The following is a 57,671-nucleotide window of genomic DNA, read 5'->3' as shown; positions in this document are numbered from 1 at the left end:
CCGAGAGGCACTGTAAGGTTGGAGACAATCTGGGCCACCTACCATAATTCGTGGTTCAACCTCCGAATGATGTTTCGGAGCCAAAGAGTGTAGGGCCCATGTATAGCCAACACTTAAAATATCGCGCTCGGTACCAAAAGGGACTGTGTCACGAGTATTTTTGGCGCGCTCATAAATGAGGGATCGTATTTCACGATTAAAAGGAAGTTCGCTTTCATCGGTCGCAATAAAATATTGTTGAATTTCTGGACGTAGAAATTCTAAAAAATAGCGCACATGTCCCAAGACGGGAAAGTTACGCAGAATGGTATGCTCTTTTTGAATCAAATCGTAGATCCAAATCACAATAACGGGAATGAGAAAAGCGAAAAACCATTCGATGCTATGGAACATCGCAAAAAGGGCAAGAGTAAATAATAAGGCTACTCCAAATCCTATATACCATTGGCGTCTCATTTTTAAGTCCTTTTAATCAAGATCGATTGTCCCTATTATTAAGCTTTGTTGAAAAAATCGCAGGTCATTTCAGCGAAGGCGGTAATCCCAATTGGGCATGGTGCCTAACAGGGATGCTCACCTTTACGGGAATAATAGAAAGCTTAGTGCTTATCCTATTCTTCCACAGTATCAATCAACAAAGCCCACATGACAAGAGATGAATCATGTGGGCCATCTTTCCCGCAAACGACGTGGTAACATTTTTTGCAAATCCAGAATAAATCAATTAATCCATTTCTGGAATTCGTTCGATCATCTCTCCACCCACCATTTTATTGATTTTATTTTCAAGGGAGTTAATAAATTGAGTGACCTGATGTTGCTGGTGTGCTTGTTTGTTTTTACAGAGTATCAATTCATGACTAATATCCAGTGCCGCGAGCAATAAGGCTTGGAAATTGTCCAACTGTTTCGATTTCTTTTTATTAATCATGATTTGATGATTTAATTTTTGCACCGCAAGCAATAAATTGGGTTCTTCACCTTCCGGGCATTTAATTTCATATGTTTTATTGAGTAGTTTAACAGTACACGATTTCATCTGCGTCATAATAAGACCTTTGCAATTCCATAGAGAGCTGTTATGAATAGTAACAATTTTGCTCGCAAGCAGCAATTAGTAGGATGAACGCTTGCATTAAATCGGGTATCATGGGGTATTTTTTCTATGAATGAGTTAAATATGTCTGAAGAAAGAGAACACTTGCATTTACCTGATTATGATGAATTTTCTGCATCCATTTCTGTTTTAATGCTGCATATATCAGCCAGCTTATTGCATGGGATGATGTGTGGTTACCTGTGTGCTGGCGCTGACAGTCAAGGAGAAGCTTATTTACGTGCGTTATTAAATAATAAAAAAGATGAAGCCAGCCGTAATGCAGTTTTAGCCATGTTTGCTGTATTTTCTATAAGCCAGCAACAAATTAACAGTTTGGATTTTGAATTTCAAATGATGCTTCCTGATGAAGAGGAATCTTTATTGTTAAGGGCACAAGCTTTTAGTGAGTGGTGCGAAGGGTTTACCCAGGCACTAACTTTAGCGGGCATCGGTCTTAACCAATTGCATGAAGAAGAGGCTCAGGATGCATTTCAGCATCTTATTGAATTTGCTGAACTTGATTGTGATACCTTGGATGTTGATGAAGAAGATGAACGTGCGTTAATGGAAGTCAGTGAATATGCGCGGATGGCAGTCCTGCGTTTGCATAGTGATTTAATTATGAATGAAAGAGAACGTGGTGGCCATACTGGAATAACTCATTAAAAAGGAAGTTACAATGATTTCCCAACAAGAATACCAAATAAGAAGAAATAAATTAGCGCAACAATTGCCCGCTGACAGTATTGCCCTTATCCCGGCGGCTCACGAAGTATTACGTAACGGTGATGCGCATTATCGCTTTCGTCAGGACAGTAATTTTTATTATCTCACCGGATTTAATGAGCCTGATGCGTTACTGGTAGTTATTGCAGGAGCAAATACTCAGTGTGTGTTATTTAATCGCCCACGTAATCCGGCGGAAGAGCAATGGACGGGAAAACGTCTTGGACAAGATGGGGCGCTTTCTGAGTTGGGTATGCACGCTGCTTTTCCTATAGACCGTGTTGAGGAGGAGCTGCCTAAATTATTAAATGGTAAGTCAGCCATTTATTGCGCACTGGCTCGAAATCCAGAGATGGAAAAAACGATTATGCAGTCATTGAAAACCCTTAAAGGTCAAGTACGACGTGGGGTTAAGGTTCCAGACCAGTTGTGTGATTTGGAGCCTATATTAGGTGAAATGCGCTTATTTAAAAGCGATGCGGAGCTGGATTTAATGCGTCGAGCAGCGAGCATTTCCGTGCAAGCACATCAACACACCATGCGTCGTTGCAAGCATTTGGAGCATGAATATCAGCTTGAAGCAGAGCTTGTTTATGAATTCAGTCGTCATGGTTGCCGAAGTGTCGCTTATGATCCTATTGTGGGCAGTGGTGAAAATGCATGTATTTTGCACTATACAGAAAACAACAAACCTTTGCATCGTGGCAGCTTAGTTCTTATTGATGCAGGAGGGGAGTTTGAAAATTATGCTGCGGATATTACCCGAACCTTTCCCATCAATGGCAAATTCAGCCCCGAACAAAAAAGTATTTATGAATTGGTGCTCAAAGCCCAAAAAGCGGGGATTGCGGCGATTAAGCCCGGTCTTTTGTGGAATAGGGTACAACAAATCATGGTCCGCATTCTCACTGAGGGATTATGCGCCTTGGGTATTTTACAAGGAGATGTAGAGGAGTTGATTGCCCAAGAAGCATATAAACCGTTTTACATGCATAATTCTGGACATTGGTTGGGATTGGATGTTCATGATAGCGGTCTTTATAAAATTAATGGTGAGTGGCGCGCTTTAGAACCCGGGATGGTTTTAACGGTTGAGCCAGGTTTATACATTAGCCCAAACAGTGCGGGAGTGGATAAGCGTTGGTGGGGTATTGGTGTACGGATTGAGGATGATGTGGTAGTCACGAAAACAGGGCATGAAGTCTTAACTGCCGCATTACCTGTGGATGTAGATGAAATTGAGGCATTAATGCGTGATTAATAAAGAGATTGATATACTGATTATTGGAGGAGGCTTAACAGGTGCTACTTTAATGCTTGCTTTGCAAGGGTTAGGGTATAGTACTTTATTAGTAGAAGCTAAGCCTTTTAGTGATAAAATAACTCCTGATTTTGATGCACGCTCTCTAGCACTATCGCCCGCGAGTCGACGTATTTTAAGGATGCTTGGTGTTTGGGATCTTCTTAAAGAGCATGTAACCGCTATAGAGATGATTCATGTTTCCGATCAACATCACTTTGGAACATCACGCTTGCAAGGAGATTCGGATTCTCCTTTGGGCTATGTTGCTGAAATGCAGCACATCAATCAGGCTTTGCATCAACTGCTGCCCCATGACCAGTTGATTGCTCCAGCGAGTTTACAGGCCTTGGATTATGAAAATCATTCGGCGACCGTTCTCACTGAATCGGGTGAACTAAAAATCAAGGCAGGTCTTATTGTTGCTGCTGATGGTGCCCATTCAGAAGCGCGTCGTTTTTGTTCCTTACCCTCCAAAACTAAGCTCTATAGCCAACACGCAATTGTAGCGAACGTGGGCTTGCAAAAGCCGCATCAACATCGTGCTTACGAACGTTTTACCAGTTATGGTCCTTTGGCGCTTTTACCGATGCAAGACAATCGCATGTCTTTGGTTTGGGCTGTGCCTCCCAAGGAAGCAGAACGCTTATTGTCTTTATCTGAGGTTGATTTTTTACACGAGTTACAACGCGCATTTGGTTATCGTCTGGGCCGTTTTGCCAAAGTAGGGAAACGATTCTCCTTTCCTTTGCAACAAGTTTTAATGCCAAGCCAAACCAAATGGCCTGTAGTGTTTGTTGGTAATGCGGCACACACCTTGCACCCTGTAGCCGGACAAGGATTCAATCTTGGACTTAGAGATGTAGCGATGCTGGCACAATGCATCGCCGAGAGGGGACTCAATGCAGAAATGCTCCAGCATTATGTGCAATTAAGATCCCATGACCAAAAAGCCATTACTCATTTAACGGATGGTTTGATCCAAGTGTTTACTAGCCGTTTACCTGGATTGGGAATTGTGCGTGGGTTAGGATTGATTGCTCTGGATAATATCCCTGCCTTGAAGAATCTTTTAGCACGATATGCACGAGGATTTGGGGGGGTGATTCCTGATTTAGTCTGTGAAATTGCTTTGCCAAAGCTGCAAAAATAGTTATGAAGGAAATGAAATGAGTCTGCAATTTAATGTATTAGTCATTGGTGGTGGTATCGTGGGCTTAACTGCGGCCTTAGCTATGGCTCAACGTGGGTTCACGGTAGCAGTGATTGATGCGGGTTCATTAAAAGTCAAAAATTCACCGTCAGATACCCGAGTCTATGCGATTAATCATGCCTCACAGGCTCTCTTGCAGCAATTAAATGCCTGGCAATACCTGGAGAGCGCTCGCGTTTCTCCCTATCGTCGGATGTATGTTTGGGATGCTGAAAGTAAAGCGCATATTGATTTTGATTCACGTCAGGTGGGGGCACCAAACCTTGGGAATATTATTGAAGAGTCCGTTTTAAAACACGCTTTACTGCAGCAAGTTGCTACCCAATCTTCCATTCATTTATTTCCTGAGTGCCGCGTGGAAGAGGTTTTTTGCGAAGAAACTGGAGTTCGAATTTGCAGCAAGCAGCAGACTTGGGAAGGGCAATTGTTAATGGTGGCCGATGGGGCCCACTCTCCAGTCCGTCACCAACTCAAGGTGCCCTTAAACAGCTGGTCGTATGATCAACACGCACTGGTTGCAACGGTGTCCGTAGAGCAAGCGCATCAGCACACTGCCTATCAAGTGTTTCGCGCGGATGGTCCTTTGGCATTTTTACCCCTAGCGGATGCACATCAATGCTCCATCGTGTGGTCTACCAAACCCGCGCATGCTAAACAATTAATGAATCTGTCAGAACCGGAGTTTAATGCCTCCTTAACTGAAGCTTTTGCGAGAAAGCTGGGGCAGGTCGAAGTCATCAGCACACGTCATCAATTTCCTTTACAAATGAGACATGTCAAACACTATGTGGGAAATCGCTGGTTACTTCTGGGGGATGCAGCCCATACAATCCATCCTTTGGCCGGATTAGGTTTAAATTTAGGATTGGCTGATGTACATTCCTGGATCGATTGCTTGAATGCTGCTCATGGTGCCCTGGTGTCTAAAAAGGCATTAGGCGCTTATCAACGCGAGCGTAAAAATGCTGTATGGCAAACGATTTTGTTAATGGAAGGCTTTAAGCGCTTATTCAGTAATTCTTTTATGCCCCTGGTTACTCTGCGTGGCCTGGGTTTAAATGTATGCAATGGATTGTCCCCAATAAAACGGTTATTTATCCAACATGCGCAGGGCACTCACCAATAAAATTCCCAAACATGCGATTAACGTACATTGACCTGCATAGAGACGTGTCCGCAAAAAACAGGGTCTTAGGCCATGTCTTTTGCTTACACATGCATCCATCACGTCAATCAGAATCGCACTGATTGAGCTTAGCTAACAATAAAGAATAATTACTCATCCAGAAAATAGCTGGACAGGTTATTTTTTTTCACTAAAATTCGTCGCAAATCAAATGACCTAGAATCAATATGCCAAAAAATATTAAATTTTTGAACAAAGGCGTTCAGCTGCAAGCCCAAGAAGAAATGTTAGCAGAACAATTGTTATTTTTTCCTGAGAGTGCAGAGTCTCAATCAAGACTGGGTAATTACGTCAAAGATAAATGCGACCAACCCGACTTTAATTATTTATCCACCGATTATGATCAAGGAGTAATTATCGCTGCTATTCCCAATCTTGGTTCCAATCAACTCGGAGTCTATGCAGCTAAATCGTTTGCCAAAGGAGAAATTGTTGGGGAAATCAAAGGCATAGATTTATTTGGCGTAAGGCCTAGCTCTAAAATGGACCGAATCGTCAAAGATTATCAAGGTGATTCTACTTATGTGTGGAAATTAAATTTAGATGATAATGACGAATATGCTGTAGTCATTGATATGCTGAAAGCAGGCTCTCATACACGTTGGGTTAATCACGCGGGAAAGCCAAATTTAGAAGTAAAAGTCATTTGTCGTCGATGGCAAGACGAGTTTGGTACCACTCAATTTGATTATCATGCCTATTATGTCGCGGCTAAAAAAATTGCTTTTGCTGAAGAGTTAACTATTTCTTACGGAGATGAATATTTTACCAAAGATCGTCCGCAAATTTGGCGCCAGTCACAAACGTTGATTGAAGTCCTGCAGGATTTGGCTAAAACACTAGATCAAGAAATGAATCCTGAAGAACTAAATACCCGCGAAGAGCTAAGAGACTTTTTTAATTTATTAACTCAGAAAGCGGCTCAGCGCAAAAGAGATCATAAAAAGCAAATGTATTTGGATAGAAATTTAGATCCTAAAATTTATGATTTGGATAAAGTAGAAGATGTGGCACGTTTTCAAAGAAATCAAAAAATGGAGCTAAAAAGAAACTCATCTTATCATTTACTGATAGCACCTACGGTAAGAGGGGTTGGGGAAATCCGTTACTCTCTATTTAGTGGCCAGACAATCCCTGCGAAAAAACGACTCTGCCAACTCGTTGGCCAGAAAATGGGTGATGTGCCAGAAAAAGGGATGAAATCATGGGCGAAACAACGTGATCTAGACATGAATTACCTGGTTCAATCAGGCGGAGGAGGATATCTCTATACTAAAAATCAAGCGTCAGAAGCCTATTGCATAGAAGGTGCTCAACATCGAAGTCAGATGAATGTACGTTTTGATTTTTCATCGGATTCCTACGTAACGACACGCCAAATTCAACCCGGCGAAGAAATTCTTGCCTATTACAGTGATTATGATTATGGTGCTTCACCTACCTCTTTACCTCAAATTGTCGCTGATTTTAATGACTCACAATATTATTACGAGGCTACCTGGAGTGAAAACGAACTGACTATGGAGCATGTGATCCCCAAAACTCCGGGTTATGATGTGGAAGAAACTGAGGATCCCTCGTACAATCCGTTTAAGGAAGAACTAACGAATGACTGGATTTTGAAATCTAATTTTGAGTTCGATGACAATGAGCGAATTCTAACCCCTGGTTATGATTACAATGCGTTAGAGCAGGAATTTTCTCCACATGTGGCCGAAGCTTGTGCAGATAATGACAGCAGCCCAAAAGCGAACGTCACAACTTGGAGTCCCACCTTCCAATTTGGGGAAAATAATTCCAGCAAAAAAAGGAAACTCGCTGAACTGAGCGGAGATGAAGAAAGTAATACACTGTTTATTTAAGACTATTTTCTATAATCCGAACGCAGGGATCTCTTGAATGTGGCATTTATCCTGTATCGAAAATGTGTCATCAATTAGGAGATCCTTCGCCGTAAACTCCTCAGCGTTTGATGTGCTTCTTAAGTATTTTTTTGAGCGACCTCATACCCAAGCTAGTGAGGGAGCGCATCCTGTCCTTCGGCGGGAGATACCCTCATTATCGCTCGGGAGGTGGAGGACAAGACCAGCAGGTGCTATTCTTTTAAGCGGGCAAAATGTTCTCGACTAAAGGCCACTTTTTCGGCTACTGATTCGTTAGGGTGTTCCTGATAGTGCGCTTCGATTGTTCGGTAACGTTTCAAACCACCTTCCCTATTCGCAATTTGAATATTTAGACCAGGTCGGGCATTGAGTTCGAGCATCAAAGGTCCTTGTTCTTTATCGAGGACTATATCTACCCCAAGATAACCTAGGCCAGTGAGGTCGTAGCAGCTGGAAGCAATCTCCAGTATTTTGTTCCAATAAGGTACCTCTATATCCACAATAGGATTGAGTGTATCTGGGTGATAATCAATGATGTCGTTATGAAATACCCCACCAAGGGTTTTTCCCGTAGCAAGATCGACACCAACACCAATTGCACCTTGATGTAGATTGGCTTTGCCACCGGACAAACGGGTTGGCAGCCTTACCATGGCCATAGCAGGATAACCCAGTAGGCTGATAATTCGAATATCAGGAATGCCTTCGTAGCTTACCTCAGCAAATACCGGATCAACTACGACTCGTTTCTCTATAATTGCATAATCTGAGGAGCCACCAAGACTGTATGCCCCAGAGAGCAGGCATGATAAATGATAGCTCAGCTCCTGAGTTGTGGTTAACTTTCCATTAATTTGTCGATAACGTCCATAGACTTTATCTTTAAACACTAAAATACCATCACCACCTGAGCCCCGCGCGGGTTTGACCACAAAATCGTTGTAAGGCTCTAAGCGTTCTTCTATGGTTTTAATTTGTTGTTCTGTTTCGATAATGTCATATAGGGGGGGAACAGCGATTCCTGCCTTTAGCGCCAATTTTTTTGTTTTTAATTTATCATCAACCAGAGGGAACAATTTTCTTGGATTGTAGCGTAATACAAAATCAGTATTACGCTGGTTGATACTGAGTATCCCGTGATTTTTTAAGCGACGAAACAGCGTTATCATTCTACATGTCTCGCAAGTGATTTAAAGCGCTTCAACTCAAATAATCGGTATCCTCGATATTGTCCGAACCACAATATTAAAGCGAGCAGAACTAAAAGAAGCTCAGGGAACGCAAAGACCAGATATTGTAATGGTTCATAGCTCATTGCCCAGTAAGAAATTACGGCTGCGACTAGACTGCCTATCCCCGATTTTATTGCCTCGGAGGCACCTCGCTCATCCCAGGTAATGCACATACGTTCTATGGTCATGGTTAAAATGACCATAGGGAATAAAGCAACTGATAGCCCTATATCCAAACCTAGATTTTGACTGATGACGCTTATAAAGATCATCAGCAAAATGACAACAGTTAGAATTGCCGCGAGCCTTGGTACCAAAAGCAACCTTAATTGATCCAGATAAAACCGTGCCAGTAGGCCAAAAGATACAATAATGACAAAGAGGGAAATGCCCCAGATTACATGAGTCTCTCTAAAGGCTAAAGCAATTAAAACAGGCATGAACGTACCGAATGTTTTAATCCCGATAAAGTTACGCAGAATCAGGATAATAAACGCACCTATAGGTACTGTTAATAAAATTTTATAAGTTGCCTGCACGTTGACGGGTAGTTGCAATAAAGAGAAGCGCAATAATTGTGAGTCTGATTGCAGTCCTCTCGATTTGGCAATGCTTAAGGCATTTATGGGGGTAGGTGACACCGTTAAACTAAATTGAGCTTTTTTACCACCAATGACGTTAAATACAGGTTCATTACCATATTGCCAGACAAGAAAATCTTTAGGTAATCCAGCGCTACCTGTTCTAGGATTTATGTAAACCCAATTTTTGCCATTAAAGACGGCCAAAAATGAACTGAGCTCCGCCTTGCTTTTTTGGGATAGATAAATTCCTTTTACTGGAATCGCTGCAATTTTAGACTGGTTCAAAATAAGAATTGCTGCATTAATCAAGCGTTCGTCACTAAAATCATTGCCGGTCAATAACTTAGCATTCCCATCTTTTTTATTCAGTTCCTTAATCGTACTTTGGGCAAAAGTTTTAATGTCTGCCGAGGATTGTCTTACTTGGTTAGTAATGGTTTCTACTGCAGATTTTTGGCTTTCTTCAAGCGGCTGTGTTTTGACTGCCGGTGGGGTTCCTAATGAAGATTCATTTCCCTCGGTTTGCCGAAAAATTGCTCGGTAATATAAGGACTGTGGGCCATGTGCGCGTCTGATAGACCATACGGTTTCCCGATTATCCCCATTTAAATTGGTGGTTACCCCATAACTCCTTGATACAAAATACTCATCTAAAATCGCAAAATGTGTCGGTAAATAGGGTATATTAAAACTCGCCTTGATTGGTGTATTCGGATCTGCAACAAAACGCAAATTCGACTCAACCGTCCAACTGTTTATTGTTTCAGTGTCAGTCAGTGGCACATCAAGTATAAAGTGTCGGTATAAAAAAATCCCTGTCCCTAGGATAAATAAAGTAAAAATAAGTCCATAAACATGACGCGCATTATTTTTCATTATTTCTTAAGACTCTGATTTCTCAACGTAAATGTCAGTGCAGGATTTACCGCACCATTAAAAGCAATAATTGCATCTCTTCCTAAAAGCAAGGGGTAGAGGAAGCGTTTGCGATTGGTTAAATTGACTTTAATCGTTTTGACTTTATCTCCGAGTTGTATGGCGAGCAGTACAACAGGACGTTTGATGGGGGCGTGTGCGAGTATTTCTGAACCATGCTCTCCATCACGAACTTTAATTTTGACTCGGCCTTTGTATTCTGCCTCAAATTGAAAATCTCCGGTTTTTGTTGGAACCGTAAAACGCAAATAAGGGACGCCATTTTTAGTAATTTCGGTAATATTGGTTGCATTTAATGACGCTGACTTAGCTCCGGTATCCAGTTTTGCTGAGAGTGTTAAATTTTTATCTGGAAACGTAACTTTCTCAACATACCCGTAAATTTGTGTTTCATTCGATGCCATAACAGGTCCAGTCATTAGTGCTGCAAAAATAAAGAGAGCTAGTATCGATCTCATTTAATCCTCTTTCCTGAGTAGTTTTAGTTATTAGTGCAATATCGTAGCAGGTTTTGCCTCTTAAGTCACAACCCGTAATTGGGTTTAAAGAAATATTTTTTGTACGAACTGAGTGTGATATTCTAATCAACCGCCATCTGAATTGTGTGTTTTTGATTCAGGATGAAACGATTATTGACATCAAGCACAATTATCTATATAATTCGCGCCATCCTAACCTACGGTCATTTTTGTGTGTAAGAATGTCTATTAAGGGCGAAGAAGGTTCATCTTTAAATTCAAAAGAACTCGTTTTCCTCTTGGCAATCGCCGGCCGTATTGACGCGCAAAGTAGGCTCCTCGCGCAAAAACTCGATAAAGATCGTTACATCTATCATGCTTATGCTGTTCTCGATTCCCTAAGCTCCTCGTACAGTATGTTTAAATACTTCCTAGAAGTATTTATTGCCAAGAGCGACGCTGACTTGATCCGTAAGATACTCACCTCCCCTGAGGGCATTGCCGCAGTGGCTTCAGAGGCAATTTTTTTAGTGTCTTTTTCCTTTCTCGCTAGTGTTTTTGATGGAGAAGAAAATAATTCCGTAAAAAAATTCATCGCAGCTGCTTGGCCCTATTTTCGTGACGTAATGAAGGGTTTAAAAAATGCGTATAAGGGATGGCGAAGTACCGTACAACTCATAAGCATGATCAGCGGGATGGATCTTAAGTACATGGTCATTCCTGTTGGTTTGGTATTGGGTGTGTTTGCTGCCGCTAATCGCTTCTGGATACGCAGTATGGTCGAGCGGCGTAAAAAGCAAATGAATGATAATAAAGAGCTTTTACTTGAAATCCAGCAGTTGACTTCATTAGCACCCTTAGAACGTAAATCTTATTTAGATCGCATAGAATATCAGAGTGCAGAGGACCGTTTTTATGCCTTTTTAGCGGTAGGAACGGGTGGATTGATTGATGGTTTATATCTTTATATCGGTGTGGTCAGTCTTTCAGTGCTCTCTCCGCCCCTTTTTCTCGCCATGGCAGTCGTTAGTGCTTTGTACACAGTAGCCTGTGTTGTTACACGAGTTTATGAGGAATATGATTTCCAATTACGATTGGAAATTACGCAAACCCGCTGTAAATTGGCGTTAACGACCAAAGAATTAGAGCTCACTTATGCCAAATTAATTGAGTTAAAAGAAAATGGTAATCGTAAGGCAGTAGACCCCTTGGAATTGAAGCGGTTGAAAAAGCAAGTTTGTCAATTAATTCAAGAGTTTGAAGAAGAACGTCAATTATTACAAAATCAAACCAATCACAGTTATCTTACTGCGGGTTTATTGGGAATGAAATATGGTTTGTTTGCTTATGGAGTATTGACGAGTATTTTATTTACTGTTTCCACGGTATTTTTAATTTCTGCAAGTGCCTTTCCTCCTGCGCTACTTGCTGCCTTTATTGTTTCTGGTTTGGTGTTAATGGCCGGAATGACTGCTTATACCTTGCATGCTCATTATCGGCATATGCAGCAACAAAAAGCAGAGCTTGAAAAAGAACACCCTTATGAACAAGTACAAGCGATGAAAAAGGAGTTAGAGGGGCAAAAAGAAGCTGAACTGTTAACAGCAGATCATTTTAAAACTTCATTAAAAGATGGGCTTTGTATCAGCTCTTCACCACAAAGCTTCTTTCAAGAACGGTGTGAGGTAGGTCGTTCTCTCGCTTCCGGTCTTTCTAAGGGATTTAATTTCTCTAATTTTGTCATGTCCCCTTTTCAGGAAATGGATTCAGAGGGACATTACCAAGAAACACCGGCAATGGGTCTATTGGCGATAGCTAACGCAGTCTTATTTTCATTAGTTCTAGGCCTTAGAGCTTTGGCTCGTGGATTGGGGCGTCCACCTCTAGGTCAGGTTAAGGCGAAAGAAGCTGGCCAGGACGACGTGTCGACGGAGAAAAGCAAGACCCAGTCCCATAGGGGATCAAGTGACTCTTTCAAACGGAGCGCCTCGGATCCCCTGTCGAGGAACGGTTCATCTCCTTCTCTTTGGAGTTTCTTCTTTCATAACGATACAGCCCCTCAAAATCCCCCTCCAGATCGAACAATGACCCATTCAAAAAGTGATTCAGATTTAACGCATCACGTGGTACCTAACTCCGGCAGTACAATTGTGGGTTTAGATTAGGATCATTATACATTTTAAATTGATGATAGATTCGAAACGTACGTTTTTTTGCTTTTACTTCCGCAAGCAACTCGTTGAAACACTGAGCTAATTGTTCCAATTGTTGATTGATGATGGTTGACTTATGCGCGCAATTTTTGCGATGTTCTTCCGTGGCATCTTCGCGTTTCGTTTGAAGGTCCATATGGTATGATTTCAAGGACAAAATAGACAGGCGATCAATAATCATTCCTGGTGATTCAGAGTTCACTGGACATCGACTAAAGTGCTCTGGTTGCAGTTGGTTGAAAAGCCATTCATCCATCGCCTCCATACGGTTATTGCGCAATTGATTGAAACGGTCAATCTCCCGCTTCGCTTGATATACAAACTCATAGCCCAGATCATCACGACGAGCCCTATCTTCCGCATGCCACAGTTGATAGTTAAACGCATGATTTTCTTCAACCAGCCGATAGAATTCTTGGTGTTGATGGACTATTCCTGAAGCTTTCCATGTGATGATGGAATTTTTGTGGAGGTTAGTAATCTCTGCGACATTGATACTATCTGGCATGTTTTATCCTGTATTTTTTATAAAGCTGCCAGTTTAACTCATACTGAATAGAGCTACAAATTAGAGCCGAAATATTTATTATAAATGGTGGCGTAGGTCCCATCGTTTTCTATTTGTAATAGCACCTTATTGATTCTGTCAATTAGAGTGGCATTTTTGGGGAGTGTGATGAGCCCATATCCATTTCCTAGAACAATAGGAGCGCCTACAGTTTGAAAATTAATAACTTTATTACTGGTAAGATACTTAAAAATATTCACATTCATGATAATTGCATCCACTTCATTATTGACTAATGCCATAATCATGAGCGAAACCTTGGGATATTCTTTGATGTTATCTGGACTCGTATAAAGTAGAAGCGTGTCGCGAAGGTGGCTTTCTTGTACTGTGCCTATTCTTTTGTTTTTAATGTCGGCAAGGGTTTTTATGTCTGGAGACATGGTTAAAAATTGGCCGTTGCTGGTCATGTAAGGCAAACTGTAAATGTAATCTTGCGATGGTGTTTGCGGTATAGGGGCGGGTGGAAAAGTGATGTCTATGTTACCTGAATTCAACATCTCCATCTGGTTTCTCATGGTTATCGGTTTATATTCACAGGTTTCATTAAGACGTTTGCATATTTCATTCATGAGATCGATACAAAAGCCAAAATAATGACCGCCGCCAGCCACTGCTGAAAAAGGAGGTGCTGATTTAGACACACCAACGACAATGGGATCGCTATAAGCAAGTGTATTGCTCACTAATGTAATAAAAAACAGGGTATGCCGAAGCAGCTTCATGCAGGTTATCATCCTTCTTGTGCATATTTAAAATCTAGGTTGCTGAAAATTATTTGTCAAATTTTAATGACACGCTCTTTCGTGAGCGTGCTTGAAGTATGGAATTGTTCTGCGCATGATAGTGGTAGGGGTGAGGCTTTATTGCCAGCAATAAGTACTCCCCCTCACTCTGATTTGCTGTTACCGCATGAAGATTCCTCCAATGCTGGTAATGACGAGGACAGGGGGCAGGAAATTTAATTATTTTGATACTTTCTTTGCCAAACATCGATCCAATGCATTAGCAAAAGCAGTTTTTTCTTTGATACTTAATGCAGCGGGGCCACCAGAAAAATTTCCAGTTGCCCGTAATTGTTCATGCATATCTCTTAAATTTAACCGTTGCTTGATGGTGTTTTCAGTATATTCCTCGCCTCGCGGATTTATCGCTAATCCCTTTTTGGCAATAACTTCTGCAGCTAAAGGGATGTCGGCGGTAATCACCAGGTCAAAAGGTTCTAAATGTTCCACAATGTAATGATCCGCACTGTCAAACCCTTTGGTGACTTGTACTGCGCGGATGAAAGGTGATCTAGGGTACGTAAGGAAGGAGTTCGCCACTAAAGTGAGTGACGTTTGTGTACGGACTGCGGCACGAAATAAAATTTCCTTAATTACTTTGGGGCACGCATCGGCATCTACCCAGATATGCATATTTGTTACATTGGCAAAAGAAAAGTAGACTGATTTTAGCAAGTAAGGCTGACTAGCGACATAGGCTTATTGTATAAATATAATTTTATTCTTGTTAAACTGTTCCGCAATATTGGACAAACAGGTTCAATTTTTTATTTTGGGAGGACGTAATGAGAATCTTCGCTCTTTTGTGTTGTTTGCTATGGTCATTTTGTGTCGCCGCTGAATCGACTTTCCCTGCGGGATGTCAGGCAGTTGCTGTTCAAGGTGAAGCAGTGACACTAAAAGCTAAAAAAAGCAGCTTGGTCTTTATCCATAATCTCGCTTCTACAGACATATGGATTACTCATCCGGTAGCAAATCCCAGTGCCAGTGCCGGTTGGACTACGCGCTTACAAGGTGGCAATTGGTCGGCATTAGCCTTAAATAAAGGTCCATTTGCATTAAATTGCATTGAATCCAAGCCAGGTCATGAGCAACAAGTACCTTGTGAAGGTCTCATTGCTGTGTGCAAATGGAAAGGTGTAAAGACTCCTGCTAATGACAAAGGCAGTACGTTTTGGGCAGCTGAAGATATGTCCTTATCTGCATTAACTGCGGCAGTGGGTACACGTGGATTTGTAATTCCTGTAGCGAAACCCCAGTAAAGCGGAGAGCCACTTATCTTGCTACTTTCATGGATAAGTGGTAGAACTGAGCACATGATGAGAAATTTAATACGATGAACACAAAATACAAACAGGATATACGGTGAGCAAAAAATCAAAAGATCCCTTTTATAAACGGGAAAGTGAAAAATACTCCGATCCTGTTCCCAGCCGCGAATTCATTATGGACGTTCTTAATGAATACGGTAAGCCTATGTCGCGCAATCAATTATTCGATAAATTACAAATAAAAGATGAACGCAAACAAGAGTCCATGGGATTTCGACTCAAAGCCATGTTGCGCGATGGACAAATTATGCAAGACCGGCGTGGGCGATTTTGTTTAATGCAACGAATTAACCTATCGCGCGGCACCGTTCAGGGGCATCCAGATGGTTTTGGCTTTTTTATTCCTGATGACGGTTCGGAAGATATGTTTTTGTCTGCTAAAGAAATGCGGGCGGTTATGCATGGAGACTTGGTCCTTGCCTATCAGGTTGGCGTCGATCGTAAAGGCAGGCCTGAGGCGAAAATCCACGAAGTGATTGAGCATGCTAATGCGACTATTGTGGGAAGGTTTTTTACAGATCATGGTGTGAGTTTCGTTTTACCGGATAGCAAGCATTTAACCCAGGATATTTCTATTCCGCCGGAACTGGTCAATGGGGCAAAAAATGGTCAAATTGTTTTGGTCGAATTAATTGCCTTTCCAAGTAAACGAACCCAAGCGATAGGCAAAGTAATTCATGTCTTAGGCGAGCATATGGCTCCCGGTATGGAAATTCAAGTGGCACTTTATGCTCACGGAATTCCTTTTGAATGGCCGGAGGATGTAAGCATTGAAGTAGCGAAAATCCCACAACATGTCACCGAAGAACAAATTAAGGACCGTACCGATTTGCGTGGGCTGCCTTTTGTGACGATTGATGGTGAAGATGCTAAAGATTTTGATGATGCAGTCTATTGCTATAAAAAGCCCAAAGGCGGCTTCCAATTATATGTGGCAATTGCTGATGTTAGCAATTATGTAATGCACGATTCGCCATTGGATAAAGAAGCGGCGCGCCGCGGTAACTCCGTTTATTTTCCTGGCAAAGTCATTCCCATGTTACCGGAAGCCTTATCCAATGGATTATGTTCGTTAAATCCTCATGTCGATCGGCTGTGCATGGTTGCTGAAATGGCGATCACGAGTGAAGGTAAAATATCGCGCTCTCGTTTTTATCGCGCAGTCATTCATTCACATGCCCGATTAACTTATACTCAAGTGGGCTCTTGGCTTGAGCAGGACGCTGCGGATGAACAACATGCCTCTTTATGGCCTACATTGCAAGCGCTGCATGATTTGTACCATGTTTTATTGGTTACCCGTAAACTTCGAGGCGCTATGGATTTCGAAACCACGGAAACGCGCATCGAATTTGATGAAAATAAAAAAATTCAATGTATCGTTCCAGTGATTCGCAATGATGCCCATAAATTGATTGAAGAATGTATGCTGGCCGCGAATGTTGCCACCGCACGATTTTTAGAAAAAGCTGAAATCCCTACACTTTATCGAGTACATGCGGCGCCAGAAGAAGACAAAATTACCGCCTTAAGACAGTTTTTAGGTGAGTTGGGATTGCAATTGAGCGGTGGAAAAAAACCTGGGCCTAAAGATTTTCAGCGTACTATGAATGCCATTGAGGGGCGACCGGACAAACATCTGATTGAAACGGTAATGCTTCGTTCTCTGAAACAAGCACACTATGTTGAGGCGAATGAAGGACATTTTGGTCTGGCTTATTCGGCCTACACCCATTTTACTTCACCCATCAGACGGTATCCGGATTTGTTAATTCATCGCGCAATTGGTCATTTGTTGGACAATAAGCCAATTTATGAGTTTGATTATACCCATGAAGATATGAATCGCTTAGGTAAACATGCTTCGATGACTGAACGACGCGCTGATGAGGCGACCCGCGAAGTCGTTGCCTGGTTAAAATGTGAGTACATGCAAGATAAATTGGGGCAAGTATTCAAAGGGCGTATTTCTGCAGTAACCGGTTTTGGAATTTTCGTAGAACTTGATGAAATTTATGTTGAAGGTCTGGTTCATGTGACATCTTTAAAAAATGATTATTATACATTTGATTCTGTAAAGCATCGTCTAATCGGAACACGTGGTGGCCATGTGTATCGTTTGGGAGACAAGATGACGGTATTAGTCGCCCGCGTGGATTTGGATGAGCGTAAAATTGATTTTGAGCCAGTAGAGGAACCACAGAGTAATGAGTGAGCAGTATGTTTATGGGGTACACGCGGTTTCTGCTTTGTTAGCCAATCCACATCGAGTGACTAAGAAACTCTATATCAGTGAAGAACGTGCTGACCTGCGCTTGCAGGACCTCATTGATAAAGCCATGCAAATGGGTGTCCACATTGAAAAATTGAGTATGCAAAAAATGAATCAGCGCTTTGCAGACTTTACTCACCAAGGTATTGTGGCAACAGCTTCTGCGTTACCCGATTATAATGAATCTCATTTGCTTGCATTATTGGAGTCCAGTAAACAGCCTGTTTTGATACTTATTTTGGATGGCGTCACTGATCCTCATAATTTGGGAGCATGTCTGCGTACCGCAGATGCAACCGGAGTTGATTTTGTCGTGATACCAAAAGACAAAAGCGCCAGTATTACTCCTGTGGTCAGTAAGGTGGCCTGTGGTGCAGCCGAGTCAATCCCTGTAGTCAGAGTGACTAATTTGGTCCGTAGCATGAACCTATTAAAGGAGCATGGGGTTTGGATTTATGGTGCTGCGGGTGAGGCAACCAGCTCGCTTTATCAAACAGACTGCACTGGGAATATCGCCATGGTTATGGGGGCTGAAGGAGAAGGACTACGTCGGCTGACACGTGAGCACTGTGACGGTTTGTTCTCTTTGCCCATGTTAGGAAGTGTATCCAGTTTGAATGTTTCTGTAGCCACAGGTGTTTCTTTATATGAAATTGTAAGGCAAAGAAAAGGGAGCGGTTCTTAATGAGCGAATTAAAAATGAAAGCGGCAAAAGCTGCATTGCAATTTATTAAAGAGGACATGGTGGTCGGTGTCGGGACCGGATCCACAGTGAATTTCTTTATTAAAGAATTGGCAACCATAAAGCATAAAATTGATGCCTGCGTATCAAGTTCTAAAGCGACTGAAGCGCTCTTAAGAAAGGAAGGTATTCCCGTTATTGATTTGAACTCAGTACAGGAGCTACCTATTTACATCGATGGTGCTGATGAAGTAACTGAGCATGGCGAAATGATCAAAGGCGGGGGCGGTGCGCATACGCGGGAGAAAATTGTAGCCCAGTTGGCGGAACAATTTATCTGTATTGTGGATGATTCAAAGCTTGTAAAGCATTTAGGGCGTTTTCCTGTCGCTGTTGAAGTAATTCCTTTAGCACGGAGTATGGTTGCTCGGCAATTAGTAACATTAGGTGGCGATCCCGAGTACAGAGAAGGATTTATCACGGATAACGGTAATATTATTCTTGATGTATATAATTTAACAATCAATGAACCTTTGGATATGGAAGATCGGATTAACCGCATCACTGGCGTTGTCGAAAATGGTATCTTTGCGCATCGTACGGCGGATGTTGTCTTATTGGCTTCTCAGGATGGTGTGAAGCGCGTGAAATAGATCTTGTCTACGTCCTGGGGCTTGTCCGCGGGATCCAGTGAGGTGGGGTGATTTCTGGATTCCGCGGACAAGCCGCGGAACGCAGGATAAGGCCAAGAGCCATTAAGTGAATGGCATGCACGTAGCCTGCTTGCAAGCAACCAGGTTACAAAAACAAATAGGTTTTAGGCTAATGAATGAACATAAAGTTTATGTAAATCGAATTCTAAATATGAAAAAAATCAAGTTAATTGGTCTGGATATGGATCATACCTTGATTCGTTATAATTCGGAGAATTTTGAGTCTTTGGTTTATCAGCTTGTCAAAGAACAACTGGTTGAGGTAAAACATTATCCTGAACAAATTAAAAAATTAAATTTTAATTACCATGATGCAATCCGTGGTTTAGTTATTGATAGCAAGAACGGTAACATCTTGAAATTGAGTCGTTATGGGGCCATTCGACAAAGTTATCATGGCACCAAACAGATTGATTTTGTCGAGCAACAGAATATCTATCGTAGTATTTATGTTGATTTAGGTGATCCCAATTATATGGCAATCGACACCGCCTTTTCGATTGCTTTTTGTGTTTTATATGGCCAGTTAGTTGATTTGAAAGATAGCCTGTATCCTGAGCAAATTCCCAGTTATCAAACCATCGCTCAAGACGTACAATTTTGTGTGGATAAAGTACATTCAGATGGCAGTTTAAAAACAATCATCAGTAAAAATCTGCCAACTTACGTGATTAAAGAGCGTGCATTAGTCGAGGGTTTGAAACATTTTATCCATCATGGGAAAAAAATTTTTATTCTTACCAATTCCGACTATTCCTATACCAAACTCTTACTAGAATATGCGATTAACCCCTTTTTAAAAAAGGGTGAGAGTTGGATCAATTTATTTGAATTTGTCATTACCTTAGCGAATAAACCTCGTTTTTTTTATGACAATCTCCGTTTCTTGTCGATTAATCCTGTAAATGGGACCATGACTAATATGAGCGGGTCTATCGTTCCAGGGGTGTATCAAGGGGGTAATGCCAAAAAATTTACTGAAGATTTACGTGTCCGTGGCGATGAAATTCTTTATATTGGGGATCATATCTATGGTGATATTTTACGATTAAAGAAAGACTGCAATTGGCGAACTGCTTTGGTTGTTGAAGAGCTTGGAGAAGAGATAGCGGCGCAAGCACGGGCTATGCCGGTAGAGAAAAAAATTAGCGAAGCGATGAATGTAAAGAAAGAACTAGAAAAACAATATGTCAATCTATACACCAAAATGATTGATGAAAGCTCAAACCAATACAGCCATGAAATTCAAGAACTGCAAGCGCAAATCAGTAAAATTGATGCACAACTTACAAAATTATTAAAAGAACAGCAAACCTATTTTAATCCGAAATGGGAACGTATTTTTCGCGCAGGGGCAGAGGAAAGTTATTTTGCATACCAAGTCGATCGCTTTGCTTGTATCTATATGGAAAAACTGTCGGATTTGTTGGAGCATTCTCCAGCAACTTATTTTCGTGCGAATCGACGTTTATTGGCGCATGATGTTGAGGTCTAGGCTTTTGCGCTCAGCAAAAGCGTTGACTTATTGTTAAGTAAAAATTGTCCAAGAAACCACCTTTGTGGGGATAGCAATGACCGTACCTATCGATGTTTCACTTGTACACAGACTGATTCAGTCACAATTCCCACAATGGTCTGCTTTATCCATTCAGCCTGTAGAATTCAGCGGCTGGGACAATAGAACCTTTCATCTTGGCAGCGAAATGACCGTTCGCCTTCCAAGTGATGGATTTTATGCGCTTCAAGTAGAAAAGGAGCAGCGTTGGTTGCCCTATCTCGCATCTCATTTGTCTTTGCCAATTCCGACCCCTTTAGCACAAGGCGAGCCCACAGAAGACTATCCTTGGCATTGGTCGATTTACCGCTGGATCGAGGGACAAAGCGCCTCCATTGCGCGTATTGATGAAATGAATCGATTTGCTGCGGATTTAGCTCAATTTTTGCTGCAATTACAAGGGATTAACGCGCGTGGTGGTCCACTAGCAGGCGAACACAGTTTTTACCGCGGCGGAGCACTGTCAACTTATGATGCCGAGACCCAAAAAGCCATTAAAATTTTGCGGCACCAAATAGATAGTGGGACTCTTTCTTCAATCTGGTCTAAGGCACTGAGTGAGGCTTGGCTCTCTGCTCCTGTGTGGGTGCATGGAGATATTGCCCCAGGCAATTTATTAGTCAAGGAAGGACGTCTGTGTGCGGTAATTGATTTTGGCCAATTAGCAGTCGGTGATCCTGCATGTGACTTGGTGATTGCTTGGACATTTTTCAAAGCTGAGAGTCGTGAAGTTTTTCGTAAAACGCTGCAACTTGATCAAGCAACATGGGCGCGTGCTCGAGGTTGGGCGCTTTGGAAAGCGCTTATTGTCTGTGCAAGATTACCTGGGACCAATCCTGAGGACATTGACAGGTCATGGAAGGTAATTGAGGAGTTAATTGCGGATTATAATTCACGATAAGGTGAGTACGATTCGATTCGAAATGAATTTTGAACCAACTTATATTATATTGAAAGTTAACATAATGATTTGCTACCCCATTATGTTTATGGACAAAGGGCTAAGATTAGCTCTAAAGAAATAAATCATTCATAAGGACAAAACATGTTAACTATGAAGCAATGGAAAAAAGCTATTTTTGCGTTGTGTTTGCTCGGAACCACCTTTGTTGTTTGCTCCTGTAATACCAATTCCCCCCCTTTTTCAACAAATAATGAAAAAGGTTATGGTGGAGAAGGCTCGGGAGAAGGGGGTAGTGGACATGGTGGCATGGGTGGCGTTGGCGGCGGTGCGCGATAGCTCTTTATCGCTTTACTTGGAAATGCAGACCCGTGCTGCATGACTTTTTCAACGATCATGAACCCAAGGTTTCAAGCAAAATATTTCCCTCTCAGAGGTGATCAATTATTTTAAATTACCACCTCTTCTCCCGTAACCAACGACTCATAATCCCACATTAAAAAATAATTATTTATAAAAATAATTTCTTAATTGTTCCTTAAGGTTTGATCTTTATACTTAATCTTGAACTAACAGGGAGCCCGGATGCGATGCGTGTATTAATTATTGAAGACAATGCCTTTAATGCATTTTGTTTGTCTCGACTCTTAGAGTCAGTAATTGCATCGGTATCAATAGATGTTGTGAGTAATAGTCAAGACGCATTGTCGTGTATCGATACCCATGTGCCCGATCTCGTTATCATTGATGGTGAATTGAATTTGATCGATGAATTATCGACTCATGGTCCCCAACTTGCAGCCGTTATTTTGCAAAAATATCCTCATCTTCCCCTAATTGCTTGGTCAGATTCGGAGTTTATGCGTAGTGCTTTCGCCAAGGTTTTTATTCAATCGAATCGTTTAGTTAACGAATTCAATACTTGGACAAAAACAGTCAACCCAGAGTGCATTCAAAAAACCTGGTCTTTTTATTTTGATGATGCAGTCAATGAAAAGCAACCCACATACTCTCATCATAGTCGTACTCAAAGACAAGCCAATTATCATCTTGATTGCATCTAATCCGATACGCAACTCGTATTAGAGCAGGGTAAAACGATGGGTGTACCCTAGATACCGGATGGTGATTGATCTCATTCGTCTCCAGCCGAGGGCTGAATTTTCTCCAAATATAGACTCCATTTCCAGCATTGAAGCTGATGATCAATCAGCAAGTGCATCAAACACACGCTATAATTAGAGTTATCTATTCAATGGATATATTTAAAAAAGATTCATTTCTTGAGGAAGGTACAATGGAATATGAATGGATGCAAAACTCCAATGATAAGAAAGCACAAAAAATACTCGAAAATAAAAAAACAAGTGGGAAAAAGACTCTTGGAGCATTTGGTCAACAATTGAATCAGACTGAAAAGCACAAGAGCAAAGAGAGTATGCGCGCGGAAAAAAGCATTCTCAATTTGGAGGCACAAACCATTAAAACAGACGAAGACACTTTTTATGCCAAAAGTATTTTGCAAAATATACTGGAAAGTTCCATAGATTATTCGATTGTCGCTACCGATTTAAATGGAAAAATAATCGTGTGGAATGAGGGCGCTTACCGCAATTATGGCTACCATGCTTCCGAAATGGTAAATAAAAAAAATCTACTTTTTTTACATATCCCCGAGGACATTGAATCGGGAGCAGTGCGAGAATTTATGCAAAAGGCTTTGCAGGAAGGGAAAGCTGAAGGAGTGTTTGAACGGGTTCGCAAAGATGGGTCACATTTTCTTGCTTCGGTTACCTTAAGCTTACGTCGAGATGATTCAGGTAATCCTGTGGGTTTTCTTTTAATTTCCAAAGACGTTACCGAAGCGAAGCGAGTAGAAAATCAACTGATTAAAACCAATGAAGAATTGGAACAATTTGCTTATATCACCTCCCATGATTTAAAGGCACCTTTGCGTGCAATCGAACGATTAGCCACTTGGATTGAAGAGGATAATGCCGACAAGATTGATGAGAAATCAAAAGAACACTTGGCTTTGTTACGCCAACGTACTTTGCGTTTGTCGAATTTAATTGATGGCATATTACAATATTCGCGTGCTGGTCGGGTCGATTTGAATGTTGAACTTGTGGATACTAAAACAATGTTGAAAGAGATTATCGAAGGCCTTAATCCCGAGGGCCAATTTGAGTTTATATACCCTAAACATTTACCCGTTTTTCAAACAGCGAAGATTCCATTGATTCAGGTGTTGTCCAATTTGATAAACAATAGCATCAAACATCACCATCGAAAAAAGGGCACAATCAAAATCGAGGTCGATTCATTGGGGGCATTTTATCTGTTTACGATCAGAGATGATGGCCCAGGCATTGAGCCTGAATTTTTTGATAAAATTTTTATCGTTTTTCAAACCCTCAAATCAAGAGATGAATTGGAGTCCACCGGTGTTGGCTTGAGTATCGTGAAAAAAATTGTTGAATCTCAGGGAGGCAAGGTGATGGTGCAATCTCAGGTAGGCCATGGAACAGCAATGTCATTTACTTGGCCTAAGCAAATCAGAAAACAAAATAGTGATTAGTCCTTGCTCTTATCTTTATTAGGAAATTCGAGTAAATTCCAATAACGGTGTAATGATGAAATGATTTCCATAAATTGTGACACCTGAAAAGGTTTTACTATATAGCCAGCCACATTTAAGTTGTATGCCTCTATTTTATCCTTCTCACTATTTGATGTGGTAAAAATAAAAATCAGCAGTGATTTCAATTGATTATTGGCGCGGATATTTTTCATAAATTCTATGCCATTCATTTTAGGCATATTGATGTCCAGGATAATAATTTGGGGGGTGGGCATAATCTTTTTCTCGCCATTTAACCCCAATAATTTATTTAATGCTTCTAATCCGTTTGTTGCAATGTGAAGGGGGTTATCAATATTATTTTTTTTAAAGGTTCTTTGCATGTCTTTGATATCAATTACATCATCGTCAATGATCATGAAATGAATTGATTTATCCAATTGATACATAATTTTATCCTTCTCTCTATGTATATAAATTATAGGCAATAAATTTAATTTTTTTTCAAAATTGATATATTTTTAGTACTATAATTAATGTAAGCCTCATAGAGGTACTGGCGCTAAATTTTTTTAGCCTAAATATTTCCCGATTTCCGCAAACTTTTAAATGTCATTTAAAGTACAGGAATGCGCGGTTGGAGAATGGTTATGGAAACACGCAAGAACGCCGTTGATATTCTGTATATCGAGGATGATGTTGTCGATGTCGAGGGTGTAAAGCGCATATTTAAAAAAGTTAAAGAATCTTGTGCGATTGAAGTCGCTTTCAATGGTGAGGAAGCACTGAACAAATTATTGGGACGTTATGGGCAAGAAAAAATCCATCCCAAGGTGATCCTTCTCGATATTAATGTACCCAAAGTAAACGGCATTGATCTGCTAAAAATTATTCGAAAGGATCCCTCATTAGCCTTTACAGAAGTTTTTATTTTGACAAATGCGTATACAAAAGAAGATAAGCTAGCAATTAAAGATTTAAATGTGAGAGGGCAAATTATTAAACCTTTAGAATATGGTGATGCGTTGAATATTTATTGGGCAACGCACCATACCTAATAAAGTCGCATAATCTTCATTTTTTCTTTTGGTTCAAATAAAATTGCCTTATTCTAGAGGCTATGATCAATGCGCCTCGTCAATTTAATTTGTTTTATAAATTTGAATTACATTACTTGCTAATTGACGAGCAGAGTAACCAGTCCAGCGGGATCCCGCTACATACAGCAAACCTTGTTCCGTATGATAAACTCCGACTCCAATTGCTGCAATAATTGGTGCAACACCCAGTTTAATTTCACATTTTTCTGGGGATTCGATGCAAAGAGAATTCATTGTGGCTTGAGAAATAGTGATTGAAGTGCCTGGAGCAATTGAACAACTCCCGGTATCTAGGCAATCGTAGTTAAAAACGTGTGCTTCTGCTATTTGGTCACTCGAATTAATAATCATGAGATCTTGAGCTGCCTGGGCGCTCCATCCAAGAGAAAAACAAAGAATAGCTAAAGTGGGGTGTAGTATCTTATGAAACATCTTCTTAGTCCCTTTAAGTGTTTCAAAAAGAATAATAGAAGAGCACGCGGAATACAATTCTAATTCACCTTATATTCCGCCAAAATTTTTAATGGGCGGCATCCCAATTAGTCCCCGTACCAATAGAGACTACAAGCGGAACGGACAGTGTCACCGCATGTTCCATCAATTCACGAACTCTTGTTTTGCAGGGCTCTACTTCTTCTTTATTGACTTCAAAAACCAACTCATCATGGACTTGCATAATCATTTTTGCAGGTGGATTTTTTTGCTCATTTTGCCATTTAGCTATGGATATCATGGCTTTTTTAATGATGTCTGCTGCAGTGCCTTGCATCGGCGCATTAATTGCAGTTCGTTCAGCTGCTTTTTGTCGTACCATATTGCGCGTATTAATTTCAGGTAGGTACAAACGTCTGCCGAATAAGGTCTCTACATAACCGAGCTGATGAGCCTGTTGGCGGGTTCGATTCATGTATTCTAAAACTTTAGGATAACGCTGGAAATAAGTATCGATGTAATATTGCGCATCCTGCCGTTCGACGCCAATTTGTTTTGCCAGGCCGAAGGCAGACATTCCATAAATCAAGCCAAAATTGACTGCTTTTGCTCTGCGACGTTGTTCGCTGCTCACTTCTTCTAAGGGTGTTTGAAAAATTTCGCTGGCTGTTGCTGCATGAATATCCCAACCTTGGGCAAAGGCTTTTAGTAAATTTTCATCCTGTGATAGATGCGCCATGATCCGCAATTCGATTTGAGAATAATCTGCTGCAAGGATAATGCAATTATCGGGAGCGATAAATGCGGTACGAATCAGACGCCCCTCCTCACTTCGTATAGGAATATTTTGCAAGTTGGGTTCACTTGAGGAAAGTCTACCTGTAGCAGTAACCGCTTGGTTATAGGATGTGTGCACTCTATGAGTTTGTGGATTAATTTTTTTAGGCAGGGCGTCAATGTAGGTAGAAACCAGCTTGGTAAGACTGCGGTATTCAAGGATTACCGCAGCAAGACGATAATCATAAGCGAGCTCTTGTAATACAGACTCCGCTGTGGAAGGTTGTCCAGTTGGTGTTTTTGCGATGACAGGCAGTTTATGGGAATCAAAGAGAATTTCCTGTAATTGTTTGGGGGAGTTCAAATTAAAAGGTTTGCCTGCCAGATGTAATGCTTCCTGTTCTAAGGCATAGATCCGCTCTTTCAAACGGTTCCCATGTTGCTCCAAGGTCACGGCGTCTATGAGCACACCCAATCGCTCCATATCGGCAAGTACGGTGACTAATGGCATTTCGATGTCATTGAATACACTTTGCACTGATTCGGGGATAGCCGGAAAGAGTTTATTGTGCAACTGCAAGGTTATTTCTGCATCTTCTGCTGCGTAAGCGGCTGCCTTTTGCACTGGAATTTGATCGAAACGTAATTGTTTTGCCCCTTTACCAGCAACTTCTTCATAACTTATTGTTTTATGCCCCAAATATTTTAAGGCTAATGAATCCATATCATGACGCCCGGCACCACTGTTGAGGACGTAAGACTCTAACATCGTGTCGTAACGTATGCCTTTTAAGGTAATGCCATGGTTTTTCAACACCGCATAATCGTATTTGAGGTTCTGACCAATTTTTTTTATTTGCGGATTTTCTAAAACAGGTTTTAAAGCGGTTAATACTTCTTCACGAATTAATTGAACTGTTCCATCTGTATGAGTAAATGGGATATAGACCGCTTTTCCCTCTTCAATCGCTAAAGAAATGCCAACGATCTCGGCCAACATAATGTCTATGCTGGTTGTTTCGGTATCGATACAAAATGCCTGGCATTGTTCCAGTTGATTGAGCACATGATCGAGTTGCTGGTTCGTTGTGATTAGTTCAAAGGGTATACTGGAGATCCCTGGTTTGTTCGAGGAGGTGCTACCCTCTTCTCCAAGGAGCTCTTTGAGCCAGTTTTTGAATTCAAATAGGCGCGTTAATTCAATAAGCTGCTCTTTATTCACTGGCTTAGGTTTTAACTCACCCCAATTGAGAGGTAGCTCAACATCGGTTTTGATCGTTACTAACTTTTTGGATAAGGGGAGTTGCGGAATACTGGCTCGTAAATTCTCGCCAATTTTACCGCCAATTGCGTCTGCGTTTTGGAGTAGGTTATCCAGATTTTGATATTCATTAAGCCATTTGACCGCTGTTTTGGGCCCACATTTGCTCACTCCAGGAATATTATCGACGGTATCGCCAATTAGAGTAAGATAATCAATGACTTGTTCTGGTTTTATGCCAAATTTCGTTTGGACTCCTTCAATATCCATGGTGGTGTTGCTCATGGTATTGATTAGCGTAATATGTTCATTAACCAACTGGGCCATATCTTTATCCCCAGTAGAAATGACAACTGGGATTCCTTGTTCCGTGGCTTGTCTTGCAAGGGTTCCTATCACATCATCTGCTTCAACGCCATCGATAATCAGTATGGGTAGCCCCATGGCTTCTAATAACTGAATTAAGGGCGCAAATTGGATGCTTAAGTCATGAGGCATGGGCGGCCTATGAGCCTTATATTCTGGATACCATTCATCCCTGAACGTTTTCCCCTTGGCATCAAAGACTACGGCTAATTCTTCCGGCTGATAATCTTTAATGAGCTTTTTAATCATATTGGCTACCCCGTAGATGGCTCCTGTGGGTTGCCCTTTTGAGTTAGTCAAAGGCGGTAGTGCATGAAATGCACGAAAAAAATAGGATGAGCCATCAATGAGAATCAAGGGTGATGTCATGGTTACTCTGCCTCTTCTTTGGCAAGTTGTTTCTTCAATAATTCAATTTGTTCCGCAAGCGCTTTAATATTTTTGCGCATCAAGGGAATGCGATTAACCCCCAGCTCATGTTGAATGGCCAGATCTTTGGGACGAGCGGGATTTCCTAAATAAATATTCCCTTCTTTCAGATGTTTGTTCGGTGGTACTCCTGTACGGGCCCCTAAAATTACCCCATCATCAATGCGTACATGATCACTCACACCAACATTGGCAGCAAAAATTACATGATTTCCTGAAGTGGTGCTGCCGGCGATACCGGTAAAACCACAAAGGATGTTGTGCTTACCTAATTTAACAGAATGAGCTACTTGGACCAGATTATCAATTTTAGTCCCTTCACCAATAACCGTTGCCCCCATTGTGGCTCGATCAATTGCGGTATTTGCACCTATCTCTACATCATCCTCAATAATGACCCGTCCAACATGTGGAACTTTGAGATGTTTGCCATCAACAAAGGTATAACCAAACCCATCGGAGCCTATAACCGTAGAGGCATGAATAATGACCCTAGAGCCAATTTGACATTTATCGTATACGGTGACATGGGAGTGTATGGTGGTATTATTTCCTACAGTCACATCACGGCCAATATGAATGTGACTTTTTAAAATACTGTGATCCCCGATAATGCTGCCTGCTTCAATCACTACGTAAGGGCCTATAAAGACGTCATTTCCCAACTGCACTCCTTCGCCAATGACTGCAGTAGGATGAATACCAGGAATCGTTTTTTGCGGCGGATTAAAATGATGCATCAAAGAAATGAAGGCTTTAAATGGATGCTTTACCTGTATTAATGGTTTTTTTGAAACAGAAGTCTGTTCGTTGACTAATATGGCAGCTGCTGGTGAGGCTTCTGCTAATTTCACATTTTCATTACTATCAGCAAACACAATGCTTCCGGGGCTAATTTCATCAATAGGTGATAAGACAGAAACTTTTATTGAGTCATCACCAATGACTACCCCTTGTACTTTGTTTGCTATATCACGTAGTGAATAACTCATCTGTTGGCCTTTTTTTATAAAATAGCTGATTATATACTCAAGAAACTTCCATGGCTATGTTTTAGGCTGCTTCATTTTTGTGGATGAAAATCTGCATCAAGGGAAGAATGCAAACCATTTAGCTGATAAAGAGTTAAATCGCTCGTGAGCCGTTTTTGATTTATTCGCTCATGATCCCAACAAGGTATCCTTGTTGAAAAAAATTCAGCCTCTGTTCTCTTTGTTCTAATGAGAAAGGTCAACTGGAGAATGTTAATGTTTCTTCCTCAAGACGTAATGATTCTATTTTTAGCGTGATCGCTTGCAAGAATAACTCTTCTATATTTTGACCTGTTTTTGCGCTTGCAGTCATATAACCTAAATTATTAGCCTTAATAAAACGGTTCAATAGTTTGATGTCCAATTCTTGATCAGCCACTGCATCACTTTTTAACCCAACTAGAATAATTTTTCCCAACGTATTCCTATCCAAATCGATTAATTTCGTCCAGCCATTTTATAGCACCATCAAAGGTTACTTTTTCGGTTAGATCAAAACCTATAATCGCAATGTCTGCCTCTTTAAAATATAGCCTGCATAAATTGCCATACCGTGCTGCGCCGGATATATCCCATATATGAAGATTTACTGTGTCTCCATTGACTTCAAACAATTTATGGTAAAAATTTACGCCCATTGACGCGCTGACATTGGCAGGGTATTTTCCCGAAGTAAGTGTTTGTAATAGCGAGGTTTTGCCGCAAACGTCGCCGACAAAAATCACCTTAAACGATGGGAGCATCTCTTGCCCCTTTAGTTCTTGCAGTTCAATGTTTGTACCAAAAAAGCCAATTTTGGTTTTCATTTTTAGAGCTCCCTGGGAATTTATGTAATCATACTGATAAAAATTCGACATGCAATCAAGTCCTAAACCCATGAAATAAGAAATGGCTGCCTCAAGGTTTTAACGAGGCAATAATAGTCTAACTTCTCTAACTCAATAGCCACTGTACCTCTGCACACGCGACAATTCTCGCAGACGAGGTATAGAAAAGTAGATCCAAATACTGTATAAAATTACCCTGAATGATCAGGATTTCATGATGAAAAATCAAAAGGATATGTAATGTTTAAAAAAATAATAGTTTCAGGATTTTTTGCATTCCTTTCAATCAATGTCTTTGCTACTGAAGACCTCTATGCCCCTGTTTTACCGCAGGTGTGGTCGTCGATTATTATTGCAAGCGGGGGACCAGCTTGGTCTAATCCGGGGAAAGATCAATATCTTTATCCTTTCCCGCCACCCCAATACAACCGTTATCTTGCCGATTCGAAATCGGATTGGTTAGGCACTGGCGAACTCTTTTTTGGGTTGCAGCATTTTATCGGTGCGAGCAATGTCATTGCTCAATTTGGTCTTGGAGTTGCAGCAGCCAGTGATGCCTCTCTTTCGGGTACAGTTACAGTGAATGGAGTTCCCGATGTTTATACCTATCAGTATCAAGTAAGCCATTTCCGGGCAGAGTTTAAAGGTAAACTCATTGCTAACGGTTTTCAAACGCTACAGCCTTATCTTAGTGGTAGTTTTGGTGTAGGTTGGAACCATGCTCATGATTGGCAGCCTACAACAATCGATCCTATTCTTTATCCAACGTATTGGTTTACCACCTCCAGTATCGTCGCCTTTTCTTATACTCTTGGCGCGGGTGTCCAAAAAATGTTAACTCAGAATTGGCAAGTAGGTGCCGGAGTTGAATTTGCCGATTGGGGTAAAAATTATTTGGGGGGGGATGGAGCAACTTTGAACCAAGGTCCAGGCATGCCTCATTTATATACTACTGCCTTAATGTTCAGTATAGGTTATATGTATTAACCAGCCGATTGCTTTTGCACCAGAAATTATACCAAGATGTAGGTTGGCCCAAGGGACAACCTACACCGCTACAATCCATCAATGAGTATCAGTTAGGTTAAATAGCGTGTCCTAAAGCTGCCTGATTTGTTCCTCATTTGATGTATCTTCGAAGGATCAACGCCATGTTAGCCCCTCCAAAAGCGAAATGATTGGATAGGACGATATCAATAGCCTTTTTACGTGCTTCATTTGCTACATAATCCAAATCACAATCAGGGTCGGGGGTTTCTAAGTTAATCGTAGGCAGCAACAAATCATGTTGCAGACTAAGTGAGGTGGAAATGACTTCCATGACTCCAGAAGCTCCGATAGCATGCCCAATCATTGACTTTTGTGCCGTGATTGGGAGCTCATAGGCTTGTTCACCGAATAGTGATTTAATCGTTTGCGTTTCAACTCGATCATTTAATGGAGTACCCGTACCATGAGCTTTCAGATACTGAATATCGCGCGGTGATAATTTTGCATCATCTAATGCCTCTTGAATCGCACGTTGCTGCCCTTCCGAAGAGGGTGCGGTAATATGAAAGGCATCACAGCTGGAGCCAAAACCAATTATTTCTGCAAAAATATTAGCTCCACGAGCTCTGGCTTGATTTAATTCTTCAAGAATTAAAACGCCAGCTCCCTCAGCCATTACCATCCCGTCCCGATGCAAATCAAAAGGGCGGCACGCTTTTGTTGGATTTTCATTATGAGTAGACAATACCTTTAATTTGCACCAGGCAGACATCATTGATTCCCAAAGTGGTGCTTCTGTACCGCCACAAATCGCCGTGGAAATCCTCCCGTGAGCAATTTGATGGTAGGCGGCGCCTATGGCATCAGCTGATGAAATACAGGCATTGGAAATGGTTGAGTTAGGTCCGCCAAGACCAAAGGCAATCGCAACAAAATTGGCAATTGAGTTGGCCATGCCTCGGATCACCGTCAGGGGTTGCATTTTTTTCCAATTATCCGCGAAGAAATATTGATAACTTGCTTCTGATTCGGGATAGCCTCCCATGCCAGTACCCATGAACGTTCCCGCTTTACTGAGCTCATGGGCGGTAAGTCCAGACTGTTCTATAGCATTATGTGTGCAATAAAGAGCGAATTGGGCAACTCGTGGATATCGTTTGCTTTTATTCAGTTCGGGAAGATGCTCTAGGGAAAAATCAGTAATTTCACCAGCTATTTGAGTGGGATATGCAGAAGGATCATAACCTTGGATGCGTTTTATTCCGCATTGTCCCTGTTTTGCAGCCTCCCAAAATTTACTTAAGCCTGTTCCTATGGAGGAGGTTATTTCCATGCCGGTTATCACAACCCTTTTTTTCATCAATGATCCTTTTAATTTTAATGGATGACGCTTTTTATGTACGTTGAAAGAGCGACTTCGATGTGAATAGCTGATCGGACAATACTAAAGGTGGGGTTTAAATTCTGTCAAGCTCTACGATGAGGTTTTATTTTACAGAAAAATGCTTGCCCAGATACATAAAGCGTCTGGGAAAGCATGATGTAAATTAATGGGGGTGTTTTGGCTTAACCAATTTTTGCAAGGTGTGCAGATCGATTTCCCAGTATTCACATGAGTTTTGCGTGAGAAAACCGAGTCGGGTATAGAGGTTTAAAGCCTTTTGGTTGTGCGTTTCTACATCGAGATTGAGCTCCGGCTTACCTTCGCTTAAAGCATAATTAATGCAATGGGAAATCAATGCTGTACCCAGACCCTTTCCTTGGCGAACGGGTAAAACGGCAATATCAGAAAGGGTAGCCCCATGTTTTTGCCAGCGTATATGAGCCTTTCCAATAAGATGGTTGTCTTCAAAGGCCAATATTATTTGATAGGTTCGATCGCTTAATATGTGTTCAAAACGAGGAATTAATTCGGATTGAGTTTTAAAAAAACATGCTTCATCCAGAACACAGAGTAAAGGAATATCCTGTTCCGTTGCAGTGCGATAGGTCAGATTTTTCTTATAATCCAGAAGGGGATTTAAATCATGCCGCTCCATGTAATATTCGCTATGCATATAAATGAATCCGCGATCCGCAATCCATTGCTCATTCAGATGCGAAGGACTAGAAAAAACCAATTTAAAAAAGCCATGTTCTTTCACTAAAGGCAAAATGGTGTGAAGCATTTTTTTAGCAATGCCTTTACGTCGATAATCTGGATGAACCAGCACTGAGATTTCAACCGCGTCTTCATAAAAGAAAAAAACACTTAAGAATCCAACTAAATGGTGTTTGTCATAATGCAGTAAAATCGTAGGTAAATTGCGTTTTTGAGTCAGTAAATGAGTGTATAAATTAGGGACGCTGCCATCCTTTTTTTTACAGACGTTTTTTAATTGTTCGAGATCATTGAGTTGATCTTCATTGAGTTGGTTTGTATTACTAAGCATAATTTAATAATTAGAACTTGTTTTTCTAAAGAATAGCTTGTTTTGCCTTAATTTGCTCTCATTAAAGTTGAAAATTTATTAAAAATGTAAGTTTAAAACGGCTACTACAATTTCTAAAATGATCAATACAATAATGATAATCTCTAAATTATGACCATGTCGATTGTCCAAGTAACCATTAAACATATCAAAGATTTCATTGAGAGTGTCCAAGCGATGGTTAATTGCATTGACACGTCTTTGGATGTGTAAGTAGCGTTCCAACATAGAAAAGTGCTCTTCTAAAGTTGGATGTTGCCAAAAATATTTTGGATGATAAAGGAAATTACTAATTAAATTCATTTCACTTTTAGCACCAAGTATTTCTCCAATAATCTGTTGGATTTGGGTGCGGCTAATTTCCATCTCACCCGTGATTGAAAGAGTTTGGATCATCGGATTATATTTTTCAATCAGCGCATCAATGATGGTTTCAAAATATTGTAATTTTACTGATTGAGAAAACCCGTAAGAGAGGCTGAGCTTGAGCTCATCACTCTCATCTTCGATGGTTAAACAATCGACATCGAAAAAATCATGGGGCTCAATGGTGGTTTTATCACTGAGCTGATAATGAAATTCATCATGCACTAAAAGAGTTACGGGTTTATCAATTAGGAGTTTGATCGTATTTAAGTAATCATTAATTTGATAACGTTTGATCCCCCAGGAAACCACCGTACCATTTTTAAAAATAAAAATGGTATGATCTTTGTTGTGGTTTGCACTTAATTTAAGAACATCTCGGGTCTTCAATGAAGTAAATTCAGTGGAAGAACTTTTAAAATGATTGTCCACTCGTGCTAAATCAATTGTTTTGGCAATACAAAAACTCAAGCATTCCATGATGGTAATAACCCGCGAAATAAAACTCTTTAAGGTAAAAAATAGAGATACAAACAGCCGTACCTAATACCCGATATCAGGATCAGGTACAGCATTTTACAATATATAATAATTATCTCAACTTTAACTATTATACACTATCTGCAACTTCGCGGCTTGGATAAGTTTTTTTTCTGTCAGTCGCGCCACCTAACCATTGCGGGCAAACTTCTAAAATTTCTGCAATCTTGTTGAGCTGTTCGTTCGCTGGAAGTATATGGCCGAAAATTAAAGAATTTGCTAAATGCCGTGAAACACCAAAAACTTTAGCTACCGCTTTGATTTTCTCCGCTAAATCTTCAGGAAAGCCCAATGAAGCTAACTCGCGATTGAAGCGTTGCGAAAATACTTTACTGTTCATTTTCTCCTCCATGAAAAAAATATTCAGCATCATGCTGACCTATCCCAGATACCTGTCAATCCATGATTCAGGTAAGAGAGTTATAACTCATTTTTTTTTAATAGCAAAGAGTTTTTTAGCTTGAAATCATATAGTTATTATTTAACTTGCCATTATGATAACTAGTTGACCAGTAGCGGTTCAAAATCAGCGACAAACCTCAGCAGAATGTGAGGCTAGCCGTAAAATGAAGGCAGTGCATCGAGAACATAATTTTGTTTAATTGGTAGATTAATCGCATAATATTTATGCGATACGATAAATAATAATTCTTGCGATGAGGTTAGAAAAATATAGCCTTATATTTGATTGAGGTGTAAAAATGGGTAGTAGCTATGAAAATATTTATGCAGAATTAGCTGCCAGGAAAAATGTGCAACGGTTTGAATAGGATACATGAACTGAATGAAAATCCACCAGAAAGTATCGCTAAAAATAAAATCAAAAAGATTCCATTAGTCGCTCCAGCAGTCATGAAAAACCCGCTATTACAAATTATTGGCAACCTACCCACGCTTTATCGAAATCCAAGCGATAAAGATGAACACGCACAATTGGTTGGACAACGAGGAATAAAACGGGAGGGTGGGGCTTCTGCTCTTTCATCGCTAGGGGATTTTATCACCTTTGTCGCTAATGCGTTTAAGAACCTGGAACGATTTTTCAAAAGAGAGGATGTGGATAAGCTCATTCCGGTAGAAGTCCATTATTCTGAAAACGATGGCTTGGTCAACAAATCGAATTTTGAAGAACTTGCAGCGCTTCAACGTAGTCCTAAGACTGAGCTTAAGGCTCAAATTTTTAAAAATCCTGAGGGAAAACACCATCTTCACGCAGCGCCAAGTTCGACGCTAGTTGAAGGAGTTGAACAGCTTCCAGATGTCGATGATGAGGGAGCTTCATTAAAGTTATAAGCGTACCTATAATCGGGCTTCGGAGGATTCCTGAATCTCCTCGATTTCAATAAATGATATGTTGAAATCCGATAATGTATTGCTTAGATTCAAAGAAATTTCTTGAAAAAATCTATTCTTTCTTTGATATTGATCAGCAAGCGACAGTCCAAAAAAATTAAAGATACTACAAATAACAGCAAGGAAACCGTAGAAAGCCGATTTAACTCGCGCATCGCTTTCGATGGCCGCTTGATAGTGAGAACAAACAAACTTGAGTTCTTGCTCAAATTCTGCATGTTTTTTAAATTGTTGCATGGGGGATAATTTAAAATAGTCGTCTGTTAAAACAGTGAGTTTTACCAGCGCACTTTCTAATTCTCGGGCATAAGGAACATTATTCATTTTTAATTGTTCAATTGTTTCTTCAACTTTTTTTAATTTATCCCTCGCGTCTTGCTCTGGATGAGTGAAATTTTTTTTCAAATACAGATTATAAGCCACGGTAAGAACATGAAATGCAACGAGTTCATTTCGGCATTCAGAATGGCTTAACTCACGGCTAAACGAATCCAGCATGGTTCCAAGGTAGGGATGTATTTGGATTCCATGCACAGCAACGCCTACGAGGTTATCGATCAAGTCCATAAATTTATCGGGTTCGATGCTATTGGAGGTCGTTACGGCATGATCAAAGACCAGAAAAGCAGAAGCAGCCAGTTTTTTTTTATTGTGCAGATCGTCAGGATTCTTAAAATAACTGATTAATGACGCTCTGAATTCTTTGCTTAAATTATTAGGCATTAAAAAAATGCAATTTATTTTAAGTGTAACTGAGTGTAATAAAAAAACTTGAATTGGTAAATAAAAAAAACAAAGAGATTAAAAAATAGATCATCTTGGGTCTGGAGAAAATCGCTTTGACTCTATTTCGTATTCGCCTAGAGCGGATCAATGAAGCTATTTTCGATCAAAATGAGAATTAATTTATAAATTTTTGCACTATTCGTATGAAATAGGGTATAATGCTGGGCTGAAATTAATGAAGGTTCCCTCTTTTTTTAGACAACTTCATATTTTTATAATTCTTTGTAATGGCTTAGGGAAAATAATCCATTTCAAGAAATATTTATTTCATATTAGGAGTTAAAACAGAATGATGAAAATAGCCTCTGTAATATTGGGTTTGGTTTTAACTGGTTACGTTGTTGCAGACAATCCTAAAGAAATAGCAACTCATAAAGTTTCCCTTGCTGGCTTGCAACCAGGTGAAGGCCGTTATATTCGTAGTGATGTATTCGAAAATAATAAATTTCAATCAGGTACCTATTTTTGTGCGGGCGCTGATAGTGTTCTATACGATATACAGTACGTATTTTCAAAAAGCCAAGAACCATTCCATGCAGAACATTTGATTAAATTTTCAATATGCCAAGATGAAACTATGGCTCAATGCCAAGAGTTTGCTACGGATAAATATCTTACCTATAGAAATCTTGATGGATATTTGCAAAATGATGTGAGTCAATCAACGGTAGATGTGTCTCCACTAAAAATGGTTTTTCAATCGTGTGAACCAAGCGCAGAGATGGATGAATTGGTTAAACGATCAATTTATGAAAATGAGCGTCGCTTTTCACATGTAGGTTGACGACGTTTCTTCTTGAGCACGTGTCACCATGCCTTGAGAACACCATGGGTTACGCGTGCTTCACTCAGGCTGTCATGATGTTTGTTTTTGCACCAATCGAATACAACCCCCCTTTATTAAATTTTGTAAACTCCATTCAAAGTTTCACCTGAACTGATGGATGAGTAGTTCAATGATGCTCATTTAAAAATTATCCATGTATTAATTTGGAGGAATAGTGAATGAAAAAAATAAGCGTATTAGGATGTTGGTTTTTACTCATGCTTGCATGGGATGCGCACTCCTACCAAACTCGAGACAGTAAAATTTACAATGACAAAGGGCAGCTTATTCATATCAATGGCCTATCCTGGTCGGGATTTCAGGACTCAAATATTCTGCAGGGTTTACAAAGCAATCCTTTTTACGCCATACCAACCCTTAGTTCCAACCCAAGAGCTTATGGAATGATGGATTTAATCAGTAACCCAGAGAATTTTCCAAGTTCGGGTGTAGATAAAAATACAGCAGTGAATTTTAAGACCTTACGATTACCCATACAACCTGAGGTGCTTTATGATGAGCAACATGAGGTTGATTTGAATAAATGGATTTCGGACAAGTCCTCCCCAAATGCGGGCAACGGTATATTTTGCAAGACATGGCAAAGTAACGGTATGGCGTGTGAAAAAGCAGTGAGTCCTAAGCAAGCTTTTTGGATCGTTTTGCACGAATTAAAAAAGAAAAATATCAAGGTAATGATTGATATCCACCATCGCCATGGTTATGGTGATGTGATGCGCGACGGAACGGTATATGAGATGAAGCAATATGAGCAAGACATTGCTCTTTTAGCTACAGAAATTAAAAACCGTAACTTAGACAATGTCATAGGCATTGACATTTTTAATGAGCCTTACCGATTAAATTGGTTTAAATCTCATGACTCTCAAGTCCCATGGACTAAAGTTATCGCCACAGCTGCCAATGCAGTACAGAAAAATAACCCTGATTTACTGTTGTTTGTCGAAGGCCCTGATTCAGGAAATGATGATTCGAATAACCCGGTAATTTGTATCCCTAAATCACAAGTAGTGAATGACAATGGATACAGCCATTCTCCAGATCCTTCTTTATGTGGCAATTTAGAGCGTGTGTTTTTTAAAGGAAATTGGGGTGAGGATTTTAAACCTTTGCTGGATGAAATGCAGGCTAAAAATGGCATTGCTGTTTTTGATAAGAACAAATTCAAGAATGAGTTAATTAAGCAAGGTATAAATGATTCTGCATTATCCTGGCTGCTGGGTGATGATTCGGCTCAGAATGGTCATGTGGTTTTCTCACCCCATGTCTATCCTGCTGAGGTTGCAGGATGGGAAACAGGGCCTGGGATGCCCAGTCAATTACGTTTTGATTGGTCATGGGGATTTTTATATCAAGCGGGATATCCTGTTGTCCTGGGTGAGGCCTCCTGGAAGACTGCAAAAGGAAAAGCCTTTTTTACCGATTCGCTCATGCCTTATTTGCAAGCCAAAATGGAGACCTCCAACCTCTTCTTTTGGGCAATTGGCTACCTTGGAGATACGGTCAGTGCGATTGACCTGAATTCAGGTGAGCTCAATTTAGAGGTACAGTACACCTTAAAAAATTATTTTGATGATGTGTAGTGGGACGGACTAGAAATTGCTCTTTTTTTACGATATCCCGTCCTCCCGAGTGCAACGAGGGATCTCCCTGTGTGGGCACTGTTTTAGAACGAGAAGTTCCCCATCTGTACTCGAGATGATGAGGACAAAGGGGAAGGTTCTGAGGCTTATGATAATGAACCCTCACCCCAACCCCTCTCCTAGAGTGGGAGAGGGGATTTCTTAATTAAAAAAACTTTACTCACTTCCCACACAATGATGACAGCTAAATACATTGTGCGGATCGTATTTGTGTTTTATCTGCAGTAGTTTAGGATAATTACTTCCCCATAAAGCAGATGGCCAATTCTTAATAAAATAATCTGCTTCGTTCGGATAGGTCCCTGAGTTAGGGCTTAAGCCATGGAGTAATTCCATCGCCTTATTCGCTTGATGGATCTCTTTTTTTGCTTTAACTAAATCCGGTTTATGACCGGCAATGTTGGCGTAGCTATTTTGTTGGCCGCCAGAAATAATGACTAAAGCGGCCGCATCAAGTACTTCTGGGTTCATGGCGGTATCTTTCTGGCGGGCAGTGGCATCAGATGAGGCCCCCGACAAACCTTTATTAAAATGAAGTGCCACTTCAGTGAAACGGGATGCATTAAAAAGGGTTTTGGCCAAATGATCGGAGTTTTCTTGAGCAAATAATTGGAAAGGGAGATACATGGATAGATAATAATTGATGTACATGGATACTTCAGCTTGATTTGATGCCCACCAAAACTCACTGGGGGAGGCCTTTTTATCTTGATTGACCACAATGGCATTAGGGGCATTCGCAATCAGAAAATCAAAATCCCAGTAGTGTTGTGCCGGACGTGTCGCACTATCCCATTGAAATTGGTATTGTTCCGGCTTTGTGCTTAACCAAGCTAGAAAGGGTTGCCACAGCGTGTCAACTTCAGGCTTGCTTAAACCTTCAAAAACTAAAGAGAAAGTGATTTTATTACCCGAAGTGAAGCTCACTTGCTCTCCCCAATGTTCATTATTGAGATGGTCTCGATAAAAATCGATAAAATAACGAATTAGTTGTTGGTAGGCTGCATCTGATTTCGCTGTAATTGTTCCTTTAACTTTTCCAAATGAGCTCGGGAGATCATGAGTGAGTAAGGTGATTTTACTGACAATGCCGAAGGTGCCTCCTCCGCCTCCTTTCAATGCCCAGAAAAGATCCTGGTTTTGGCAGGCGTTCGCAGTGCGTATTATGCCATCGGCAGTAATGATTTCTGCTTCGAGAATTCCTGCAGCGCCGGTACCAAATTTTTTGGAAAAACTTCCAAAGCCTCCGCCTTGAATAAATCCACCGGCAGCACCGACAGTAGTGCATCCTCCTCCTTGAACGTAACGGCCATTATTGGTCGTGACTTCTTTATATGCCTCTATCCAGCGGGTACCGGCGGCTAGGGTGACTGCAGGTTTAGGGGTCTGGGTTGTAGGACACCCCTGGGGGATAAAATGATCGTGGAGGGTGACCTTGCGCATGTTATGCGTCCAAATCAGGAGTGAATTGGCTGCATTGGAGCGACCCAGATAATCATGACCGGTACCTTTCACAACCAGCTTTATTCGATGTTGACGGGCAAAATTAACTGCCGAAGCAATTTCTTGCTCATTTTCAACTGCAACGACATAAGGACTTACTGCCGATTGCCATGCATCGACCCATCCATTCGATTGAGTTGCTCCAGGTTGCGATTCAATAAAATAAGGATTTTTAAGTTTATTGAGCATATCGCTGCATGCGATGCTGTTCGAGTTTTTAATACAAGGAGATAAGGGAGAATGTCCTTGTAGCAAATGACCGTTTACTTGTCGATTTAATGCATCCCATTGTTTTTGGCTGGGCCAACATGCTTGATTAGGTAAACAATATGCAGAAGCTCCGTAGCAAAAGCAGTGCATCAATAGAGAGAATACTATCATCCATAATTTCATTAATCATCTTCCAGAATAGTTAGTTGAAACATGTTGCTCTGTAGCCCGGATTGCGATGCACTGATCCGGGCTACAAAGTGCCAAGACAGCTTACATGCTACAGCTGCGCTGGCTTCACATTCCATGCACGACATTGCCACTCTTCAAAGGGTTCAGTATTTTCAAAGAGACACAGTGCCCCGGTCGCGATCTTGATTCCGTATTGTGCGCTAAATGTTGCAAAGTCACCAGTCAAATAGGGTGAAAACCGGGCGATCCCATTGCTGGTCACTACAAGGCATGTTTTTCCTGGGTATTCTTGACGTATACGGCTGGCAAAGTCCATCCAATTCTTAATCAGCGCGGCAGGATCTACCTTCCAACCCTCTGGCACCACCGCGCCAGATTCCCAGGCATGGATTGCTTCTTGGCCAAGACGGCCAACAACGTGTTCCTCGGGTTGATTTTCATCAGGTCCATAATCGATCTCATTGAAAATAGCCAAGGTGTTAATTGCTAACTTGGTTCCCATTGTACTTTGTGCTTGTTCTGCAGTTTGTATGGCTCTTTTGAGTTTAGAAGTGAAGATGACATCAGGAATAAGGTGGTTATTTTTCAGGTACAAACCCAACAGGCGTCCCTGATTCAGACCACTATCCACTAAGGGCAAATCAGTGACTCCCACTCGTCGAACAATGTCCCCCGGACCAAAGGTATTACCATGGCGTGCAATGAGTAATCGTGTTGTCATCGTTACCTACTCTCTAATAATTCACCGTATTGGGCAATCAATGCCTCAGCGCGCGCTACATCTTCTGGGCTATCAATGCCTGACATGTTGGCGCGACCTTTATAATCCACTGGAATGCAACGAAGGGTATAACCATTTTCCAAGAGGCGCAATTGTTCTAGTCCTTCCATTTGTTCCAATGGACTTTCTGGCAAAGTAATATAGTGTTCCAACATATCTAATGAATAGCCGTACAAGCCAATATGACGAAATACCGGGCTTAAATCACTTTTTTGGCGTAATTCTTCTTCCTTGCGGATGGCGGGAATAATATTTTTACTAAACCAATACGCATTGCCTGTTTTTTCATTGAAAACAGCTGTAGTGCCACTAAAGGGGGTGGCTTGTTTATTTTTGCGCAGATTATCCAACTGTTTCCAGGTTAACTGAGTCACCGGAGTTACAGCGTCACACGGAGAGGCAGCAAATGCATCAATCAGTGCGCGTAAGAAATCTGGGGGCGTCAGCGGGGCATCGCCCTGCATGTTTAAAATAAAATCCGGTTTGTTCGTCATGGTGCTGATGGCCTCGGCGACTCGATCAGTTCCGCTGGGCGCCTCAACTGAGGTCATTACCGAGTCAACGCCTAATTCATCGCAATGTTGGACAATTCGGGCATCATCCGTGGCAACTACCACAGAAACATTGTTTAATCCCACGACAGCAGCACGGGATAATTGCACCACGCGTTGGAGCATGGTTTGGCCATGAATCATTGCCAGAGGTTTTCCGGGTAGGCGAGTTGATGCGTAACGAGCAGGGATGACGATGGCCGTATACATGACAAAAATTGTTCCGATGTTAAAAAAGGCTCAATAATAGCCTAAATATTATACGGTTACTATAGTGGAATCAGGTTACAATAATTGCGGATTAGGCTCTTGATAAATCTCCGCTCTCGTCCATTTTGGTTCTCTCGAGTGAATGGTATATAGTTCCTAACTTGAGGTATTTGATGTTTTGAATTTTATATAAAATAAGGACGTTTTTATGAACAAATTAAATGGGTTAACCCTAGGGTTGATGTTAATCAGTGCGGCTACCGGCGCTGTTGCTGACGAATATTCTTTGGTGAAGTTAACTGATTTAGCAGGTGCATCCGGTTTTGAGAAGTCTGTTCGTGATGTAGTAAAGCAACAATGGCAGCACTCCATGAGTAAGCTTACTGTGGATGGAATGGGTAATTTAATTGGTCAATATAAAGAGGATCAAAAAGGACCTAGCGTTTTATTAATGGCGCATATGGATGAAGTAGGATACATGGTTGAATCCATTACTCCAGATGGTTTTTTAAAGATCATCCCCTTGGGCGGTATCCCTGCTTCGGTAATCTTTGCACAACGGTGGATGGTATCGACTCCCAACGGTCCTATTTTGGCCTATTCAGGAATGGACTCCACCCATCTTCTTGAGGAAGCTAAAAAAAATAATCTGCCTGCGGCTAATGCAGTGTTTCTTGATATTGGCGCAGAAAGCAAAGAACAAGCCGAAACAAAATTTAAGGTACGCCCAGGATTGCAAGTGACTCCGGCCAGTCAATTTAGTCCATTAAGTGAAAATCGCTTTTTAGCCAAAGCCCTTGATGATCGACTCGGATTGGCACTCATTGGCGATGTTCTTGATTCCATAAACACTAAGGACCGCCCCAATCAACTGTATGCTGCTGCAACGGTACAAGAGGAGGTTGGTTTGCGTGGCGCGAGTACTGTTTATCAAAGTACACATCCTGATATTACCATTAATGTTGAGGTCGGCATTGCCGATGATTACCCCGCGTTAGTTGCAAAACGTAAAGGTCGCATTGCCTTAGGTAAAGGGCCTACTTTATTTGTCTACGATCGTTCCATGATTCCTCATCAAGAACTGCTTAATTGGATTTTAGATTTAGCCAAAAAGAATAACATTCAAGTCCAATTGGAATCAGAAGTAGGTTATGGACAAGATGGATCAAAAGTGCAAGGTTCTGGCTCAGGCGTTCCCAGTATTAATATCGGTGTACCGATTCGCTATGCGCATCAACAAGCTGGAGTATTTGATAAGCGTGATTATGATCAAGCAGTTAAACTAGTGAGTTTAATTGTGACTCATCTTGATCAACACGTTGTTGATCAAATTAAAGCGGGTTAAAGGTACAGGTTGAGCCAAGCCCCTGAAGTAACTTCGGTTTGCATTAAAAAAATTTATATAAAACAGAAGGTTAAATTTTTAATAAGATGACAGGCATAGCGTGGCATGATCAAATTGTTTTCGCGAAAAACTAATAGGAAAATGGAGCTATGCATGTTGATAAGATTCTACCTCTTGAATTCACTGCAGGGGTAGAGAAAAGATCCCTGACTTTTGAGTAAATCATCATCCTTCTGATATGCGATAACGGATAAGGGAGCGATACAAAGTGCGGAGGAGAGCAGAAGGCCCAAACTACTTTAAAAATTGTTCTTTGCACTGCTGCAAAAAATATTTTGCGGGAGCGTCATTTGGATTAGTCGTCACGATTTGCTCAAAAAGGCTTGCCGCTTTATCAAATTGTTTCGCCTCATAATGACTCAACGCTTTTGTAAAAATAGGGGCAGAATCTTTTTTCAATTGCACCTCGGCTGGTGCGTTATGATTAAACACTTCATAAACTTTTATCGGCAGACTTTTGCCCTTTACTGTCGATAAGCCTAAGAAACGTAAATTATATTTTTCTTTTTGTTTTAACTGCTCGTAAGTTTCTTCACCAATTATGAGTTCGATATTAAAACTTCGCGTTAAGCTCTCAAGCCGAGAGGCAATATTGACCGCATCGCTAATGACACTGCAATCCATACGCTCCTCAAACCCAACGGTACCTACAATCAAGTTGCCTGTATTGATTCCAATTCCCACGTGGATGAGGGGAAGATTATCGCGCGCTCGTGTGGTATTAAACGTATGTAAGGCTTCTAGCATATCTAATGCGGCAGCAACAGCATCATCCGCATTATTGAATAAGGCCATAATGGCATCACCAATATATTTATCAATAAGGCCAGAATTTTTAAGAATGGCTGGATCTAAATAACTCATTAGCGTATTAAAAAGATTGAAAATTTCAACGGAAGATAATTGTTCTGCCATAGAGGTAAATGATTTTATATCTAGGAAAAGAACGGTCATGTCTTTTTCAACGCAGTCGCCAAGTTTTATGTCGGCAATATTTTTACGATTCAGCACCTTCAGAAAATCTTGGGGCACAAAGCGTGCTACGGCAATAGCATTTTGCTGGATCTCGACGAGCTTATCGATGAGTTCGTTATTGAGTACCCGGACCTTTTGTTCGGCAACTTGCAGTTCTTGAAAGTAAGAATTAGTGCGCACCATATAGCGCACCCGATAGCCTAAAAGCGTGGGATTAATAGGCTTGGTGGTAAAATCAGTCGCACCGGCCTGGAACGCTTTATTAATTGATTCATAATCTTCCAAGCCGGTAACCATCATAATCGGAAGATAACGCCAATCAGGTAGTTTGCGAATTTCAGCACATACTTCAAACCCATTTAAGCCCGGCATTTCTACATCCAGTAAAATCGCATCGGGTTTCGAAGTTTTTAGTAATGATAATGCTGCTTCACCATTCTCCGCCTGAATGATAGTAAAACCCGTTTGGCGTAGTGCATTACAGGTAATTAAACGCATGGTGGCGCTGTCATCCACAACCAAAATCACCGGACTTTCTTTTTCCATAAAGAGCTACTCTTGTTCCGTGGTACAAATTTTTGTTAAATAACTCGCAATATGCTCTAACCCAATCAGCCGATCTACAGCATTCAATGACTGAGCAACAGCCCCCATTCCAAAAACTATAGAACTTTCTTGGTTTTGAACCAAGGTATGTCCATGCGCCTGTTTTAATTCCAATAAACCCTCTGCACCATCATCACTCATTCCCGTTAATAGGAGGCCAATAGCCTTTTTCCCAGAAACCCTTGCAATTGATTGCAGTAATCGTGTAATTGAAGGACAAAAACCAGAGACAGGGGCGCCATCAACTAACCTGCAGATCAGTTGTTCATGGTCACGTTCAACTTCCATATGTTTGGGTTCAGCGGCTATGTACACTGTCCCTTTCTGCAGGGGTTCCTTATCTTCAGCATTTTTCACCCTAAGACTTATGTTTTCTCCAAGCCATTGCGCAAATCCCCGGATAAAACCGGTACCCATATGTTGAACAACCATGATAGGTAAAGGGAAATCAGGGGCTAAGTGCCCGAGAATGGTTTTCAACGCCATAGGTCCGCCAATCGAGGCGCCCATCGCTATAATTTCGTAATGGGTTGCTTTAGGATGTGCGATCTGATGTCTTTTGCTTTCCTCAAGATGTTTTTTTAATGGTATTTTTATAACGCGAATATCAGAAAAACTTCGTAGGATATCAACAATATGTTTTCTACTTTCTTCAAAAGAGGAAGAAAAGACATTCACTGGTTTTGCTAAAGCAGTCAATGCACCTGCTTCAAGAATATGAAAGGTGGCATGAATTGATTCATCATTAACCAGAGAGCTTATTACGACAATTGGTGTTGGATTTTTAGCCATAATGATGCGCGTTGCCTCAAGGCCATCCATGATGGGCATCTGAATGTCCATGGTTATGAGATCAGGTTTTAATTTTGCAGTGAGATCGATTGCTTCTTGGCCATTTTTTGCAATACCAATGACTTGCATATCTTTTTCAGATTCTATGATGTGTTGAATTAATGCAGCTTCTGTTGGCGAGTCATCAACAATTAAAATTTTTATCATAGGCCGTAATTCACTATAGCAACATTCGTTTAACTATCTCTGCAGAGTTTAATACGAAATTAATTTGATTGCTGCCGGTTAAGGTAGCTCCGATTATACAAGGTATATTGGTTAATGGTTCCTGTAATGGTTTCAGTACGATTTCTCTTTCACCAATAATTTCATCGACAAGCAAGGCGATTCGGTCTCCATTGTTTTTGATAGTCACAACCGAGATATGTTCTTTGAAATTTTGTTTTTTTTCATTAAGATGCAGTGCCTTAGACAAAGAGCATAACAAAACGGGCTGTTCTTTGACAAGAACAGAAGGGATTCCTTCGACGTTGATAATCTCATTTTTCTTTAACAACATCACACTTTCTACCGAGCTGGTCAGAAGGACAAAAATTTGGTTGCAACAGGAGATAATCAATCCACGCTCAGTAGCCAAGGTAAGTGGCACTTTGAGATAAAAGATGGTCCCTTTATTGGGTTGACTTTCAACACTCACCTGGCCTTTTAAACGGAGCAAATTGGAGCGCACCGCATCCAGCCCAATACCTCGACCTGAAATATCTGTTGCAATTTCACGGGTAGAGAAACCCGGTCGAAAAATGAGTTCATGAATATCTTCCTTTTTCATATTTCCAAGCTCAGCTTGGGTAATTAAATTCTTTTGCAGGGCAAGACGAATCACCTCATTGGTATTAATGCCTGCTCCATCATCAATAATTTTGAAGACTATCTGATTATCTTCCTGCTTGACCTTGATGTGGATATTTCCTTGCGGTGGCTTGCCGGCTGCTTTGCGAACCTCAGCATTTTCTATCCCATGATCAATTGCATTGCGCAAAAGATGCATAATTGGGTCTTTTAAACCATCCAGTATAATTTTATCAATTTTTACATCGTTACTGCTTATTTCAAGATTGACTTGTTTGTTTAGTTCTTGAGCTAAGTCACGGACTATACGTGGTAGGTAACGTAATTGGGTGGATACTGGAATAAGACGTAAGGTACGGATTTCATCTTGCAGGGCATTTAACAATAGGGACAGTTCATTAATCGATAGTGACAACTCTCTTTGCATTAAGTGCATCGAATTATTGATGTCGGATAATTCAACGAAATTGGTCGCAAATAGGTAATCTATTGGTCCACTTATAGCATCAGTGTTTGTTTTGAAATAAGCCCTATTTTTTTTCCATGAAAGGAGTAGATCATCGATTTTGAAATTCATTTTACTTAATTTGGAATAATACTCTTCAATAGCGATTTTTATGGTTTGAATTTCTTCGGTATAAACTGAAACACTATCTAAATTTTGCAAAGAGACGCGTATTGATTCAAATTCACTTGTTTTAGCCTGTATCGTTGGAGTCTGTGGGCTTTTTTCAGGTTCTTCTCTATCTTTTGCATACAACTCTCGGGTAGATGATATTTCTTGAGTAGGTAATTCCATGGACTGTTGCAGTTGCCGCAAGTGTTTTTTTAAATCGAAGGAAAGCGGTCTTTGCTCGCTGTAGCATTGCATTGCTTCATTCATGTAATCGATCGATTGCAGGCAAAGATTAATGAGTTCAGGGGAAACTTTAGTACTTCTTTTCTGAATTGCTGTAAACAATGTTTCTAGATGATGCGCAATCTCACCGACATCTTGAGCTCCTATGCCACGTGCAGAACCCTTAATGTTATGGGCAACTCGAAACATTTCATTTAGTACGCCCTGGAATTCTTGTTCTGATTTTGTTCCCTTCTCAAGCTGCAGCAAACCATCAGTAATCGTGATTAAATTTTCCTGAAGTTCTGTTTTAAATGTTTCGACAATTTTTTTGATGAATTCATTATCCAATGGTTTCGAGAGGGGTATGGCTTCGGTGACCAGGTTCTCTTCAGAGAATGGAGGTTGTTCCTCTGTGATTGGCAATTCTTCTTTTTTTTCATAAATCAGAGCGTATTGTAATTGATGTAACAATTCGTCAAGCGCAGTTGAAAGCGGTTTCTTTTCTATAAAATGATGAAGGAGTTCACGCATCCCATTTATGGTGCGATACGTTAAATTAATGACTTCTGACGATACTTTTTGCGGCGGTGCAAACAGCCTTTCAACATATTCCGCCATGGTCCCCAAGTCATTAATCCCTAGGGAAAGTGCGGAAACCTTGATATTACGCCCTGCTCGCGAAACCTCTTCCATCAGATGACTGACCTCATCCATTGATCCACCACGTTCCATTTTTTCTAAATTATCCGTGATGACGGTCAGTAATGATTCAAGCTCTGTGCCGAACGTTTCAAGCAACTCTTTTAATAGGTGATCGTCTGGAGTCATTGGTGCCTCCTAAACTTTATAAATATTTACATCGTCTTTGAGATGTTTGGCAATGTTATCTAAATTATGAATAAACGCCATCATCTCTTTTATGCCGCTTGAAAAAGTTGAAGTAGTGCGATTTATTTCATTCATACTCTCAACTATTTGCTCAATCCCAACTGCTTCTTGACGGATTGCCACCTCAATGTGTTGGCTAGAAATCGACGCTTCATTGAGCATTTTACTTAGCGTTTTAATGACTTGGCCTGCTTTCTCAATCAGTTTTGTTCCTGAATCAAGTGACTTTGTTCCTTCCTCGGTCACGGTGACTGCTTTTTCAGTAGTCCGTCGGATATCCTCAAGAATTTTTTGGACTTGTACGGTTGACTGTTCTGACTGTTCTGCAAGATTTCTCACTTCTGTGGCTACCGCTGCAAAACCTTTTCCAGCTTCACCGGCTTTTGATGCCTCAATCGATGCATTTAATGCCAGCATTTTTGATTGTTGTGCTAGGGTGTTGACGACCGAGGTAATATCGCCAATTTGTTGGGTGTGGTTACTCAAATCAAGAATGGTTTGTGCTATAAGCTTCATTTTTTCTTCTGAGGCTTTAATGCCATGAATGCTTTGCTCGACCGATTCAGTACCGAGTTTCCCTTGTTCATAGGTGTTCTTCGCCACTTCCCGCAGGGTTTGTGCTTTCAACATGGTTTGTTTGGAGCTCTTATCAATTTCTTCTAATGACGCACTGATTTCATTGATCGCTGACGCTTGAGACGTAATCCCTTCTGCTTGTTCATTTGCAGAAGTGAGAACGGTTCCCACCATAGTGACAATGTCATTACTGACTTTGGTAATTTTGGCGGTAATTGATGCCAAACCATCGGTCATCAAATTTAAATCTTTACCGAGATCCTGCAGTATATCTTCTTTATCGATTTCAAGACGTTCTCTGAGATCTCCCGCTGCAACTTTACTGCTATGTAGCCTAAATTTTTTCGATGAACTAACAAGCTTATCAAATAATTCCCGTGATTCCTCTTCTTTGGTGCGGAGGATTTCCTCATTTTTTCTAATTGCTTCTTGCATGGTTTTGAGGGATAAAAGCAATTTTCCTAATTTATCTGAGGAATGAATTTGGATAACTACATCACGTTCACCCGCAGCAATTCGTTCGGCTATATTAATTGCTTTGTCGACAGGATTAGCAATGGCTCGCTGTGTTATATAAGGAACTAAAATCGTGAGGATAATAGTAAGGCCAAATAGCAAATAAGCGATCATCTTCAAAGAGCTTAGGCTGTCATTGATTTTATGGGTATTTTTTTCTATTTCCTGCCCTAAAAGCACATATAACCCACCATTTCGTTTACCTGATTCTGGGGAATAGGAACCCAATATAATGTCAATCATTGCATTTTCAACAGTTCTGGTCATATGCCTGCTATTTTCTACATTATTTTGATTATTGGGATCTCTGGGGGCATTTATTATGGATGCTTGAATATCATAAAGAGGGATATATAACTCTTGTAATTTATCCCATGCGTCCTGTAAGTTTTTGTTACCCAGGGAGTGCATGGCTTGATCCCATTGACTGCGAATCTTATTGATTTCATTCCACAGCAGTGCAAAATGTTCCCTGGACTCTTGGTTGCCGTTCATTGCCCATTGTTCAACAAGATCTTGAGCCTGAAAGATTTGACTATCAAGAATTTGGGGTAAGTTTTCACTGCGAATTTTTTGACTTAGATAGACCACCATATCTACTTTGGGTATCAAAAACATCATGAGTATCAATAAGGGCAAGCTCAGGGTCATAAAACCAATAAGTAATCGAGCCCGTACAGTAATAATAAAACGTCGTTTATTACTATTAGTTTCCATGAGACTCTCCTGTCTTGTATAGACGCATTTTAATTTCTTGGCTTAAGCTGGCTATCATTGTTTCCACATTAAGGATCGCAGTAGCCGCATGATGTAATCCCAGGATATATTCTGGATTAGCAATGTTGACTGCGGATAATGGGGCCGCCAATTGGTCGGGATGATAAGTCTCACTGCCTTCAATACGATAAGTCAGCAAGCCAAGAGTAATATTGTTTGCCCGGATAATGATAATAAATTTATTGTCCTGTTTCGGATTGTGTTCCGAATGGTGAGGATGGAAAAATTTACTGAGATCAACCACTGTAATCAGCGTACCACGCCAATTGATCACCCCAGAGATAAAATGAGGTACAAAAGGAGGTTGCTCTATAGGGGCATTATGGACAATTTCTTGAACGTATTGATATGAAACGCCATAACTTTCATTTTGGCCAAGCTTGAAATGAACAAAAGAAATACCTTGATTTTTGCTGGTATCAATTTCCTGTTTTGCAAGTTGCAAGGCCCTGGATTTTAGGATTTTTATTGCTAATTCAGTTTTGGGCATCAAAGCGGAAGCGTGCTGTTGTTCTTTATTCATCATTCAATATCCTTCCTTGATTCACTGCCGCTATCGAGCGAGAAATAGATTGCACCATCATGATGAAAAACAAGATTTGTCCCATTGGTGACAATAGGATCTGATGCACCTAATATAAGATAAGCGTTTTTATGCATACATGCACTCAGCTTTTTCATAATTTTAGCAGCAAGTTCATTATCAAAATAAATAAGCACATTGCGGCATAAGATCAAATCCACCTCAAATATTCCATTGATTATGGAGGGGTAGCTGTTATCGCATAAGTTAAGGTATTTAAATTGTACTAAATCGCGAATCTGTGGTGAAAGAACGTAAGTCCGGTCATTTTTTTCGAAATAGCGTTGTAGGTATTTTTCCGGAATAGAACGCATGGACCATTGGCCGAAAACAGCTGCAGATGCTTTTTGAAGAGAGGTGGTATTGATATCGGTACCTAATAAATAGAGGTCCCATAGGTCAATATTGGGTATGAGCTCTGCCAACAAGATGGCTAGGGTATAGATTTCTTCACCCGAAGAACAACCAGCACTCCAAATTTTTAAAGAGAAGTCTTGTGATTTCTGATTAATTAAATCAGGTAACAGTTTATTCTCAAGTAACTGCATTTGATTTTTATCACGAAAAAAATAACTTTCTCCTACGGTAATTGCTGAAACCAAATCAGCTAATAAAGAGGAATTGCTGGCACAGTTATTTAATTGTTCCAAGTATTCTTGAGGTTGATAATTGAATTTATTGCATGCCACAGCAATGGTTTTTGTTAACTCTCGTGCTTGGTTCACATGGATGACCAATCCATAGCGCTTATGGATTAACTCGATAAATGCAGATTCAAGTTTTTTGATGTCATTTACAGTATTATTACCCATGTTCCATTACTCATGATTAGTATCTGCCAGGTTGATTTCTTGCGTTAACTTTAAAGCGAAAACCCAATTGAAGTCGAGCAATAGAGAAACCCCGGTTTCTAAAGTGACAGCGCCCAAGAATGGTGAGTTATTGGTTGTCAATTCTTCATGTACTTCGATTTGCTGTTTGTCGATATCACTCAATCCCAGCACTTTATCAACAATCAGACCAACTTGATGCACTCCATCGGAGCAAAGTAGGATGGGTATATTTAAAGGATATATTTCATTTCGTATCAAGCCAGTACAAATTGCCAGGTCAATCACAGGAATGCATTTATTTTTTAAATTCATCAGCCCTACAAAATAGATAGGGCTAGACGGTACAATTTCAAGCATAGGCAAGGGCAGGACTTGTTCTATATAGTGTAAATCCATACAGACTTTTATGTCCTGTAAAAGAAAGTGGAGAACTGTAAGGTTCTGCTGGGGCACTTTATATGGTTCCTTAAAAAGATCTTTTCGGAAATTTTACTGAGAGGGGCTAATGGTTTCGTCGATGCAATGCCTCTGCTTGCACTTTATCCCCCGCAGCGAGTTTCCAAAGAGTCCTAATTTCTGTAATTTAAAACCATCATTGAGCACACAAATCCGGGGTCGCAGATGGAGCCGAAATCATTCATTCTATCTTATAGTTATAGACCTTAGAAGATTGATGTACAAGAGCCATTCTAGGTGCTTTATAAATGGGTATTGGCTTTCTGAACTGTGTGTGCGGGGAGTGTGACCCAAATTTCTGGAGTGAAAACCTTCTCAAAGTGGTGTAGGCGGTTCATTAGTTAAGACTAAATTCCCTCATCCGCCCTGACGGGCACCTTCTCCCCATGGGGAGAAGGGAATTTTCCCAAGCTTTTTATGCTCTAGCTCAATAGTGAAAAGAGATCCCATCTCCCATGGGGAGAAGGGAGTCTGGGAGAGCAATCGTGCTACTTCTCTTTGGATTCCTCACGTGCAAAATAATTTAAATCCAACTCTCGGGCTGCTTTTACATCATCCAGCCGTTTGACAGGCAGCGTATGAGGTGCCTCTTTGACCAAATCAGGATTTGTGGCCGCTTCTTCTCTAATGGTTTTTAGAATCTGCACAAAGCGATCCAATTCCTCTTTACTTTCAGTTTCGGTAGGCTCAATCAGCAGACATTCTGGGATCAGCAGTGGAAAATAGGTGGTTGGTGCATGGACCCCATAATCCAATAATCGTTTGGCAAAATCCATTGCAGTAACACCATACATTTTCTTTTCTGGACTTAAAGTAAGAATAAATTCATGAGACGCTCGTCGGTTGGGATAGGCTGCAGTAAAACCTGCTTTAGTGAGTTCTTTAAGCAGATAATTTGCGTTCAATGTTGCATATTCTGAAACACGGAGTAACCCTTCTTTGCCAAGAACCCGCATATAAAAATAAGCGCGCAGCAAAATACCTGCATTTCCCATAAAACAGGATAAGCGACCAATACTTTGTGGAAAATCTTGATGGGTTGCCCATTGATATTCGGAATTCGTTTTTTTCACCACCGGTAATGGCATGAAAGGGAGTAAGCGTTTGCCTACAGCCACAGGACCAGCACCAGGGCCACCCCCACCGTGAGGCGTCGCAAATGTTTTATGTAAGTTTAAGTGCATGACATCAAAACCCATATCTCCGGGTCTAACTTTTCCTAAAATAGCATTGAGATTGGCTCCATCGTAATACAATAACCCCCCTGCCTGGTGAACAAGCGCTGCTATTTCTTTAATTTGACGCATAAACAAGCCCAAAGTAGAGGGATTGGTTAGCATGATCCCTGCTGTTCTTGGCCCGAGTTTGCTTTTTAACTCTTCCAGATCGATATCGCCATCTGCCGCAGTCGAAATTTCAACAATTTTAAAGCCACACATCACTGCAGAAGCGGGGTTTGTACCATGAGCTGCATCAGGAATTAGCATTTCATCACGTGCGGTATCGCCTCGAGATTGGTGATAGGCTTTAATCATTGCAACCCCAGCAAATTCACCTTGGGATCCTGCCATAGGAGTCAAAGAAACACCTGCCATGCCTGTAATTTCAGCAATATGTTCTTGCAATCGATACAATGCTTCCAAGAAACCCTGGCTGTTTTCCTCAGTTGCTAGAGGATGACGATTAAGAAAATTTGCCATGGATGCCGCTTTGTGGACTCCTCGCGGATTGTACTTCATGGTACATGAACCCAGAGGATAAAAATTGCTATCGATTGAGAAATTTTTATGGGATAAACGGGTAAAATGCCTTACCACTTGTAATTCGGAGCACGCGGGCATTTTGGGAGGCGTTTTCCGCTCCAATTCAGCGGGAATGGCGTATTTGCTGGTTGAAATTTTGGGCGCTTGGGCAGCTGCCTGACGGTCTTTTTTAGATAATTCAAAAATCAACATAATTTGCCTTCCATTTTTTGAATAAATTCTTTAAGTTCAGCGCGATGGTTGACCGGAGTAAATTCAATAAATTGATACTCGGCGATCTCCGCCAAATAGTAGGGATCCTTTTGGAATATGGATTCGAGATAAGCGCGATCATTTGAAGCGGCGATGATAATTCCACCAGTGCGCGGCTTCATAGGACCTGAGACCAGCAATAAACCTTGTTTATAATAGTAATCAAGGAATTCTCGATGTGCTTGCAGGTATTTATCTACTTCACTAAGAGGAACTAAATAGGTCAACTGAATTACAAACATGAGTCACCTCGCTCAGACATGATGGATTTCAACGTTTTTGCATAAAACGCGATGTCCTCTTGGGTTCGCATTTCCGTAGCACAAATTAAAAGGGTATTCGCTAATTGAGGGTAATGAACTCCTGGGTTATAACCTCCAGTGATACCCGCATTCGCTAATTTTTTTAATACCTGTTCTACAGGTTGATTGAGTTTAAGCAAGGCTTCATGGAAATAAGGTGCAGTAAATACTTGTTCTACCCCATCAATTTCAGTTAAGGCTTCGACTAATTGATGCGTATTATGGTGGCATTGGCTTGCAACTTGACGTAATCCTTCGGCGCCCAAAAGACTCATATGAATGGTGGCTGCCGTAACCAATAAGCCCTGATTGGTACAAATATTGGAGGTTGCTTTGGCTCGGCGTATATGTTGCTCCCGTGCTTGTAAGGTTAGGGTAAACCCTCTTTTTCCATCTTTATCCAAAGTACATCCGATAATGCGCCCAGGCATTTGGCGTACATGAGCCATACGTGTGCTTAAAAATCCAAAATAAGGCCCCCCTGATGCCATAGGTGCCCCTAAAGGTTGACCCTCGCCACAGGCAATGTCTACGCCATGTTGGCCCCAGGCTCCTGGTGGTTTTAATAAGGCAAGTGATACCGGATTGACGCAGGCCACACTGATTGTTTTGTTTTGATGTGCCCAATCACTCAGCTCATCTACTTTCTCCAGGCAACCAAAAAAATTAGGTTGAGCAATAACCAATGCCGTAATATCTTCTCCTGCATATTGTTCCAAAGCCGCAAGAGAGGTAATGCCCTGTTGTTCATCAAAAGGCAAAGTAATTACCTCAATGTGCTGATTGCGCAGAATGGTTTCAATGGTTTCACGATAGAGCGGATGAGTGGTGCCGGTGATTAATACGCGGTTTGTTTTACTGTGTTTATTGACACGTACTGCCATTAAAATGGCCTCAGCAAGCGCGGTAGCGCCATCATACATTGATGCATTGGATACCTCCATGCCGGTGAGCTCACAGATCATGGTTTGGTATTCGTATAACAATTGCAACGTGCCTTGACTGGCTTCAGCTTGGTAAGGCGTGTATGCTGTTAAGAATTCACCACGCGAAGCAATATCCCACACTGCTGCAGGTATGTGATGCTCGTAGCATCCAGCACCTAGGAAGCAGATTCCGTTTCGGTTTTTATTCGCCAGTTCTTGAGCTTCTTTTAACATATCCATTTCATTGATGCCGGCAGGTATATTTTGAAATCCTGCATATTGCAAAGACAATGGAATTTCATCAAACAAAGTTTGGGTATCTTGCACGCCAATGGCGTCAAGCATCGCTTTGCTGTCTTCGGACGTGTGTGGGATATAAGGCATGATTAGTGTTCCTCAGCAATCTCATTTTGATATTGTTCAGCAGTTAATAAACTGTCAATTTCACCAGGATGACTCGGTTTCAGCTTGACCAGCCAGCCAGCAGTATAAGGGTCGGAATTAACAAGCGCTGGATTTTCGACGACTACTTCATTGACCGCGGTAACGACACCACTTACGGGGGCATAGAAGTCGGAGGCAGCTTTTACTGACTCGACAACACCTAGCTCTTCACCTGCGCTCACTTCATCACCTACTTCCGGCAATTCTACAAAAACCATGTCACCTAATAATTGTTGTGCATGATCCGTGATGCCTATGGTTACTTCATTTTGCTCTTCTTTGAGCCATTCATGGGTATTTGTGAATTTCAATTCATTCATTCGTATTATCCTTATTTAATTATATAACCACTTAATTCAAAATGTTTTGTAACGATTCAGCTGAAAAGCCATATTTGGCCCATCTTGAGCGAAAAGCACTTTGAAAAATGCTCACATAGCCATCTATGCTGCGCTTTTTCAACGCGCTTTTCACTCAACCTGCGCTCAAATCTGTCTTTTCAGAGGAAAAGCCAGATTGGACCCACCTTGGACGTCAAGAGCACTTTAAAAAATGCTCATATAGCCATCTATGCTGCGTTTTTTCAACGCGCTTTTCGTCCTGCCTGCGCTCAAATCGGTCTGTTCACTAAGATTCTTAAATCATAATGAATCGATACCCTATCTTAAAGCCCCTTTCCTGATTTAACAAAACGGGGTTTACCTACTTTTGCTGGAACTAATTTGCCACGAATATCAACCATGACTTCATCACCTGTTTCAACGGGGACTCTTGCTAAAGCTATGGATTGTTCCAGAGTGGGCGAGTAGCTGCCACTGGTGATAATCCCATCGGCGCAGCCTGGAATTATTACCTTTTGTCCATGACGCATAATCCCTTTATCTAACAGGGTAAGTCCAACCATTTTACGCTTGATTCCTATTTGTTTTTGCGAAAATAAGGCACCCATTCCGATAAAATCACGATCTGCAGGCTCCCATTTAATAGTCCAAGCAAGCCC

At 40.9% G+C, this 57,671-nt stretch carries 55 protein-coding genes (2 of these 55 running past the window's edge); 21 read left to right on the top strand and 34 right to left on the bottom strand.

The window, feature by feature from the left end; genetic code table 11:
- Both OQJ13_RS08430 and OQJ13_RS08425 read right to left on the bottom strand, forming a co-directional pair.
- Positions 1 to 456: the 5' portion of an FMN-binding glutamate synthase family protein gene (locus tag OQJ13_RS08430; RefSeq protein WP_265710429.1), read on the bottom strand. It extends 1,116 nt beyond the left edge of the window; the window shows 456 of its 1,572 coding nt (coding positions 1-456); it begins with the start codon at positions 454 to 456; the stop codon falls past the left edge of the window.
- A 268-nt stretch (positions 457 to 724) separates the two neighbouring features.
- Entirely contained in the window at positions 725 to 1,048 is a 324-nt protein-coding gene (locus OQJ13_RS08425; protein ID WP_028381518.1) for a cell division protein ZapA, read from the bottom strand.
- 132 nt (positions 1,049 to 1,180) lie between these two features.
- Between OQJ13_RS08425 and OQJ13_RS08420 the strand changes: the two genes are divergently transcribed.
- From OQJ13_RS08420 to OQJ13_RS08400, 5 genes are all read left to right on the top strand, one after another.
- Entirely contained in the window at positions 1,181 to 1,765 is a 585-nt protein-coding gene (locus tag OQJ13_RS08420; RefSeq protein ID WP_265710428.1) for a YecA family protein, read from the top strand.
- Between the two features lie 13 nt (positions 1,766 to 1,778).
- A complete protein-coding gene (pepP, locus tag OQJ13_RS08415; protein ID WP_265710427.1) occupies positions 1,779 to 3,086 on the top strand; it encodes a Xaa-Pro aminopeptidase in 1,308 nt (435 codons plus the stop codon).
- Complete coding sequence (gene ubiH, locus OQJ13_RS08410) at positions 3,079 to 4,278, top strand: 2-octaprenyl-6-methoxyphenyl hydroxylase (RefSeq protein ID WP_265710426.1); 1,200 nt, start codon at positions 3,079 to 3,081, stop codon at positions 4,276 to 4,278. Before pepP ends, ubiH begins: the two co-directional genes overlap by 8 nt.
- Positions 4,279 to 4,294: 16 nt before the next feature.
- On the top strand, positions 4,295 to 5,464 hold the full coding sequence (locus OQJ13_RS08405; RefSeq protein ID WP_265710425.1) for a UbiH/UbiF/VisC/COQ6 family ubiquinone biosynthesis hydroxylase: 1,170 nt from the start codon (positions 4,295 to 4,297) through the stop codon (positions 5,462 to 5,464).
- Positions 5,465 to 5,691: 227 nt separating this feature from the next.
- Entirely contained in the window at positions 5,692 to 7,386 is a 1,695-nt protein-coding gene (locus OQJ13_RS08400) for an SET domain-containing protein (protein WP_265710424.1), read from the top strand.
- A gap of 233 nt (positions 7,387 to 7,619) precedes the next feature.
- On the opposite strand, the gene OQJ13_RS08395 is transcribed toward OQJ13_RS08400, so the two are convergent.
- The 3 genes from OQJ13_RS08395 to OQJ13_RS08385 are packed head-to-tail and all read right to left on the bottom strand — an operon-like array spanning position 7,620 to position 10,617.
- Positions 7,620 to 8,576, bottom strand: coding sequence for an alpha-L-glutamate ligase-like protein (locus OQJ13_RS08395; protein WP_265710423.1), 957 nt, complete (start codon positions 8,574 to 8,576; stop codon positions 7,620 to 7,622).
- Positions 8,573 to 10,099 carry an inactive transglutaminase family protein gene (locus OQJ13_RS08390; protein WP_265710422.1) on the bottom strand — a complete coding sequence of 509 codons (1,527 nt, stop codon included), beginning with the start codon at positions 10,097 to 10,099 and terminating at the stop codon, positions 8,573 to 8,575. Before OQJ13_RS08390 ends, OQJ13_RS08395 begins: the two co-directional genes overlap by 4 nt.
- A complete protein-coding gene (locus tag OQJ13_RS08385) occupies positions 10,099 to 10,617 on the bottom strand; it encodes an ATP-dependent zinc protease (RefSeq protein WP_265710421.1) in 519 nt (172 codons plus the stop codon). Before OQJ13_RS08385 ends, OQJ13_RS08390 begins: the two co-directional genes overlap by 1 nt.
- A 242-nt stretch (positions 10,618 to 10,859) precedes the next feature.
- Here OQJ13_RS08385 and OQJ13_RS08380 point away from each other — a divergent pair, with 242 nt between their 5' ends.
- Positions 10,860 to 12,782 carry a hypothetical protein gene (locus OQJ13_RS08380; RefSeq protein ID WP_265710420.1) on the top strand — a complete coding sequence of 641 codons (1,923 nt, stop codon included), beginning with the start codon at positions 10,860 to 10,862 and terminating at the stop codon, positions 12,780 to 12,782.
- Here OQJ13_RS08380 and OQJ13_RS08375 read toward each other — a convergent pair.
- From OQJ13_RS08375 to OQJ13_RS08365, 3 genes are all read right to left on the bottom strand, one after another.
- Entirely contained in the window at positions 12,748 to 13,338 is a 591-nt protein-coding gene (locus OQJ13_RS08375) for a DUF4254 domain-containing protein (RefSeq protein ID WP_265710419.1), read from the bottom strand. The genes OQJ13_RS08380 and OQJ13_RS08375 overlap by 35 nt on opposite strands.
- Before the next feature lie 53 nt (positions 13,339 to 13,391).
- Positions 13,392 to 14,123 (bottom strand): transporter substrate-binding domain-containing protein, encoded by a 732-nt coding sequence (locus OQJ13_RS08370; RefSeq protein ID WP_265710418.1) that lies wholly within the window; start codon positions 14,121 to 14,123, stop codon positions 13,392 to 13,394.
- A gap of 240 nt (positions 14,124 to 14,363) precedes the next feature.
- Entirely contained in the window at positions 14,364 to 14,816 is a 453-nt protein-coding gene (locus OQJ13_RS08365) for a YaiI/YqxD family protein (protein WP_265710417.1), read from the bottom strand.
- A 152-nt stretch (positions 14,817 to 14,968) separates the two neighbouring features.
- Between OQJ13_RS08365 and OQJ13_RS08360 the strand changes: the two genes are divergently transcribed.
- The 9 genes from OQJ13_RS08360 to OQJ13_RS08320 all read left to right on the top strand — a co-directional run bounded on the left by OQJ13_RS08360 (position 14,969) and on the right by OQJ13_RS08320 (position 24,218).
- Positions 14,969 to 15,445, top strand: coding sequence for a hypothetical protein (locus tag OQJ13_RS08360; protein ID WP_265710416.1), 477 nt, complete (start codon positions 14,969 to 14,971; stop codon positions 15,443 to 15,445).
- Between the two features lie 103 nt (positions 15,446 to 15,548).
- Positions 15,549 to 17,729: a ribonuclease R gene (gene rnr, locus OQJ13_RS08355; RefSeq protein ID WP_265710415.1), complete on the top strand. Its 2,181-nt coding sequence runs from the start codon at positions 15,549 to 15,551 to the stop codon at positions 17,727 to 17,729.
- The gene (rlmB, locus tag OQJ13_RS08350) at positions 17,722 to 18,471 is read left to right on the top strand and encodes a 23S rRNA (guanosine(2251)-2'-O)-methyltransferase RlmB (protein WP_265710414.1); all 750 of its coding nucleotides are present in this window, start codon (positions 17,722 to 17,724) and stop codon (positions 18,469 to 18,471) included. The genes rnr and rlmB overlap by 8 nt, the downstream gene beginning before the upstream one ends.
- On the top strand, positions 18,471 to 19,121 hold the full coding sequence (rpiA, locus tag OQJ13_RS08345) for a ribose-5-phosphate isomerase RpiA (RefSeq protein ID WP_265710413.1): 651 nt from the start codon (positions 18,471 to 18,473) through the stop codon (positions 19,119 to 19,121). Before rlmB ends, rpiA begins: the two co-directional genes overlap by 1 nt.
- Positions 19,122 to 19,293: 172 nt before the next feature.
- Entirely contained in the window at positions 19,294 to 20,676 is a 1,383-nt protein-coding gene (locus OQJ13_RS08340) for an HAD-IG family 5'-nucleotidase (protein ID WP_028381535.1), read from the top strand.
- 76 nt (positions 20,677 to 20,752) lie between these two features.
- The gene (locus tag OQJ13_RS08335) at positions 20,753 to 21,637 is read left to right on the top strand and encodes an aminoglycoside phosphotransferase family protein (RefSeq protein WP_265710412.1); all 885 of its coding nucleotides are present in this window, start codon (positions 20,753 to 20,755) and stop codon (positions 21,635 to 21,637) included.
- A 144-nt stretch (positions 21,638 to 21,781) separates the two neighbouring features.
- Positions 21,782 to 21,976, top strand: a complete 195-nt coding sequence (locus OQJ13_RS08330) for a hypothetical protein (protein ID WP_265710411.1) — start codon at positions 21,782 to 21,784, stop codon at positions 21,974 to 21,976.
- A gap of 251 nt (positions 21,977 to 22,227) precedes the next feature.
- Positions 22,228 to 22,701, top strand: coding sequence for a response regulator (locus tag OQJ13_RS08325; RefSeq protein WP_265710410.1), 474 nt, complete (start codon positions 22,228 to 22,230; stop codon positions 22,699 to 22,701).
- A gap of 233 nt (positions 22,702 to 22,934) precedes the next feature.
- Entirely contained in the window at positions 22,935 to 24,218 is a 1,284-nt protein-coding gene (locus tag OQJ13_RS08320) for a sensor histidine kinase (protein WP_265710409.1), read from the top strand.
- Here the strand turns inward: OQJ13_RS08320 and OQJ13_RS08315 are convergent.
- The gene (locus tag OQJ13_RS08315; protein WP_265703763.1) at positions 24,215 to 24,670 is read right to left on the bottom strand and encodes a response regulator; all 456 of its coding nucleotides are present in this window, start codon (positions 24,668 to 24,670) and stop codon (positions 24,215 to 24,217) included. The genes OQJ13_RS08320 and OQJ13_RS08315 overlap by 4 nt on opposite strands.
- A 201-nt stretch (positions 24,671 to 24,871) precedes the next feature.
- On the opposite strand from OQJ13_RS08315, the gene OQJ13_RS08310 reads away from it, so the two are divergent.
- Positions 24,872 to 25,279 carry a response regulator gene (locus tag OQJ13_RS08310; RefSeq protein WP_265710408.1) on the top strand — a complete coding sequence of 136 codons (408 nt, stop codon included), beginning with the start codon at positions 24,872 to 24,874 and terminating at the stop codon, positions 25,277 to 25,279.
- 84 nt (positions 25,280 to 25,363) lie between these two features.
- On the opposite strand, the gene OQJ13_RS08305 is transcribed toward OQJ13_RS08310, so the two are convergent.
- The 5 genes from OQJ13_RS08305 to OQJ13_RS08285 all read right to left on the bottom strand — a co-directional run bounded on the left by OQJ13_RS08305 (position 25,364) and on the right by OQJ13_RS08285 (position 30,423).
- Entirely contained in the window at positions 25,364 to 25,753 is a 390-nt protein-coding gene (locus OQJ13_RS08305; protein ID WP_265710407.1) for a hypothetical protein, read from the bottom strand.
- 88 nt (positions 25,754 to 25,841) lie between these two features.
- Positions 25,842 to 28,526, bottom strand: coding sequence for a DNA polymerase I (gene polA, locus OQJ13_RS08300; protein WP_265710406.1), 2,685 nt, complete (start codon positions 28,524 to 28,526; stop codon positions 25,842 to 25,844).
- Between the two features lie 2 nt (positions 28,527 to 28,528).
- The gene (lpxD, locus tag OQJ13_RS08295) at positions 28,529 to 29,578 is read right to left on the bottom strand and encodes a UDP-3-O-(3-hydroxymyristoyl)glucosamine N-acyltransferase (protein WP_265710405.1); all 1,050 of its coding nucleotides are present in this window, start codon (positions 29,576 to 29,578) and stop codon (positions 28,529 to 28,531) included.
- 238 nt (positions 29,579 to 29,816) lie between these two features.
- Positions 29,817 to 30,035: a hypothetical protein gene (locus tag OQJ13_RS08290; protein WP_265710404.1), complete on the bottom strand. Its 219-nt coding sequence runs from the start codon at positions 30,033 to 30,035 to the stop codon at positions 29,817 to 29,819.
- 7 nt (positions 30,036 to 30,042) lie between these two features.
- Positions 30,043 to 30,423, bottom strand: a complete 381-nt coding sequence (locus OQJ13_RS08285) for a Rab family GTPase (protein ID WP_265710403.1) — start codon at positions 30,421 to 30,423, stop codon at positions 30,043 to 30,045.
- A 261-nt stretch (positions 30,424 to 30,684) separates the two neighbouring features.
- On the opposite strand from OQJ13_RS08285, the gene OQJ13_RS08280 reads away from it, so the two are divergent.
- Entirely contained in the window at positions 30,685 to 31,431 is a 747-nt protein-coding gene (locus OQJ13_RS08280) for a hypothetical protein (protein ID WP_265710402.1), read from the top strand.
- A gap of 133 nt (positions 31,432 to 31,564) precedes the next feature.
- Here the strand turns inward: OQJ13_RS08280 and OQJ13_RS08275 are convergent, their stop codons facing one another.
- The 4 genes from OQJ13_RS08275 to OQJ13_RS08260 form a co-directional block, all read right to left on the bottom strand.
- Positions 31,565 to 32,794 carry a beta-ketoacyl-[acyl-carrier-protein] synthase family protein gene (locus OQJ13_RS08275; protein WP_265710401.1) on the bottom strand — a complete coding sequence of 410 codons (1,230 nt, stop codon included), beginning with the start codon at positions 32,792 to 32,794 and terminating at the stop codon, positions 31,565 to 31,567.
- 187 nt (positions 32,795 to 32,981) lie between these two features.
- Entirely contained in the window at positions 32,982 to 33,866 is an 885-nt protein-coding gene (locus OQJ13_RS08270; RefSeq protein WP_265710400.1) for a GNAT family N-acetyltransferase, read from the bottom strand.
- A 78-nt stretch (positions 33,867 to 33,944) separates the two neighbouring features.
- Positions 33,945 to 34,751, bottom strand: a complete 807-nt coding sequence (locus tag OQJ13_RS08265; protein WP_265710399.1) for an RMD1 family protein — start codon at positions 34,749 to 34,751, stop codon at positions 33,945 to 33,947.
- 130 nt (positions 34,752 to 34,881) lie between these two features.
- On the bottom strand, positions 34,882 to 35,151 hold the full coding sequence (locus OQJ13_RS08260; protein ID WP_265710398.1) for a hypothetical protein: 270 nt from the start codon (positions 35,149 to 35,151) through the stop codon (positions 34,882 to 34,884).
- A gap of 410 nt (positions 35,152 to 35,561) precedes the next feature.
- Between OQJ13_RS08260 and OQJ13_RS08255 the strand changes: the two genes are divergently transcribed.
- Positions 35,562 to 36,104: a hypothetical protein gene (locus tag OQJ13_RS08255; RefSeq protein ID WP_265710397.1), complete on the top strand. Its 543-nt coding sequence runs from the start codon at positions 35,562 to 35,564 to the stop codon at positions 36,102 to 36,104.
- A 6-nt stretch (positions 36,105 to 36,110) separates the two neighbouring features.
- Here OQJ13_RS08255 and OQJ13_RS08250 read toward each other — a convergent pair whose 3' ends face one another.
- The gene (locus OQJ13_RS08250) at positions 36,111 to 36,887 is read right to left on the bottom strand and encodes a hypothetical protein (protein ID WP_265710396.1); all 777 of its coding nucleotides are present in this window, start codon (positions 36,885 to 36,887) and stop codon (positions 36,111 to 36,113) included.
- Positions 36,888 to 37,239: 352 nt separating this feature from the next.
- Here OQJ13_RS08250 and OQJ13_RS08245 point away from each other — a divergent pair, with 352 nt between their 5' ends.
- Complete coding sequence (locus tag OQJ13_RS08245; protein ID WP_265710395.1) at positions 37,240 to 37,734, top strand: hypothetical protein; 495 nt, start codon at positions 37,240 to 37,242, stop codon at positions 37,732 to 37,734.
- Positions 37,735 to 37,955: 221 nt separating this feature from the next.
- Complete coding sequence (locus OQJ13_RS08240) at positions 37,956 to 39,380, top strand: cellulase family glycosylhydrolase (RefSeq protein ID WP_265710394.1); 1,425 nt, start codon at positions 37,956 to 37,958, stop codon at positions 39,378 to 39,380.
- A 216-nt stretch (positions 39,381 to 39,596) separates the two neighbouring features.
- Here the strand turns inward: OQJ13_RS08240 and OQJ13_RS08235 are convergent, their stop codons facing one another.
- The 3 genes from OQJ13_RS08235 to kdsB form a co-directional block, all read right to left on the bottom strand.
- Positions 39,597 to 41,336: an FAD-dependent oxidoreductase gene (locus tag OQJ13_RS08235; protein ID WP_265710393.1), complete on the bottom strand. Its 1,740-nt coding sequence runs from the start codon at positions 41,334 to 41,336 to the stop codon at positions 39,597 to 39,599.
- A gap of 97 nt (positions 41,337 to 41,433) precedes the next feature.
- Positions 41,434 to 42,066: a histidine phosphatase family protein gene (locus OQJ13_RS08230; protein ID WP_265710392.1), complete on the bottom strand. Its 633-nt coding sequence runs from the start codon at positions 42,064 to 42,066 to the stop codon at positions 41,434 to 41,436.
- 2 nt (positions 42,067 to 42,068) lie between these two features.
- A complete protein-coding gene (gene kdsB / locus OQJ13_RS08225; RefSeq protein ID WP_265710391.1) occupies positions 42,069 to 42,887 on the bottom strand; it encodes a 3-deoxy-manno-octulosonate cytidylyltransferase in 819 nt (272 codons plus the stop codon).
- A gap of 241 nt (positions 42,888 to 43,128) precedes the next feature.
- Between kdsB and OQJ13_RS08220 the strand changes: the two genes are divergently transcribed.
- On the top strand, positions 43,129 to 44,232 hold the full coding sequence (locus OQJ13_RS08220; RefSeq protein WP_265711910.1) for a M42 family metallopeptidase: 1,104 nt from the start codon (positions 43,129 to 43,131) through the stop codon (positions 44,230 to 44,232).
- 294 nt (positions 44,233 to 44,526) lie between these two features.
- On the opposite strand, the gene OQJ13_RS08215 is transcribed toward OQJ13_RS08220, so the two are convergent.
- From OQJ13_RS08215 to gcvT, 12 genes are all read right to left on the bottom strand, one after another.
- Entirely contained in the window at positions 44,527 to 45,813 is a 1,287-nt protein-coding gene (locus tag OQJ13_RS08215) for a response regulator (RefSeq protein ID WP_265710390.1), read from the bottom strand.
- Between the two features lie 6 nt (positions 45,814 to 45,819).
- Positions 45,820 to 46,872, bottom strand: coding sequence for a chemotaxis-specific protein-glutamate methyltransferase CheB (gene cheB, locus OQJ13_RS08210; protein WP_265710389.1), 1,053 nt, complete (start codon positions 46,870 to 46,872; stop codon positions 45,820 to 45,822).
- Between the two features lie 13 nt (positions 46,873 to 46,885).
- A complete protein-coding gene (locus OQJ13_RS08205) occupies positions 46,886 to 49,183 on the bottom strand; it encodes a chemotaxis protein CheA (RefSeq protein ID WP_265710388.1) in 2,298 nt (765 codons plus the stop codon).
- Between the two features lie 9 nt (positions 49,184 to 49,192).
- Positions 49,193 to 51,052: a methyl-accepting chemotaxis protein gene (locus OQJ13_RS08200; protein WP_265710387.1), complete on the bottom strand. Its 1,860-nt coding sequence runs from the start codon at positions 51,050 to 51,052 to the stop codon at positions 49,193 to 49,195.
- Positions 51,042 to 51,638 (bottom strand): chemotaxis protein CheW, encoded by a 597-nt coding sequence (locus OQJ13_RS08195; protein WP_265710386.1) that lies wholly within the window; start codon positions 51,636 to 51,638, stop codon positions 51,042 to 51,044. Before OQJ13_RS08195 ends, OQJ13_RS08200 begins: the two co-directional genes overlap by 11 nt.
- Positions 51,635 to 52,507 carry a CheR family methyltransferase gene (locus tag OQJ13_RS08190; RefSeq protein WP_265710385.1) on the bottom strand — a complete coding sequence of 291 codons (873 nt, stop codon included), beginning with the start codon at positions 52,505 to 52,507 and terminating at the stop codon, positions 51,635 to 51,637. Before OQJ13_RS08190 ends, OQJ13_RS08195 begins: the two co-directional genes overlap by 4 nt.
- Before the next feature lie 6 nt (positions 52,508 to 52,513).
- Positions 52,514 to 52,981, bottom strand: a complete 468-nt coding sequence (locus OQJ13_RS08185; protein ID WP_265710384.1) for a chemotaxis protein CheW — start codon at positions 52,979 to 52,981, stop codon at positions 52,514 to 52,516.
- A 491-nt stretch (positions 52,982 to 53,472) separates the two neighbouring features.
- The gene (gcvPB, locus tag OQJ13_RS08180; RefSeq protein ID WP_265710383.1) at positions 53,473 to 54,939 is read right to left on the bottom strand and encodes an aminomethyl-transferring glycine dehydrogenase subunit GcvPB; all 1,467 of its coding nucleotides are present in this window, start codon (positions 54,937 to 54,939) and stop codon (positions 53,473 to 53,475) included.
- Positions 54,933 to 55,241, bottom strand: a complete 309-nt coding sequence (locus OQJ13_RS08175) for a YciI family protein (protein WP_265710382.1) — start codon at positions 55,239 to 55,241, stop codon at positions 54,933 to 54,935. Before OQJ13_RS08175 ends, gcvPB begins: the two co-directional genes overlap by 7 nt.
- A complete protein-coding gene (gcvPA, locus tag OQJ13_RS08170; RefSeq protein WP_265710381.1) occupies positions 55,232 to 56,611 on the bottom strand; it encodes an aminomethyl-transferring glycine dehydrogenase subunit GcvPA in 1,380 nt (459 codons plus the stop codon). The genes OQJ13_RS08175 and gcvPA overlap by 10 nt, the downstream gene beginning before the upstream one ends.
- Positions 56,612 to 56,613: 2 nt before the next feature.
- Positions 56,614 to 56,991: a glycine cleavage system protein GcvH gene (gene gcvH / locus OQJ13_RS08165; protein WP_028381569.1), complete on the bottom strand. Its 378-nt coding sequence runs from the start codon at positions 56,989 to 56,991 to the stop codon at positions 56,614 to 56,616.
- A gap of 344 nt (positions 56,992 to 57,335) precedes the next feature.
- A protein-coding gene (gene gcvT, locus OQJ13_RS08160) for a glycine cleavage system aminomethyltransferase GcvT (protein ID WP_265710380.1) crosses the window boundary here: on the bottom strand, positions 57,336 to 57,671 show its end. Its footprint extends 747 nt past the window's final position; 336 of the gene's 1,083 nt are visible here — the last part of the coding sequence; the start codon falls outside the window, past its right edge; the stop codon is at positions 57,336 to 57,338.

The sequence above is a fragment of the Legionella sp. PATHC035 genome (genome assembly GCF_026191115.1).
Taxonomy (GTDB): Bacteria; Pseudomonadota; Gammaproteobacteria; order Legionellales; family Legionellaceae; genus Legionella.
The sequence above is the reverse complement of the archived record's forward strand: the minus strand, read 5'-3'. Positions and strand labels throughout refer to the sequence as shown.

Coding starts and splice junctions, on each gene's coding strand:
- OQJ13_RS08270 (WP_265710400.1), bottom strand. CDS start 33,866: ATGCTTAGTAATACAAACCAACTCAATGAAGATCAACTCAATGATCTC.
- gcvH (WP_028381569.1), bottom strand. CDS start 56,991: ATGAATGAATTGAAATTCACAAATACCCATGAATGGCTCAAAGAAGAG.
- OQJ13_RS08330 (WP_265710411.1), top strand. CDS start 21,782: ATGTTAACTATGAAGCAATGGAAAAAAGCTATTTTTGCGTTGTGTTTG.
- cheB (WP_265710389.1), bottom strand. CDS start 46,872: ATGATAAAAATTTTAATTGTTGATGACTCGCCAACAGAAGCTGCATTA.
- OQJ13_RS08195 (WP_265710386.1), bottom strand. CDS start 51,638: ATGATGAATAAAGAACAACAGCACGCTTCCGCTTTGATGCCCAAAACT.
- OQJ13_RS08305 (WP_265710407.1), bottom strand. CDS start 25,753: ATGTTTCATAAGATACTACACCCCACTTTAGCTATTCTTTGTTTTTCT.
- gcvPB (WP_265710383.1), bottom strand. CDS start 54,939: ATGTTGATTTTTGAATTATCTAAAAAAGACCGTCAGGCAGCTGCCCAA.
- OQJ13_RS08335 (WP_265710412.1), top strand. CDS start 20,753: ATGACCGTACCTATCGATGTTTCACTTGTACACAGACTGATTCAGTCA.
- OQJ13_RS08230 (WP_265710392.1), bottom strand. CDS start 42,066: ATGACAACACGATTACTCATTGCACGCCATGGTAATACCTTTGGTCCG.
- gcvPA (WP_265710381.1), bottom strand. CDS start 56,611: ATGCCTTATATCCCACACACGTCCGAAGACAGCAAAGCGATGCTTGAC.
- OQJ13_RS08385 (WP_265710421.1), bottom strand. CDS start 10,617: ATGAGATCGATACTAGCTCTCTTTATTTTTGCAGCACTAATGACTGGA.
- OQJ13_RS08175 (WP_265710382.1), bottom strand. CDS start 55,241: ATGTTTGTAATTCAGTTGACCTATTTAGTTCCTCTTAGTGAAGTAGAT.
- kdsB (WP_265710391.1), bottom strand. CDS start 42,887: ATGTATACGGCCATCGTCATCCCTGCTCGTTACGCATCAACTCGCCTA.
- OQJ13_RS08370 (WP_265710418.1), bottom strand. CDS start 14,123: ATGAAGCTGCTTCGGCATACCCTGTTTTTTATTACATTAGTGAGCAAT.
- OQJ13_RS08400 (WP_265710424.1), top strand. CDS start 5,692: ATGCCAAAAAATATTAAATTTTTGAACAAAGGCGTTCAGCTGCAAGCC.
- OQJ13_RS08250 (WP_265710396.1), bottom strand. CDS start 36,887: ATGCCTAATAATTTAAGCAAAGAATTCAGAGCGTCATTAATCAGTTAT.
- OQJ13_RS08340 (WP_028381535.1), top strand. CDS start 19,294: ATGAATGAACATAAAGTTTATGTAAATCGAATTCTAAATATGAAAAAA.
- OQJ13_RS08395 (WP_265710423.1), bottom strand. CDS start 8,576: ATGATAACGCTGTTTCGTCGCTTAAAAAATCACGGGATACTCAGTATC.
- OQJ13_RS08360 (WP_265710416.1), top strand. CDS start 14,969: ATGAGAATCTTCGCTCTTTTGTGTTGTTTGCTATGGTCATTTTGTGTC.
- OQJ13_RS08375 (WP_265710419.1), bottom strand. CDS start 13,338: ATGCCAGATAGTATCAATGTCGCAGAGATTACTAACCTCCACAAAAAT.
- rlmB (WP_265710414.1), top strand. CDS start 17,722: ATGAGTGAGCAGTATGTTTATGGGGTACACGCGGTTTCTGCTTTGTTA.
- OQJ13_RS08320 (WP_265710409.1), top strand. CDS start 22,935: ATGGAATATGAATGGATGCAAAACTCCAATGATAAGAAAGCACAAAAA.
- OQJ13_RS08405 (WP_265710425.1), top strand. CDS start 4,295: ATGAGTCTGCAATTTAATGTATTAGTCATTGGTGGTGGTATCGTGGGC.
- OQJ13_RS08425 (WP_028381518.1), bottom strand. CDS start 1,048: ATGACGCAGATGAAATCGTGTACTGTTAAACTACTCAATAAAACATAT.
- OQJ13_RS08325 (WP_265710410.1), top strand. CDS start 22,228: ATGCGTGTATTAATTATTGAAGACAATGCCTTTAATGCATTTTGTTTG.
- OQJ13_RS08190 (WP_265710385.1), bottom strand. CDS start 52,507: ATGGGTAATAATACTGTAAATGACATCAAAAAACTTGAATCTGCATTT.
- pepP (WP_265710427.1), top strand. CDS start 1,779: ATGATTTCCCAACAAGAATACCAAATAAGAAGAAATAAATTAGCGCAA.
- OQJ13_RS08365 (WP_265710417.1), bottom strand. CDS start 14,816: ATGCATATCTGGGTAGATGCCGATGCGTGCCCCAAAGTAATTAAGGAA.
- OQJ13_RS08390 (WP_265710422.1), bottom strand. CDS start 10,099: ATGAAAAATAATGCGCGTCATGTTTATGGACTTATTTTTACTTTATTT.
- OQJ13_RS08205 (WP_265710388.1), bottom strand. CDS start 49,183: ATGACTCCAGACGATCACCTATTAAAAGAGTTGCTTGAAACGTTCGGC.
- OQJ13_RS08260 (WP_265710398.1), bottom strand. CDS start 35,151: ATGAACAGTAAAGTATTTTCGCAACGCTTCAATCGCGAGTTAGCTTCA.
- OQJ13_RS08275 (WP_265710401.1), bottom strand. CDS start 32,794: ATGAAAAAAAGGGTTGTGATAACCGGCATGGAAATAACCTCCTCCATA.
- OQJ13_RS08380 (WP_265710420.1), top strand. CDS start 10,860: ATGTCTATTAAGGGCGAAGAAGGTTCATCTTTAAATTCAAAAGAACTC.
- OQJ13_RS08220 (WP_265711910.1), top strand. CDS start 43,129: ATGTTAATCAGTGCGGCTACCGGCGCTGTTGCTGACGAATATTCTTTG.
- OQJ13_RS08420 (WP_265710428.1), top strand. CDS start 1,181: ATGTCTGAAGAAAGAGAACACTTGCATTTACCTGATTATGATGAATTT.
- OQJ13_RS08245 (WP_265710395.1), top strand. CDS start 37,240: ATGATGAAAATAGCCTCTGTAATATTGGGTTTGGTTTTAACTGGTTAC.
- OQJ13_RS08235 (WP_265710393.1), bottom strand. CDS start 41,336: ATGAAATTATGGATGATAGTATTCTCTCTATTGATGCACTGCTTTTGC.
- OQJ13_RS08310 (WP_265710408.1), top strand. CDS start 24,872: ATGGAAACACGCAAGAACGCCGTTGATATTCTGTATATCGAGGATGAT.
- OQJ13_RS08240 (WP_265710394.1), top strand. CDS start 37,956: ATGAAAAAAATAAGCGTATTAGGATGTTGGTTTTTACTCATGCTTGCA.
- lpxD (WP_265710405.1), bottom strand. CDS start 29,578: ATGAGTTATTCACTACGTGATATAGCAAACAAAGTACAAGGGGTAGTC.
- OQJ13_RS08285 (WP_265710403.1), bottom strand. CDS start 30,423: ATGAAAACCAAAATTGGCTTTTTTGGTACAAACATTGAACTGCAAGAA.
- OQJ13_RS08255 (WP_265710397.1), top strand. CDS start 35,562: ATGTGCAACGGTTTGAATAGGATACATGAACTGAATGAAAATCCACCA.
- OQJ13_RS08280 (WP_265710402.1), top strand. CDS start 30,685: ATGTTTAAAAAAATAATAGTTTCAGGATTTTTTGCATTCCTTTCAATC.
- OQJ13_RS08265 (WP_265710399.1), bottom strand. CDS start 34,751: ATGGAATGCTTGAGTTTTTGTATTGCCAAAACAATTGATTTAGCACGA.
- OQJ13_RS08215 (WP_265710390.1), bottom strand. CDS start 45,813: ATGGAAAAAGAAAGTCCGGTGATTTTGGTTGTGGATGACAGCGCCACC.
- polA (WP_265710406.1), bottom strand. CDS start 28,526: ATGACATCACCCTTGATTCTCATTGATGGCTCATCCTATTTTTTTCGT.
- OQJ13_RS08315 (WP_265703763.1), bottom strand. CDS start 24,670: ATGTATCAATTGGATAAATCAATTCATTTCATGATCATTGACGATGAT.
- rpiA (WP_265710413.1), top strand. CDS start 18,471: ATGAGCGAATTAAAAATGAAAGCGGCAAAAGCTGCATTGCAATTTATT.
- OQJ13_RS08200 (WP_265710387.1), bottom strand. CDS start 51,052: ATGGAAACTAATAGTAATAAACGACGTTTTATTATTACTGTACGGGCT.